General features: G+C 37.2%; 38 protein-coding genes and 1 pseudogene. 12 read left to right on the top strand and 27 right to left on the bottom strand.

The window, feature by feature from the left end:
• Positions 1 to 188: 188 nt before the first annotated feature.
• Positions 189 to 632, top strand: a complete 444-nt coding sequence (locus tag ACEN2H_RS12180) for a DinB family protein (protein ID WP_441732748.1) — start codon at positions 189 to 191, stop codon at positions 630 to 632.
• Positions 633 to 712: 80 nt separating this feature from the next.
• On the opposite strand, the gene ACEN2H_RS12185 is transcribed toward ACEN2H_RS12180, so the two are convergent.
• Both ACEN2H_RS12185 and ACEN2H_RS12190 read right to left on the bottom strand, forming a co-directional pair.
• On the bottom strand, positions 713 to 937 hold the full coding sequence (locus ACEN2H_RS12185) for an SHOCT domain-containing protein (RefSeq protein ID WP_441732750.1): 225 nt from the start codon (positions 935 to 937) through the stop codon (positions 713 to 715).
• A gap of 94 nt (positions 938 to 1,031) precedes the next feature.
• Positions 1,032 to 1,160: a hypothetical protein gene (locus ACEN2H_RS12190; RefSeq protein WP_441732752.1), complete on the bottom strand. Its 129-nt coding sequence runs from the start codon at positions 1,158 to 1,160 to the stop codon at positions 1,032 to 1,034.
• A gap of 433 nt (positions 1,161 to 1,593) precedes the next feature.
• Between ACEN2H_RS12190 and ACEN2H_RS12195 the strand changes: the two genes are divergently transcribed.
• The 4 genes from ACEN2H_RS12195 (at position 1,594) to ACEN2H_RS12210 (ending at position 7,811) form a co-directional block, all read left to right on the top strand.
• On the top strand, positions 1,594 to 3,336 hold the full coding sequence (locus tag ACEN2H_RS12195) for an APC family permease (protein WP_441732753.1): 1,743 nt from the start codon (positions 1,594 to 1,596) through the stop codon (positions 3,334 to 3,336).
• A 56-nt stretch (positions 3,337 to 3,392) separates the two neighbouring features.
• Positions 3,393 to 4,202, top strand: coding sequence for a mechanosensitive ion channel family protein (locus ACEN2H_RS12200; protein ID WP_441732755.1), 810 nt, complete (start codon positions 3,393 to 3,395; stop codon positions 4,200 to 4,202).
• 5 nt (positions 4,203 to 4,207) lie between these two features.
• On the top strand, positions 4,208 to 5,107 hold the full coding sequence (locus ACEN2H_RS12205) for a mechanosensitive ion channel family protein (protein ID WP_441732757.1): 900 nt from the start codon (positions 4,208 to 4,210) through the stop codon (positions 5,105 to 5,107).
• Positions 5,108 to 6,083: 976 nt separating this feature from the next.
• Positions 6,084 to 7,811, top strand: coding sequence for a response regulator (locus ACEN2H_RS12210; RefSeq protein ID WP_441732759.1), 1,728 nt, complete (start codon positions 6,084 to 6,086; stop codon positions 7,809 to 7,811).
• Here ACEN2H_RS12210 and ACEN2H_RS12215 read toward each other — a convergent pair.
• From ACEN2H_RS12215 to ACEN2H_RS12255, 9 genes are all read right to left on the bottom strand, one after another.
• On the bottom strand, positions 7,795 to 8,850 hold the full coding sequence (locus ACEN2H_RS12215; protein WP_441732761.1) for an o-succinylbenzoate synthase: 1,056 nt from the start codon (positions 8,848 to 8,850) through the stop codon (positions 7,795 to 7,797). The genes ACEN2H_RS12210 and ACEN2H_RS12215 overlap by 17 nt on opposite strands.
• Positions 8,851 to 8,911: 61 nt before the next feature.
• Entirely contained in the window at positions 8,912 to 9,088 is a 177-nt protein-coding gene (locus tag ACEN2H_RS12220; protein WP_441732763.1) for a hypothetical protein, read from the bottom strand.
• 50 nt (positions 9,089 to 9,138) lie between these two features.
• Entirely contained in the window at positions 9,139 to 10,347 is a 1,209-nt protein-coding gene (locus ACEN2H_RS12225) for a tetratricopeptide repeat protein (protein ID WP_441732765.1), read from the bottom strand.
• A gap of 128 nt (positions 10,348 to 10,475) precedes the next feature.
• Positions 10,476 to 11,153 carry a metal-dependent hydrolase gene (locus tag ACEN2H_RS12230; protein ID WP_441732767.1) on the bottom strand — a complete coding sequence of 226 codons (678 nt, stop codon included), beginning with the start codon at positions 11,151 to 11,153 and terminating at the stop codon, positions 10,476 to 10,478.
• A 50-nt stretch (positions 11,154 to 11,203) separates the two neighbouring features.
• Positions 11,204 to 12,154 (bottom strand): 1,4-dihydroxy-2-naphthoate octaprenyltransferase, encoded by a 951-nt coding sequence (gene menA, locus ACEN2H_RS12235; protein WP_441732769.1) that lies wholly within the window; start codon positions 12,152 to 12,154, stop codon positions 11,204 to 11,206.
• Positions 12,155 to 12,199: 45 nt separating this feature from the next.
• Positions 12,200 to 13,702: a PH domain-containing protein gene (locus ACEN2H_RS12240; protein WP_441732771.1), complete on the bottom strand. Its 1,503-nt coding sequence runs from the start codon at positions 13,700 to 13,702 to the stop codon at positions 12,200 to 12,202.
• Complete coding sequence (locus ACEN2H_RS12245; protein WP_441732773.1) at positions 13,702 to 14,217, bottom strand: PH domain-containing protein; 516 nt, start codon at positions 14,215 to 14,217, stop codon at positions 13,702 to 13,704. Before ACEN2H_RS12245 ends, ACEN2H_RS12240 begins: the two co-directional genes overlap by 1 nt.
• 80 nt (positions 14,218 to 14,297) lie before the next feature.
• Positions 14,298 to 15,128, bottom strand: coding sequence for a 1,4-dihydroxy-2-naphthoyl-CoA synthase (locus ACEN2H_RS12250; RefSeq protein WP_441732775.1), 831 nt, complete (start codon positions 15,126 to 15,128; stop codon positions 14,298 to 14,300).
• A gap of 606 nt (positions 15,129 to 15,734) precedes the next feature.
• Entirely contained in the window at positions 15,735 to 16,589 is an 855-nt protein-coding gene (locus ACEN2H_RS12255) for a CvfB family protein (RefSeq protein WP_441732777.1), read from the bottom strand.
• Positions 16,590 to 16,945: 356 nt separating this feature from the next.
• On the opposite strand from ACEN2H_RS12255, the gene ACEN2H_RS12260 reads away from it, so the two are divergent.
• The gene (locus ACEN2H_RS12260) at positions 16,946 to 18,298 is read left to right on the top strand and encodes a M28 family metallopeptidase (protein ID WP_441732779.1); all 1,353 of its coding nucleotides are present in this window, start codon (positions 16,946 to 16,948) and stop codon (positions 18,296 to 18,298) included.
• Positions 18,299 to 18,429: 131 nt separating this feature from the next.
• Here the strand turns inward: ACEN2H_RS12260 and menD are convergent, their stop codons facing one another.
• On the bottom strand, positions 18,430 to 20,091 hold the full coding sequence (gene menD, locus ACEN2H_RS12265) for a 2-succinyl-5-enolpyruvyl-6-hydroxy-3-cyclohexene-1-carboxylic-acid synthase (protein ID WP_441732781.1): 1,662 nt from the start codon (positions 20,089 to 20,091) through the stop codon (positions 18,430 to 18,432).
• A gap of 94 nt (positions 20,092 to 20,185) precedes the next feature.
• Between menD and ACEN2H_RS12270 the strand changes: the two genes are divergently transcribed.
• On the top strand, positions 20,186 to 20,683 hold the full coding sequence (locus ACEN2H_RS12270; RefSeq protein ID WP_441732782.1) for a GNAT family N-acetyltransferase: 498 nt from the start codon (positions 20,186 to 20,188) through the stop codon (positions 20,681 to 20,683).
• Positions 20,684 to 20,759: 76 nt separating this feature from the next.
• Here ACEN2H_RS12270 and ACEN2H_RS12275 read toward each other — a convergent pair whose 3' ends face one another.
• The 5 genes from ACEN2H_RS12275 to ACEN2H_RS12295 form a co-directional block, all read right to left on the bottom strand.
• Entirely contained in the window at positions 20,760 to 21,347 is a 588-nt protein-coding gene (locus ACEN2H_RS12275) for a glutathione peroxidase (protein ID WP_441732784.1), read from the bottom strand.
• 149 nt (positions 21,348 to 21,496) lie between these two features.
• Positions 21,497 to 23,710: a TonB-dependent receptor gene (locus ACEN2H_RS12280; protein WP_441732786.1), complete on the bottom strand. Its 2,214-nt coding sequence runs from the start codon at positions 23,708 to 23,710 to the stop codon at positions 21,497 to 21,499.
• A 7-nt stretch (positions 23,711 to 23,717) separates the two neighbouring features.
• Positions 23,718 to 25,013, bottom strand: coding sequence for a tetratricopeptide repeat protein (locus ACEN2H_RS12285; RefSeq protein ID WP_441732788.1), 1,296 nt, complete (start codon positions 25,011 to 25,013; stop codon positions 23,718 to 23,720).
• 84 nt (positions 25,014 to 25,097) lie between these two features.
• Entirely contained in the window at positions 25,098 to 25,661 is a 564-nt protein-coding gene (locus ACEN2H_RS12290) for a DUF4331 family protein (protein ID WP_441732789.1), read from the bottom strand.
• A 28-nt stretch (positions 25,662 to 25,689) separates the two neighbouring features.
• Complete coding sequence (locus ACEN2H_RS12295) at positions 25,690 to 26,343, bottom strand: DUF4331 family protein (protein WP_441732791.1); 654 nt, start codon at positions 26,341 to 26,343, stop codon at positions 25,690 to 25,692.
• 229 nt (positions 26,344 to 26,572) lie between these two features.
• Here ACEN2H_RS12295 and ACEN2H_RS12300 point away from each other — a divergent pair, with 229 nt between their 5' ends.
• The 3 genes from ACEN2H_RS12300 to ACEN2H_RS12310 all read left to right on the top strand — a co-directional run bounded on the left by ACEN2H_RS12300 (position 26,573) and on the right by ACEN2H_RS12310 (position 29,018).
• Complete coding sequence (locus tag ACEN2H_RS12300) at positions 26,573 to 27,103, top strand: RNA polymerase sigma factor (protein WP_441732793.1); 531 nt, start codon at positions 26,573 to 26,575, stop codon at positions 27,101 to 27,103.
• On the top strand, positions 27,103 to 27,894 hold the full coding sequence (locus ACEN2H_RS12305) for an anti-sigma factor (RefSeq protein ID WP_441732795.1): 792 nt from the start codon (positions 27,103 to 27,105) through the stop codon (positions 27,892 to 27,894). Before ACEN2H_RS12300 ends, ACEN2H_RS12305 begins: the two co-directional genes overlap by 1 nt.
• Positions 27,895 to 28,073: 179 nt before the next feature.
• Positions 28,074 to 29,018, top strand: coding sequence for a tRNA dihydrouridine synthase (locus ACEN2H_RS12310; RefSeq protein WP_441732797.1), 945 nt, complete (start codon positions 28,074 to 28,076; stop codon positions 29,016 to 29,018).
• A 614-nt stretch (positions 29,019 to 29,632) separates the two neighbouring features.
• Here ACEN2H_RS12310 and ACEN2H_RS12315 read toward each other — a convergent pair.
• Together ACEN2H_RS12315 and ACEN2H_RS12320 are read right to left on the bottom strand one after the other, a co-directional pair.
• Entirely contained in the window at positions 29,633 to 30,292 is a 660-nt protein-coding gene (locus tag ACEN2H_RS12315; protein WP_441732798.1) for a hypothetical protein, read from the bottom strand.
• A gap of 501 nt (positions 30,293 to 30,793) precedes the next feature.
• Positions 30,794 to 34,234 (bottom strand): beta strand repeat-containing protein, encoded by a 3,441-nt coding sequence (locus ACEN2H_RS12320; protein WP_441732800.1) that lies wholly within the window; start codon positions 34,232 to 34,234, stop codon positions 30,794 to 30,796.
• A 601-nt stretch (positions 34,235 to 34,835) separates the two neighbouring features.
• Here ACEN2H_RS12320 and ACEN2H_RS12325 point away from each other — a divergent pair.
• Complete coding sequence (locus tag ACEN2H_RS12325; protein WP_441732802.1) at positions 34,836 to 35,156, top strand: hypothetical protein; 321 nt, start codon at positions 34,836 to 34,838, stop codon at positions 35,154 to 35,156.
• Between the two features lie 2,715 nt (positions 35,157 to 37,871).
• The gene (locus tag ACEN2H_RS12330) at positions 37,872 to 38,174 is read left to right on the top strand and encodes a hypothetical protein (protein ID WP_441732804.1); all 303 of its coding nucleotides are present in this window, start codon (positions 37,872 to 37,874) and stop codon (positions 38,172 to 38,174) included.
• A gap of 388 nt (positions 38,175 to 38,562) precedes the next feature.
• Here the strand turns inward: ACEN2H_RS12330 and ACEN2H_RS12335 are convergent, their stop codons facing one another.
• The 8 genes and pseudogenes from ACEN2H_RS12335 to ACEN2H_RS12370 form a co-directional block, all read right to left on the bottom strand.
• A complete protein-coding gene (locus tag ACEN2H_RS12335; protein WP_441732806.1) occupies positions 38,563 to 42,060 on the bottom strand; it encodes a LamG-like jellyroll fold domain-containing protein in 3,498 nt (1,165 codons plus the stop codon).
• A gap of 332 nt (positions 42,061 to 42,392) precedes the next feature.
• Positions 42,393 to 42,824 carry a hypothetical protein gene (locus ACEN2H_RS12340; protein ID WP_441732807.1) on the bottom strand — a complete coding sequence of 144 codons (432 nt, stop codon included), beginning with the start codon at positions 42,822 to 42,824 and terminating at the stop codon, positions 42,393 to 42,395.
• Positions 42,825 to 43,178: 354 nt separating this feature from the next.
• On the bottom strand, positions 43,179 to 45,755 hold the full coding sequence (locus ACEN2H_RS12345) for a LamG-like jellyroll fold domain-containing protein (RefSeq protein WP_441732808.1): 2,577 nt from the start codon (positions 45,753 to 45,755) through the stop codon (positions 43,179 to 43,181).
• A 231-nt stretch (positions 45,756 to 45,986) separates the two neighbouring features.
• On the bottom strand, positions 45,987 to 48,329 hold the full coding sequence (locus tag ACEN2H_RS12350; protein WP_441732810.1) for an O-antigen ligase family protein: 2,343 nt from the start codon (positions 48,327 to 48,329) through the stop codon (positions 45,987 to 45,989).
• 236 nt (positions 48,330 to 48,565) lie between these two features.
• Complete coding sequence (locus tag ACEN2H_RS12355) at positions 48,566 to 50,245, bottom strand: hypothetical protein (RefSeq protein WP_441732812.1); 1,680 nt, start codon at positions 50,243 to 50,245, stop codon at positions 48,566 to 48,568.
• A 335-nt stretch (positions 50,246 to 50,580) separates the two neighbouring features.
• Positions 50,581 to 51,966, bottom strand: a complete 1,386-nt coding sequence (locus ACEN2H_RS12360) for a thioredoxin-like domain-containing protein (protein WP_441732814.1) — start codon at positions 51,964 to 51,966, stop codon at positions 50,581 to 50,583.
• Between the two features lie 31 nt (positions 51,967 to 51,997).
• Positions 51,998 to 53,338 (bottom strand): hypothetical protein, encoded by a 1,341-nt coding sequence (locus tag ACEN2H_RS12365; protein ID WP_441732816.1) that lies wholly within the window; start codon positions 53,336 to 53,338, stop codon positions 51,998 to 52,000.
• Between the two features lie 246 nt (positions 53,339 to 53,584).
• Positions 53,585 to 54,140, bottom strand: a pseudogene (locus ACEN2H_RS12370) (hypothetical protein); the annotation flags it as partial.

Below are 54,140 nucleotides of genomic sequence, written 5' to 3' on the forward strand. Positions count from 1 at the left end.
GCAAAGATATTTACTTATTTTGTATGTTTGTAAAACTTAAAATGTTAAAGTCCGATTATTAGGGGGTTAGACCACAAGCAAGCTTTGGAAATAAGAGGAGTTTTATTTGGCTGGACTGGTTATATGCAGAAAAAAATTCAAGAAAAGGCAATTTTGTCACTTAAGAAATATAAAGAATCCCAAATATAATGATCGAGACTTTAAAAATAATTTTTAATCGAGATTTAAATAGATTAAAATCCGAAATAGAACTTTACAACAATGAAAATGATGTTTGGAAAATTCAAGAAGAAATAACTAACTCTGCAGGGAACCTCTGTTTGCATCTGGTGGGAAACCTTAACACTTATATTGGAAACGTGTTTTTAAAAACAGATTATGTAAGAAACAGAGAGCTCGAGTTTTCATTAAAGGACATCCCTAAATCAGATCTGATACAAAAAATTGAAGAAACCATAACTGTGGTTAATGATTCGTTAGATATGATATCGGAAGAAGAACTTAAAACAGATTTTCCCCTTTTAGTTTTAGAAGAAAATATGTCTACCGAGTTTATGCTCATTCACTTTACTACCCACTTGGCCTATCATCTTGGACAAATAAATTATCACAGACGTTTATTAAATCAATAGCGTTTACTTTGCGCAAAGCTAAAACACTGAATTAAAGCTACTTTAAACTTTAGCTTTTTCTTCTGACATTTATTCAAATACTAATTACCATCGAGTATTTTTTTTCGTTCTTCATACTCTGCTGTTGATACTTCGCCATTGGCATATCTTCTTTTCAAAATATCCAAAGGCGATTCCTTTTCCGGATGTTTATTTTTATTGGCGTTGTCGAAAAAACGATATAAAAAAATAAAAAAGAACACCATTATAGGCAACCATATAACCCACATCATTCCCATATTCCAATAATTATCGTGATACATCATTATTTCCTTTGTTAGACTTTACTACTTTATTTTAGAATATTATACCAAAAAACGCTACTATGCCAGCTGAATTTATAACTATTGTGAATAGCAATTACTTTTGTATCGCATTTATAATAGCGCATACTTTTATTAAAACAGTATCTTTTTCCAGCATACTTAGTAGTTGCTGGATCATGATTTTCCAGTTATCAATCTGAGTCGTTTCTTCATGTTGACTCATCTATTATTTGGGCCTAATCACAGCTAATCTCTATACTAGTTCTTTCCGTTGATTATGGCTTATGGATATCGTCTGTCCAGTCTGCTAGCCTCTGCTCTGTAACAAGCCATCAAAATAGCTTTCATGATAAGATTAAATTATAAGTTCTTTTTAATTTTTCGTACTTTTAATAGTTATTAATTACAAGATAAGAAATAAAATTGAATTAAAAATTTGAAAATCAATAATTTAAAATTATTGATTCCTTAACCTTTTACTGCCGAAAGAGGTTAAAGTCGTACTAAAAAATCTAATTAATTTAAAAGCAAACCGTTCTTATCTCGCATTAATTAATAATAAAAAAGGAATTACTTTCTTATTTGACTATTTGTCCCAAATGACTATCTTGCGCAGCATATTTTAAAAAAACATTGAGTAAAATCCAAAAAAAATAATGAAAAAAGTATTAGATAAAAAATTAAACGAATTGCAAGCAACAGCAATTTGTGGGAATGACATTAGTTCCTCATGTCTATACGTATCAGCACTTACAATTATGTATGCAGGACAATATGCATGGATTTCATTACTGTTGGTAGCTGTTGTATTATTTTTATTCAGAAAAATATACGGAGAAGTTGTTGGCGCGATTCCCCTTAACGGTGGTGCTTACAATGTACTATTAAATACCTCTTCGAAAAGGCTGGCTTCCCTTGCAGCGACTTTAACTGTACTCTCCTATATGGCCACTGCGGTTATATCTGCTTCTGAAGGAATGCACTACTTACATGGAATAGCACCAGGGATTAATATAACGATAGCGACAATTATTGTATTACTAACGTTTACTGGACTAGCCATCTTAGGTATCGGAGAGTCGGCGATTGTTGCAGTAGTAATCTTTATTATTCATCTGTCAACGTTAACCTTATTAGTTCTGGCCTCTTCTTGGTTTATTATGAATAACGGACTGGACACTTTTAATATCAACTGGAGTCTTCCTGTATCGACGGGCGGAATAGTAAATGCACTCTTCTTAGGTTTTTCTGCTGCAATGCTAGGAATTTCAGGTTTTGAAAGTTCGGCAAACTTTGTAGAAGAACAAGAGCAAGGTGTTTTCCCGAAAACACTTCGTAATATGTGGGCTATAGTAAGTTTTTTTAATCCTGTAATTGCCTTACTACTAATTTGTATTATTCCTCTTGCCCATGTGGGAGAACATCAAGAATCATTATTAGCTTATTTAGGACACACCACCGGTGGTTCTTGGTTAGGCTATCTTATTTCAGTCGACGCTGTTTTGGTATTATGTGGTGCCGTTTTAACATCGTTTGTAGGGGTTTCCGGTTTATTAAACCGTATGACATTAGACAGAATATTGCCTAATTACTTCCTAAAGCAAAACAAACGTGGGTCTAACTACAGAATAATTATTAGCTTTTTAATACTATGCGTATCTGTCTTATTTGTTACAGCAGGTAATCTTATTGCATTAGCAGGAGTATATACCTTCTCATTTTTAGCAGTAATGGGACTATTTGGGGTTGGAAATCTCTTATTAAAGTTTAAGCGTAAAAAACTACCCAGACCCGAGAAAGCCAGAGGAATATCTGTTGTCTTAGCAGTATCGTTAATAATTGCTGCATTTATAGGTAATGTGCAATTAAATGTGAGCTCCTTTTACACTTTTATAAAATATCTGATCCCTTCGTTGCTATTTATATCAATAATGCTTAACCGATCATTTCTAATAAAAGTTTTAATAGACGCTTTGGAATACTTTTACAAACCATTAAGAAGAATGGTAATATTTAGCAATCGTTATTTGATGAAAATGAATAAAAAAATCAGTTCCCAAGAGCTTGTTTTTTTTACCAAAGGAGATGACGTTGCTATTTTAAATAAAGTTATGCAGTATGTTCAAAATAATGAAACAACAAAAAAATTAAAGATTGTTAACATAAAGAGCGAAGGAGAAAATAATGATCTACTTATCATAGATCTTAAGGTACTAGACAGAGCCTATCCAGAGATTGACATTGAATTCATCGAATTGGAAGGCGTTTTTGGACCTACAATAATCAATGAATTATCAGAAAAATGGAATATTCCAAAAAATTTCATGTTCATTGGATCGCCCGGAGATCGATTTTCTTATCGCGTTGCCGAATTAGGCGGTGTTCGTTTAATTATGTAACTTTATTAGCCCACATAGTTGGCCAATATGCTTAGAACTGGGAAAAATAAAAATAGATGAGAAAAATTATCGACTATACCCTTTTTCAGGATGGTGCTTTTAATATTAAGGTAATTAGCCTTTTAAAGCTATTCGTTTTTTTAATTGTGGTGACCCTTTTATTAAAAATCATCCGGAAAGCGATTTATAGAGTTGATAAAATCGATATTGCCAAAAAATACTCAATCTATAGCTTGATTAGGTATCTAATCATAGTAATTTCAATCATTTCCGGTTTGCAGCTGTTTGGCTTTAATTTATCCGTTCTAGTAGCAGGTTCTGCGGCATTATTAGTAGGTATTGGTCTTGGACTGCAAAACCTTTTCAGCGATTTTGTATCTGGAATTATACTTTTAGTCGATTCTTCAGTAAAAGTAAATGACGTTATAGAACTAAATGGATTAGTTTGTACCGTTCAAGAAATCAATTTACGAACCACCACCGTTCTAACTAGGGACGACAAATATATTATTTTACCCAATTCTGATTTAACAAGAAATCAGTTAATCAACTGGACGCATAATGATCTTGCTTCGCGTTTTGAAGTCACTGTTGGTGTTGATTATTCTTCAGATATTCATCAGGTTATACGAATTTTGAAAGAAGCTGTTGACAGTCATAATAATGTTTTAAAGGAACCGAACCCATTTGTCCGTTTTACAGATTTCGGAGATTCCTCTCTAAATTTCTCCGTAATCTTCTGGTCTGAAGAATTATTTCGAATTGAGACCACGAAGAGTGACCTGCGAATAAAAATATTTGAATTGTTCAAAGAAAACAATATTACCATACCATTTCCACAAAGAGTTGTTCATATCAATAATTAGAAAAAATGGAAGAAGAAATCCAAAAATATCTATATAATCCAACAGTTGGTAGACTTGTAACCTTCATTATTGGCGTTGCGATAATTTGGGTTTTAATAAAGCTTATTAAAAAAAATCTCTTTTCTAAAATTAAAGACAATGACAGCCGGTATAAGGCCACAAAAATAAGCAGCTTCGTTGGCTATTTAGCAACAATTATTATTTTAATCGTTGTTTTTAGCGAAAAACTAGGAGGTTTAACCGTAGCCTTAGGGGTCGCAGGCGCTGGTATTGCATTTGCTCTGCAAGAAGTTATCGCTTCGTTTGCTGGTTGGCTCGCTATCATGTTTGGTGGTTTCTACAATTCGGGAGATCGCGTTCAACTGGGCGGCATTAAAGGTGACGTTATGGACATTGGCGTTTTAAGGACGACCATAATGGAAACGGGACAATGGGTTGACGGCGATTTATACAACGGAAGGATTGTATTAATAGCCAATAGCTACGTTTTTAAAGAACCCGTATTTAATTACTCCGGCGAATTCCCCTTTTTGTGGGACGAAATCAAAATTCCAATCCAATATGGAAGCAATTACGAGATGGCTCAAAAAATAATATTAAGCGCTGGTCTTGAGATTGCCGGTGACCTTACTGTAAACTCAAAAGAAAAATGGAAATCACTTCAAAAAAAGTACCGACTAGAAGATGCGCAAACAGAACCAATGATTTCTATGGTTGCCAATGATAATTGGGCAGAATATACGCTACGATATGTTGTAGACTATAAAAAAAGAAGGAATACCAAAACTATATTATTCTCTAAAATACTGACAGAAATCGAAACTACGAATGGAAAAGTAAAAATGGCTTCGGCTACATTCCAGTTAGTGCAGGCGCCCGACTTCAACGTTAATATAAAAACATAGCTACAATTTATTTTATCTTTTCTATACTAATACAGCACTTTTGCCATTGGGTGCGCTACTTACTAGTTAATGAATTTTTATGGGAATCAATGTAAACCTAATGCATGCTCTGCTGTTTGGTACTTTACTATCCCCTGCTCCGATTGCCATTTTAAGTATCCTGAAAAACAGCTTGAGTTGCTACATGATTTGAAACAAAAATCGATAGAGAATTTTTATTTAATTATGGTTTTGACAATGTACTATTCATCACAGTTTTTAAACTAGCAAATTCCGCTGTCGTATTAAATATAAATAGTGTTCTCTTATCATTACTAGGAAAAGCTACAAACTAGCTTTCTTAGTCCCCCCTATTGGTTGTACTTGGATACAAACTGATTGCCAGATATTACAGCAGAATAAGTTGATGAATTTCGGGAGTAAATTGATGAAGTATAACACGCGCTTCTCTTTCTTTTAACCAGCTTAGAGTTCCAGCTGATGCAAACTCAGCAATCAAACACTTTTTGTAACTACGATCATTTTGATACAAACGCTGATTAAGAGATATGTTTCGATTTATGTACCGTCTATAGCGGTAAAATTAAAAGAAAATATAAGTCAAAAACAATACTTATTTAACTTGGGGTAGTTTACGAGACAGCAAATCATGGCTCTTGCCCGTTCGATTGATCCAAAATTTAATAAGGTCATTGAATTAATAATTACTTATGCTATAGTTTATCTTCCTTTTTTAGTACAAGGAATGAAAATCGTCTAGTTCACTAAGAAGAGACAATAAATCATCCTTTTTTTATACTTCTAAAACAAGTACAATTTAAAAACATTTTTATGTAAAAAAGCACAACCTTTTTCGATTTCTAGTTTTTTTTGTTTATCTTTCAAATGCCTAAAATACCACATATTTAGACCTAACGATTTTTATAAGTTATTACGGATTACACTTATTTGTTCTCCTCAATTTAATCTATTAGAAATGGATCGTAAGAATTTAAATTCAAGAAATACTGATTGTTACAAACTACAACAAGATTATAATTCATTAAAACAACAGTTTGACGCAATAACTGATAAGAATCAATTTAATGAAAATAAAATTAATCATATCAATAAAAAACTGACAGAATCCTTAGAAAACATGTCAGATGCCTTTGTTGCTGTTAATAACGACTGGGAATATACTTTCGTAAACCAAAAAGCTGCTCAGATGATTGGAAAAAAGCCCGAAGAAATCATTGGTAAAACAGTCTGGGTTAGCTTCCCAGAAGCTATTGGAACACCGTACCACAAAGCATGGTACAAAGCTATGAAAACCAAAAAGCAGATCAATTTTGAAGATTATTATGCCCCGTTACAGATTTGGATTGAAAATCGTATTATACCGAGTAAAGAAGGATTAGTTGTTTTTTTTCAGGATATTACGCAGAGGAAATTAGATGAGCAAAAGACAGAAGACCTTAATACCAAACTAAAAACAAGAAACAGAGAACTTTATCAGAGTATTATTCAAATACAAAAAATTAATACGGAACTTATTTATGCAAAAGAAAAAGCAGAAGAGAGCGACTATTTAAAATCTACATTTCTAGCAAACATGAGTCATGAAATCCGTACCCCTATGAACGGTATTTTGGGCTTTACAGAGCTCCTAAAGGAGCCCAGATTGACGGGTGTAGAACAACAGGAATATATAAAAGTAATTGAAAAGAGCGGCAACAGAATGCTTAATATCATAAATGATATTGTTAGTATTTCAAAATTAGAGTCGGGGCAAGTGAATTTGTCCTTGAAAAAAACGTCAATTAAAGATCAAATTCAAGTACAATATGATTTTTTTAAATTGGAAGCTGAGCAAAAAAATATCGAACTTATAATAAACAATTCCTTAAACGGTAATGATTGTTTTATCAGAACCGATGAAGAAAAAATCAATGCCATACTCTCGCATTTACTTAAAAACGCGATCAAATTCACTGATAATGGATCAATAGAAATAGGTTGTTTTAAGAATGATACCACGGTTACTTTTTATGTGAAAGATTCAGGAATAGGTATTAATTCTACTAAACTAGACCTCATTTTTGAAAGGTTCAGACAAGAGGATGACTCTTTAAACAGAAATTACGACGGTGCTGGTTTAGGCCTATATATTGCTAAATCTTATGTTAATCTATTGGGAGGCAAAATATGGGCTGCAAATAACACCGATAGTGGGGCCATTTTCTATTTTGAAGTTCCTTGTATAAAATCTCATGAAATTGAAAACGACCTACAAATTCCGATATCGATAAGCGCTAACGAAACACAAAAATTAAAAATACTTGTGGCAGAAGATGATAGTATTTCGCTAAAGTTTATTTCTAAAATTCTAAAAATATTTGGAGAAAACTTATTAATAGCGAGAAATGGAATTGAAGCAGTGAATTTATGCAAAAAAAATCCTGATATCGATATCATTCTAATGGATATTCAAATGCCAGTAATGAATGGTTATGAAGCCATAAAAAAAATAAGGGAATTTAATGAAGAGGTAATCATAATTACACAAAGTGCGTTTGTATTTACGGACGAAGCTGAAAAAGCAATTGAAGTTGGAGGTAATGGATACATTTCGAAACCAATTAATAAAAACCAACTAATAGATCATATCAATAAAGAAATTCTTGCTTCAAGATATAAATCTCAAACTAAGATTCCTTCATAATATCGGTTAAAGCGAACTTCCAGCGTGCCGCTGTGTTATACCAAAGCTGCCCTTCAGACACTTCAAGAGGACATTCAAAATTATTGGTATAAAGTCCTCCTGTACCAAGTCCTTGCGGCATCAAATTGTGCTGTAAAAAAGTCCACTGTGCAATAGCATTCAATCCAATATTACTCTCTAAAGCAGAGGTAATCCACCATTTTATTTGGTGCTTTTCAGCTAATGAAATCCACTCCTGCGTTCCTCGAAAACCACCTATGAAACTAGGTTTCAAAATAATGTATTGCGGCTTAATTTTCTGCAATAATTTGTCTTTTTCAGCAAATGTAAACACCCCAATCAGCTCCTCATCTAAAGCAATAGGCAAAGGAGTCGTTTTACACAGCTCTGCCATCCTGTCAGTATTGTTTTTTTCTATAGGTTGCTCTATACTATGTATTTTAAATTCAGACAGTTGTGATATTTTACTTAAAGCTTCATTTAATTTAAACGCACCGTTAGCATCTACTCTAATTTCAATTTGCTTTGGACCGAAATGTTCCCGAATATAACTTAATAACTGCAATTCTTTATTGAAATCTATTGCTCCAATTTTTAGTTTTATGCAGTGGAAACCCTGGCTGAGTTTCTCTTCGATTTGTTCCTTCATAAAAGCCTCTTCCCCCATCCACACGAGTCCATTAATTTGGATGGATTTTACCCCTTCAGTAAACTGCGACGGAAACAACAAAAAGGGCGTATCGGCAGCTAAAGATTGAAACGCCATTTCGACTCCAAACTGTATTGAAGGGAACTCAATTAACGCCTCCCAAAGTTGGTCTTTCCCTAGATGGATATTCTCACAGGTCCATTGCAACTTAGCTTCATAATCAGGTCTATCATCTACACTCAAACCCCTAAGGATCCCGCACTCGCCTACTCCTTTTTTATCGTACTGTTCAAGTACAAGAAACCAAGTTTCCTTGTCAGTCATTACACCCCGAGAGGTTCCAGAAGGTCGTTTGAATTCGAGTATGTATTTGTGGTAAGTTGCTTTCAAAGTTTATAGTTAGTAGTGAATAGCTAGTATTATTCGTTAAATATTTAAGTATTTATTTCAATCATGTTTTTCGTCTCATCAAATAAGACGTTCCTATCAACAAAACTCCAAAAAAACACAATACATAAAACATATAGGTTGGCCATTCGTTAAATAAATACATTTTGATGTTTAAAATAATTCCAACAAGAAGAATAAAAAACCCAAAATACCGCGTAATCGCAATTGTTGCTTTCATATTTTTTTTTTTGATTTCTATTTCGAACAAACTGCTTCTGTAGCTGTCACTTATTTATTAATCAGCTTTAAGACCTTTTCGAAATCGCTCGACGGTAAGCCTACTTTTTCAAAAAGGGCAAAGTCTTGTTTTGTTTTTTGATTCCAACTCAAATTGCTAGTTAGGTTTTGAGATCTGTATTCTTTGTAAATAGTTTTCGCATTTCCATATTCATTATTAAATAAATAGGCATGCGCCAAGTTCAGTTTAACCAACAACTCCGTTCCATCGAGCTTCTCTCCTTCTTTCAAGAATTTGATTGCCTTCCCATATTGTTTGGTTAAAATATAATTCAACCCAATTCCGTTATAATCTAAAGCTGTTGCTTTTCCTTCGCTTATGATACTTCTATACTGCGTGATTGAATTGCCATAATCGCCCTTTTTAGCAAAATTCTCTGCTCGCGTACGCAAATCATCATAAATGCCCTTAGAAACTCCTATTTCATTTACACAGCTGTTCCCAAAGTCTTTATATGCTTTGGTTTGTTCCATGAGAAGTAAACTTTGGAATTCTTCGAACTTAAATTGCTTTTGGATCTTCTCTTCGAGGCAAATGCAGAAGTCGTCTGAATTTACTAATTTATTAGCCAAAGCTGAAGTTTTACATTGGTTGATGATAAATTTTCGGTTTTCCAAGGTCCATCCTCTGCTGAGTTTTGCATCTATCCAAGGCACCACTTCGAGGATAATTTTTTGCTTCATCACCCAATTACTGCTTTCGAAACCAAACCACAAATTCCTTGTGCCAGATTGCAAGCAAACAGAAGTTCCTATTGAAAGTCGTTTGGCATCTTTACTGACAGCCGTGCCTTGAGATAAACAAGCTTTGTTCATTGCAGCTGTTTTTTGATAATCTAAGGCCATTTCATTCGACGAAAAAACGGCATACTTGCACTTGTCCTCTCCCGAAATTTTTGACAATAAAAAAACCGCGCCTGCCGTACCCTGACTAATTCCAGTAGGGTCTGGAATAGACTTAAGCAATGAAACTAAACTTCCCGCCAGCTGCTGATTGTCGTCTAGTAAAGTGATTCTATAAATTAACTCGGTAGTACCTATAGGAAAATCATCGGTCTTGATCACGATTCTATTTCGTGCTGAAACAATTATTTCTTTGGTTGTGGACCTATCTTTATCCCAATAGCCGTCTTTTTGTGCAAAACCCGACTGATAAATAATGCTAACGAATAGCAACAAAACTAATTTCTTCACCTGCATTTTCTTAATTATCGATGAGCCCTAGCCCAGATGGAAGTGAAAATCCTTTTAGGTTTTTTAGAACCTGAATTTGTTTCAGGTTCTAAAAAGCAAAAGATTGCAACGAACAGCTGGAAGTTGCTCCAAAATTACAATTCGATACTATCACCAATTTCCAATAACATCAAATCTTTACCTTTATCAAAAAACTTTTGGATCGCTTCTTTATGCTCGATTTTTATATAACCAAAAGTATCATAATGATAGCCCAATATTTTATCGCAATCTACAAAGTCGGAAGCAAGGATTGCATCTTCGACATCCATAGTAAAATTATCGCCAATAGGAAGAATGACCAAATCAAGTTTAGTACGCATTGCAATCAACTTCATATCCATCGTAAGCGCTGTGTCTCCTGCGATGTATATGTTTTTACGTTCCCCTTCAATGACAAAACCACCCGGATTTCCTCCGTATGTGCCATCAGGAAATGAACTAGAGTGAATTGCATTTACATATTTCACTTTCCCAAAGTCAAAATTCCAGCTTCCCCCATGATTCATGGGATGTGCTTCAAATCCTTTTCCAGAGTAGTAACCTGCAACCTCGGCATTTGATACAATAACTGCATTAGTGCGTTTAGCTATAGCTTCCACATCCAAAACGTGATCCCCATGCGCGTGGGTCAATAAAATATAATCGGCTTTCAAACTGTCAATATCAATATGCTTTGCTAGCGGATTGCCCGAAATAAAAGGATCTACTAAAATATGTTTATCTCCCACTTTTATTCCGAGAGCCGCGTGTCCGTAAAATGTTATTTTCATTTTTATTAATTTAATGATTAAAGGCCGTTTGTTTTTAACCTTTGGATATATTATGAATTATTTACTATTAAATCCGAAAAGAAAAAAATCAAACACAGCGCCAGCAATACAGAGAGGGCAAATGTGCTGAGCGCCAATTTTTTTAATTCGGGATCTAATGCTTTATGATCCTCATTCTTATAAACATTAATTAAATGTTTGGTTAAAGGAATAAAGGCTAATAAAAACAAGTATTGATCAAACGCAAAACTATTTAATAATGCAAAAACCAGTACTAAAGCCATCGCAAAAGTAACTAGAAAGTAATGATATAGCTTTGCTTTTTTACCTCCAATCTGCACAACTAATGTATTCTTACCTACTTTCCTGTCGGATTCCTCATCGCGCATATTATTTAAGTTCAAAACACCCACGCTTAAAAGACCAATTGCCGTTGCTGGTAAAAAGAGTTCGATATCCAATTGTTTTGAATATAAAAAATTTACTCCTAAAGTACTCACCAAGCCAAAAAATATAAATACAAATACATCTCCAAAACCTCGGTATCCATAAGCTTTACTCCCTACAGTGTAGCGTATAGCGGATGCAATTGCTAAAATCCCTAATACAAGATAAAATAATGAATAGGACAAGTTTGTGTCTCCAAATGCAAAATAGATTAACAAAATAGCCGAAAGTAAGGTAAGCACAGAAGTCATTATTATGGCTCGTTTCATGGCCTCGGGGGTAATTGCCCCACTTTGAATGGCACGTTTTGGACCAACTCGGTCTTCGTTATCAGTACCTTTGATCCCATCGCCATAATCATTTGCGAAGTTTGATAAAATTTGCAGCCCAAGCGTAGTAAGTATAGCAAAAGCAAACAGTCTCCAGTTAAAAACTTCTGTTGGTGTCAATATGGTATCCGTTGGGTTAGCCAAGGCATACATACTACCCACGATAATACCGGAAACCGACAAGGGTAATGTTCTTAATCGTGCGGCTTCTATCCAATGCTTCATTTTAGTTTATTTTTGTATTATTAATTGTTATTTTTTATCCAAAGCCTACATCCAATTACTATTTGAGGTCTCCAATTCATAGAGCCAAAGGTTGACGTAACGCTTAATTTCAGAATAATTCCCTAATTGAAAAGCAACATTTCCACCAGCTGTATGTATTGTTATTGATCCAATATCAGCTCTTTTATGCCAAAAAAATTGTGAAGTTGTGATCGCTTGAATTTTTCCCAGTTCAATGATTTTATTATCGACATCCCAAGCGCCACTTTGTTTGATGATGAAATTGTCATTTATAAACAATCGATTATTCCTAAATCCAAAATAAACAACGCTCCCAACAAAAAACACATATAAAGGCAGCACATATGCAAAATCCAAAAATCGAGGCTCGATATACTTCACAAATGCTAAAAAACCACTTAAAGGTAATACTATTGATAGGAATATCATGAAAACTAATTTACGAAAATTTGGCTTGAGCATTATTCCTTTTTTGGGAGTTTTTAGGAACAGTAAATTCAGTATTTCAACACTCTCTTTTTCGTTGCAACCTGGAATTTCAATAACCGACTTCCGCCCTTCTTTTTCACCGCTAGTAGCCTGCTTGATTTTAAGCTCTAGTATATTCATTTTCTTTTGGAAAAAATTCCTAGTAATTGTGACTATTTGCACCTTTTCCGGCTTAATAATCGTACTTTTTGTACTCAACAAACCAAATGAAAGCAACAATGATCCGTTTTGCCTAGCAATTTTATACCCAAAATACCTGAAAATAACACGAACCAAATTGATTATCAATATACTGCAAAACAGCAGCAAAACGATGATAGCTACCGATGGAATCACTGCACTTTTATCTAAATAGGCATCTATTTTTTTTTCGTCAAAATCTGAACTGGCCAGGAAATTTTTACTGTTTTCATAAATAGTAGCAAAGAAAGCCAGAATCAAACCCAAGCTCCGTACATAGTTTGACGTGATTCCTACTTTTAACAAGCTCAAAAAGCTAATTGTCATAAAGGGACGCTCTCCAGCCGTATCTGTTTTAGGTCCTAGCTCTGATGTTTCACAGTCGACCTCAATTTTTTCATTTTCTATTAAACGAGCCTTCAATGCCAAAGCCACTGGGTGCGAAATCGCTTTTATTTTTCCTTCTTTTTTATTACTTCCCGCAGTATCCACATCCAGTTCATAAACACTGATAATCCTTTGTAACAAAGATTGATTGATGTTCACCTGCTGAATTTTACTAAGCTGAATAATGGTTTTTGTTTTATTCAAAATCCCTTCATTGATAATAAACTCTTCATTTTTATTATCTAAATAGAAAGTGAAGTTCAGGTACTTCAGGTAAGCGACAATTCCAATGGCAACCAATAAAACACTTATTCCAATAAAAAGATAGGCTTTATTGAGCTCATCAAATTTAAAGATATATACTACCAAAATAGGCCAGAGGCCCCTTCCCCATTGTTGCAAAGTATCCACAAACATCAACAATACGCCTATGGAAGACTGACGTTGTGGTTGTTTAAATCCCTCCTCCATTACAGTTGTTTTTGGATTTTCCCCATCAATAACTGTTTGATGTTCTCAGCCTGTTCTATTTCTATTCCTGGAATCTGAATGTCACTTGAACTACCACCGGCAGTAAAAACCTCTATATTAGCCAGACCAAAAAAACGCGAAATAAACCCTTCATGTAAAGCCACATGTTGCACTCTATTATAAGGGATTACAACCGTATTTGTAGCTATAATTCCATATCTATAAAGTACATCATGAGTCCTGAAAGCAAAGCCTTTTTTCTTGAAACTAATTCTAGACAGGGTTAAAAACGTAAAAAAGAACAGAAAAAAAGCAATTGAAATTTCGACAAGGAACACCAATAATCCTTGATTAAAAAACAGTAGCAATCCAAGCCCAATAGCTAAAATCAAAAAAAAGAAAAAGGTATTTATTAAAGTTACTTTCCAATAACTGGGATGCAAAACCGAAAATTCTACTTCTTCAAATCTAGGAAGCTGTGTCGTATCAATAGTTTCATTTGTAAAATTCTCCATTATTTATGGTTTAAAGTTTAAGACTTAAAAGTTTAAAGTGGTAAAGACAAATTTAAACTTGAAACTTGAAACTATTTTTTTTATGGTAACCATTTTTTTTCAAAGTTTGGCTTTCTCTTTTCAAGAAATGCATTTCTTCCCTCTTTGGCTTCTTCGGTCATGTAAGCTAATCTTGTAGCTTCACCAGCAAAAACCTGCTGTCCTACCATTCCATCATCAGTAAGGTTCATTGCGAATTTCAACATTTTGATCGCCATAGGTGACTTTCCTAAAATTTCCTGTGCCCATTCATAAGCGGTATCCTCTAATTCAGCATGAGGAATCACGGCATTTACCATTCCCATATCCATAGCGTCTTGAGCTGAATAATTACGCCCTAAGAAGAAAATTTCACGAGCTTTTTTCTGTCCCACCATTTTAGCTAAATAAGCAGAACCATATCCTCCATCAAAACTAGTAACATCCGCATCTGTTTGTTTGAATATCGCATGTTCCTTACTAGCTAAGCTCAAATCGCAAACTACATGTAAACTATGCCCGCCTCCAACTGCCCATCCTGGAATCACTGCAATTACTACCTTAGGCATAAAACGTATTAAGCGCTGTACTTCAAGTATATTTAAACGATGTTGTCCATCCTCTCCCACATAGCCTTGATGACCACGTGCGTTTTGATCGCCACCGCTACAAAAAGAATAGACACCATCTTTAGATGAAGGACCTTCAGCAGATAGCAAAACAACACCTATAGAAGTATCTTCTTGGGCATCATAAAATGCACTATACAACTCTGAGGTCGTTTTGGGACGAAAAGCATTTCGTACATCGGGTCTGTTGAATGCTATTCTTGCGACACCATTGCATTTTTTATAGGTGATATCTTCGTATTCTTTTACTGTTATCCAATCCATTCCAATCGATTTAAGTTATTTAGCGTAAAAATAAATCATTTTTTGCAGTTAATGCAACTCTATTGTGCTAAGCTTTTGTAATAGACCTCTGATGCGGTAGTCCTAGTGTTAAAAATTAAAAAAAGATTAAAAATTAACAGTCTGCGACTAAAATAAAGATTACTTTTAAACAATGTTAATCAGATGATTGCAAATTAAGAAGTCTGATTAAACCCTTAATTTCACTGATTTATTAACCTAAAAAAAGAATATCTTGATTAAATGTAAAAATTTCGTCTCTCTTTATTTAGCGGTCTTAAATAATACTAACAAAAAAAGTGAGAAAACGGGAAAAACATTTACCGAAATTGTGAAAGGACTATAATAACACCTACGGTTAAAAGAAAGAATTTAAAACCATGTCGCTGCTTAATATAATTTAAATATCAGCAATACTTTGGAGTAATTGTCTTTATATAATAAAAATAAACCAAACGGTTTTTATTATAATATGAGTCTAGCTTGTAAGTAAACGTTTATCCTAAATTATTTTTAGTTTTGTATTTCGATTATTCGAAACAAACTAAAAAGAGAAAGACTAATCATCGCGATTAGTCTTTCTTTTTTTTATTCCTTAATTAAGTAGATTCCGTCTTCCTTAATTTCAATTAATTTTTCCCTATATAAAGCTCCAATCGCTTTTTTGAATGTCTTTTTACTCATTTTCAAAACCGTTTTAATGTCTTCAGGATGCGAATTATCAGTCAATCGCAAGAAGCCGCGACTGGCTCTTAGTTCATCAAGGATTATATCGGCATTAGGCTCGATGCTTTGATACCCCTGAATCTGAAGGGCAACATCGATTTTATTGTCAGGACGAATCGTTTTAATGTAACCTCGCATGCGATCCCCTGTACGAATAGCATCGTCATAAACCTCATCTTTATACAACAATCCTTTATGTTGTTCATTTATAATCACATTGATTCCAAGTTCAGTTATATGGGAAACAATCAAATCTACTTCTTCTCCTTTTTCAACAGTCAACTCCTCGTTTTTCAAGAATTGGTTTGTTTTACTCGACGCTACTAAACGGTTGGTCTTTTCATCCATATATAGATAAACCAAGTAACGTTTTCCTTTTTCCATTGGGCGAGCTTGCTCTTTAAAAGGAACCAGAATATCTTTCTCCATTCCCCAATCCATAAAAGCACCAATCTGATTGACATAATTCACACGTAAAAGTGCGAATTCATTCAGTAATATATATGGTTCTAACGAGGTCGCAACGGGACGCTCTTCATGGTCTAAATAAACAAAAACGATAAGCTCTTCTCCAATTTCAAATTCGTTAGGCACGTATTTGTTAGGTAAGAGTATATCGTGTAGTCCTTCTGGATCTGTTTCTGGTGTACCCAAAAACAAACCTACTTTAGTATCACGTAATATTGTCAGCGTGTTGTATTTTCCTATTTCAATCATTTCATTCTTTTTTCTAAGCTGCAAATGTACGAAGATTGAAAATAGTATATTAGGAAACGTTCCACAAAAAAATCAACCTTAAAATCAGCTATTTCTACTATTTTTATTAGCAAGACTTGCTTTTGCTTCATCGCAAATTGTCCTTGTTTCCGCAGTATCTCATGCATTTGCTTAGAAATGAAACACAAAAAGAGACCTATTTCCATCAGCGCTAAATTACACCGTTTTACGTTTCAAGTTAACGAACTACTAAGAACAGTCAGCTTATAAAAGATGCGCAAATACTAAAATTCAATTTCCCGCCTCTTTTCCTTTTCTTTTTTCTTAACTTTGAGAAAATAAAAAAAATCTTATTAATGAAACCAACTTCAATTCTTTACTTATTCCTACTCGTATTTATCTCCAATAACAATTACGCACAAAACACTACAAACGATCCCGAAATTAAAAAGATGGTCACGGAAGTAAAAGCGGAAAATCTCGAAGCTACCGTGCGGAAATTAGCTTCTTTCGGGACCCGACATACATTGAGCGACACTAAAAGCAATACAAGAGGTATTGGTGCTGCGCAACGATGGGTGAAGTCCGAGTTTGACAAATACGCTTTGGAATCTGGCGGAAGACTAACTTCTATTATTGATTACTTTACGATTAAAGCCGACGGAAGACGTATTGCAACAGACAGCCAACTGGGCAATGTAATGGCAACATTAAAAGGCATAGATCCAACTGATGATCGCGTACTAATAATAAGTGGTCATCTCGACTCTAGAAATACCGACGTGATGGATACAAAATCAGATGCGCCGGGTGCCAATGATGACGCCTCTGGAGTTGCTGCGATGATGGAACTGGCGAAAGTCATGAGTAAAAGAGAATTTCCTTTTACACTGATTTTTGTTGCTGTTGTTGGTGAAGAGCAAGGATTATACGGAGCAAAACATTTGGCCGATGTTGCCAAGGATGCCAAATGGAATGTTGTGGCAATGATTAATAACGACATGATTGGGAATAGTTTGTCTAGTGGAACGAACCTCAGAGATAATATGCAGGTTCGCATTTTCAGTGAAACAATTCCTTACTCAGAAACGGAAGCCGAAACCAAAATGCGTAAGGCCACCAATCGTGACAACGATAGTCCTTCGAGACAATTAGCCCGATACATAAAAACAGCTACAAATCAATATGTAGAACAGTTAGACATTAATTTAGTGTACAGAAACGACCGTTTTCTTCGTGGAGGAGATCACACTCCATTCAGCCAAAATGGATTTACAGCCATTCGTTTTTGCGAAATGAACGAAAACTACGATCATCAGCATCAAGATGTTCGAAAAGAAAACAACATACAATACGGAGATCTTCCTGAGTTTATGGATTTTGAGTATGTAAAAAAAGTGACCCGCTCCAATATAGCTGCGTTCAGTAATTTAGCCTGGTCTCCAAAAGCACCAACAAATGTAGGAATAGAAGTAAAGGACTTAACTAACTTCTCTACTCTTATTTGGAATGCTCCTGAAGGCAAAAAAGTTTATGGTTATAACATTCTTATCAGAGAAACAGCTGCGTCTCATTGGGAAAAAATAATTTTTGTTAAAGACACCCAGGCCGAAATTCCCTATTCAAAAGACAATTATTTCTTCGCAGTACAATCAGTAGATGAGTTAGGACATTCTAGTTTACCCATATTCCCTATACCAATACGCTAATACTTAAAAGTTATTTTTATAAAAAAAAGCGTTCACCTCGGTGAACGCTTTTTTACTTTTATCCTATTTCACTAATTGCAAATACTATCTTTTAGAAAAAAGGCAAATCCATCAAAGACAATCTCATGCTGCTACACCAATTCTTTGAAAAACTGTAGCAAAATGGTGTCATTCTTCAATGTTGGAGTAAAAACCTCCAAAATAGAAGGTTTTTCATACTGGGCATATAAGTCATTCAGACTCTTTACTAAACTACTTTCATCACTGGCAATAGTATATTCAAAGCCATACATTTTGGCTAAGTGTTCTGCCGTCAAGCAATGAGAGGTTTCAAAGAAAGTATTAAAAACAGGCGTCTCTTTATGCCCGGGTAAGATTCTAAAGATTCCGCCTCCGCCATTATTAATCAATATTATTTTGAAATTTTCGGGAATATAATTATTCCATAAGGCATTGCTGTCATACAAAAATCCAATATCCCCTGTAATAAGAGTTGTTTGTTTTCCATTGACTACAGCCGCACCAATAGCGGTCGAAGTACTTCCATCGATTCCACTAGTCCCGCGGTTACAATAGACCTCTATCGAAGGATCAATGTCTATCAATTGCGCATACCGGATGGCTGAGCTATTACTTATTTGTAACTGACTGTTTTTAGGAAGTAGCGGCATTACTTTTTCAAACACTTTAAAATCTGAAAAAGGAATTTTATCTAAATAAAGAGCTCCTTTTTGCTTACGCAAAAGCTGAACTGATTTTATTTTTTCAAAATAATCACTGACTACCGTTGTCGTAAGTGGCAAAAAAGCATCAAAAAACACATTAGTATCTACTTCAAAATGCTTTGACAATGTACCAAAAGTATCATATGCTCTCAAAGTGTCAATATGCCAATGGTGTTTTGGTTTGTATTTTCGTAAAAAAGCCTTAATTCGTTTTGAAACAATCATTCCTCCAAAAGTCACTAGAACATCTGGACAGAAATCTTCAAAATCTTCATTAGTAAATGGCGTAATTATAGTGTCGATGTTATTGATAAATGAAGGATGATGCAAGTTAGAGGTTGTTTCAGTCATAACAACAACCGAATTGTCCTTAGCCAATGATTTAACTGTTTTGTCGCTGACTACATTTGGATCATTGACACCAACCAAAACCATTTTCCGAGAGGAATTATTCCAAATCGCAGCAAAATGTGCCAATTCTTCAATGGAAATCGTCTGGGTTTCATTTGCGGAAGCAATATTATTTACCACAATCGAAAGTTCAGAAACCGTTTCATACAATGGTTCTTCAAAAGGCGCATTAATATGTACCGGTCCTTTTTTGTCGATAGCTATACTGATCGCTTCATTTATTTTTTGATCATTTTCTAATGAAACAGCTGCATCCAAATTAGCGTTGTACAAGGAATGATTAGCGAATACATTTTCCTGTCGGATGGTTTGCCCATCACCTATATCAATCTTACTTTGCGGACGGTCAGCCGAAATTACGATCATTGGAATCTGACTGTAAAATGCTTCCGAAAAAGCGGGATAGTAATTTAATAATGCTGAGCCTGAGGTACAAACTAAAGCAACGGGCTGTTTGCTCTGCTGCGCAATTCCTAATGCAAAAAATGCTGCCGAACGCTCATCAGCAATACTGTAACATTGAAAAGCGCGATTGTTTACAAAACCGAGCGTCAAAGGTGCATTACGCGAACCTGGCGAAATTATTATGGTGGTGATTCCTTTGCTAAGACAGGTTTGAATGATGCTTTGTGCTAAAGGTATTTTGGGGTAAATCATCGTTATTGTTTGAAAGAGACAAAGATACAAAGTTCTAAGGTTTTTCTTTAATCTTAAAATAGTTTTCTTAATTTTGAAAACAAATAATTACACTATGGAAATCAAGTTAAGGCCCTATAAAACTGAAGATACGCAAGCGATATTAGATATCATAAATTACAATATTTTGAATTCAACCGCTCTGTATGATTACAACATCAGAAGTTATGAGCAGCAGCAGGCAATTTTGGAAGAGAAAATAGCGAAACAATTTCCTGTTATTGTAGCGGAGTTGAATGGAGTAGTTGTAGGATTTGGCATGTATAGTGATTTTAGATTCCGTGAAGCGTATAAATTCACTGTAGAGCATTCTGTTTACGTGAACAATGATTTTCACGGAAAAGGAATTGGTAAAATCTTACTTCAAGAATTAATTCAACTGGCAAAAAAGCAAAGTTTACATACTATGATAGGCGTGATTGATGCCGAAAATCAAAGCAGCATCGATTTTCATGAAAAATTCGGCTTTAAAACGGTAGGAATAATTAAAGAGTCAGGGTTTAAATTTGACCGCTGGCTGCATTCTGTTTTTGTGCAACTAATTTTAGAATAAAAAAAAACGCTAATTGACTACTTATTTCTAAAATAAATAAGTAGTCAATTAGCGTTAAAATATAGTTTTACTTGCATTACCCTTTAATCCAATCAACTACAGAAGCATCTGTAGGCAATGTTTGTGGAGCAATTACTTTTTCTAATTCTCCGTTTTTGTTGATTAGGTATTTTTGAAAATTCCATTCTACATCCGAATCCTGCAATCCATTTTTCGCTTTTTGTGTCAAAAACTGATACATGGCGCACATATCACCGCCTTTTACAGAGACTTTGTCCATCATTGGAAAAGTCACGCCATAATTCATTTGGCAAAAAGAAGCAATTTCTTCATTAGTTCCTGGTTCTTGAGAAGCAAAGTTATTGGCTGGAAATCCCACAATCACGAAGCCTTGATCTTTATATTCTTTGTATATCGCTTCTAAATCTTTGTATTGGGGTGTCAAACCACATTTTGAAGCGGTGTTTACAATCATTACTTTTTTGCCTTTCAAGCTTGAAAAATCAAAAGTGTTTCCGGATAAATCTTCTACTTTAAATTGGTAGATATTTTGTTTTGTCATAGCTATTTCGTTTTTATTATTCTCTGTCTTTTTCTGTTGTGCCTGATTTTGACAACTAAAAAGCAGTACCGACGTGCAAGCTACAAATAATAGTTTTTTCATAATTATATTTTCACTAAAATTAAACAAATTGCAATCATTAGATTTCGCATTAACTTTTAATTAATAATGAACGTTTGTTAAAAAAAAAGCCTAAAGTCAAACAACTGACCTTAGGCTAAAAAACAAAACAATCAAACAAATTTATTATTCTAGAACCTATAACTGACTTTTCCCTTCATAAAAAAGGGAGTTCCGGGCGTAAAATGAATTTCTTCCACACCATTAGGTTCGTTTTGTAATCTCGATTCCGTTGCAAACTGTGTTTCATTCCATTTAGAATTCAATATATTCTCGATCGAGATACCAAATGTGACACTTTTATGCGTATATTTGAAATTAAAGTCGGCTATAGCATATCCTTTTGCTACTATAGAATTATCCTCGTTTGCCGGGCGGCTTTTTAAATATCGATAGCGCAATCCCCCAGATAGTCCTTCCCATTTTTGAAAACTCACTCCGCCAGTCGTAGTAAAATCTGGAGCCAATGGAATATAATTTTGCCCATTTGGTTCGTCAATACTCCTTGCATAAGTATAATTAGCATCGGCATCAAAATACAAATAGTCGTTCAATTGATAACGCAAGCCCAAATCGATTCCCATACGCTTTGATTTTCCGCTAGGCTCAACAATACCTGCATCGCCTACATAAACAAATTCCTGTTCCAAATATAAATACCACAAAGCTGAATTTATGATCACTTTTGGAAATGGCTTCCAAATAGTCCCTATGTCAGTTCCAATAGATGCTGGCAAAATCTGTTTTCCATTATTTTGTACTACTACTCTAGCATCATTAGAATGAAAACCCATTCCCGATTTTACAAAAAATTGCAAATCGTTATTTTGTGAATAAATGAAATTTAACTTTGGCGATATCTTCACCTCTGTTTCTGACTGCATCTTGTAAACCGGAGCCAGTTTATCCTGGTAGTTAAATTTGAAATAATCCAATCGAACTGCAGGATTAATAAGCAGCTTTCCTAATTTAATTTCTGAATTTAAATACGTGAATCCATTCGTTTCATCAATATCTCCCAATTTAATTCTTTCTAAAGTAGTGCTTCTATTTAATGTATGTGAAAGCTCCGAATCAATGGTTGCATCTGCACGAAAGCCAACACCTAATTGAAATAAAACATCCCAATCATCATTTTTTACTTTCTTATTTAGTTCCGCACTCATACCATAAATACTTCTATCCTCTTTTTGTCTGATCTGATCTCCATTAATAGGATCTTCTAAGAAAAAGGTAAAGTTAGAATACAATTCAAAGTCATATTTAGAATAGAAAGCATTGGCTTTCAAGAACGTATTTTCATCTATTGGTTTCCTTATTGTAGCATTGATATTTGTTCTTGAAGTATTTCCTCCCTCAGTATCATCAACAGCACCAAATCTAGAAATAGTTCCATTATCTACCAATCGCTGTGGTATTTGACCAGAGGCATCCCACTTACTCGTAAAACGAGAGGCTGATATTGAAAATTTACTATTATCATCTAATATAGCTGAATATTTTCCCAATAAGTTAACCCTATTAAAATTTTGGGGAGAATCAAATGGACCATCTGTCAGAATATATTCAGTCGCTATATAAGCGCTTTGTTTCTTGTTTTTTCCCAATAAGTCAAATAAACCTACCGTCCGCAACGTATTAAATTGACCAGCCTCAACACTGATACTACTTTTGTCTAATTGATCTTTAGTTTGGAAGGCAACGTATCCTGCGGTTGCAAAATCCCCTTTGTCCGCATAATACGCTCCTTTTCCAAAGTCTATTTTTTCTACTGTTTCAGGAATGACAAAATGCAAATCGGCATAGCCTTGACCATGTGCATGCGAAACCATATTCACTGGCATTCCATCTACCGAAATAGCAATGTCTGTACCATGATCGATATCAAAACCTCTTAGAAATATTTGTTCTGCTTTACCACCACCTGCATGCTGGCCTATAAACAATCCCGGTACTTTTCTTAGAATTTCTTGAGAAGAATTGACCGGAGCCGTTTCCAAATCAATTTTTGAAATCACATTCAACGCTGATATTTTTTGCTGAATGACAATTTCGTTCAATCTAAAAATATCATCTTCTAATACTATTCTACTTTCTGAATTACTTACCTCAAACTTTGCTTTTTTATATCCCAAAGCATTTATGTTTAAAACATTTCCTACTGTTGTCTTGTCGATGGTGAATTTACCTAATTCGTCAGTATGCGCATGGCTATCTGAATCTGTATTTACTAAATAGGCATTCTCAATTGCGTTACCAAATTCATTTACTACAATTCCTTTTTCGACTTGACTGTATGATACTAATCCAAAAATGAACAGTAGGAAAGTTAAAAAACATTTCATAATTCTATTATAATTTATTTATTTTTTTTTCGAAGTTTGGTCCTAATTCATAAATGCTAGAAAGTAAATCTTCTTTAATAGGGGCCACTTTTCCGATTTCATTATTTGCTTTGTAAATCATGGCTAAATGGTATTGTACCGTTGGTTCGAATGATTTTCCAACTACATTAGCTTTGGCGATTTCAAGTGCTTTTTTATGTTGTCCCACATTGAGATATGACCAAGCCAATAGATTATAAGAGTCTGGTGTAGGTCTACGCTCTACTTCGATTTTTGCAATTTCAAGTGCTTTTGCCGCATTTGCTTTTTCATCTGCATATATTAAAGTGTTGTATTTATTATACATCGCACCATAATTATCTGCTTTTAGCATGTTAAAATATATGTTCTTATTTAGATCTGCGTCTATTTTATTACCTTCAAATTGGGCGATTTGGGATTTCATCAAAAATAGATCTGGGGTATTATGGGTAACTTCAATAGCTTCCACAATTCTTTTTGCTTCAGTTGTATTTCTCTCATGAGAAAAAACAATCCATGCGATTCCTTTTAAAGCATAGGAATAATTGGGATCTATTGCTAATGTTTTTAAATAGCTATCATATGATTCTTGTATCATTCCGGCATGACCATAAAAGTCACCAAGATTTGAATAAGACCATATTTTTAGTGTTTTATTATCTTCTTTTTCGGCTATGTCCCTTGCCTTTTCCATGAAAGAGATCGCTGTTTTTAAATCGCCTTTGTGATCGTTCCATTTTGCCAAACGTATCAAATAATCGTACTCTTTCATATCTTTAAACGCATTCAAGTTCTTTAGGGCTTCAGGAAAATTTCCTAATTCCATTTGAACATCAAAAAGTAATTTTTGCGTTTCTTTTCGTCCTTCACCTATAGCAAGTGCTTTGTTTGCTAAAACTAAAGCTTCTTTAAAACGATGTTGCGCAATATAATTTCGCCCCAAAGAGCGAATCGTCGAAACTCTTGAATAGTTATTTGCTTCGTTTGATTGCGTTAACAACTCCTCAGTTTTATATAGGTTCTTTATGTTTCCTGTGTATTCAAAAAGAGTGGCATATTTAGAAGCTATTATACCTAGATAGCTATTTTGGTTAGGCGCAGCATCATATTTTGACTGCCAGAAGTCAATTTCTTTGTTTGCAAAATCTGTTGATTCATTTCCTTGCATATCAAGGTACTTATCGTAATCAGCAATTTTTGTTATCTGGTTTGGTTTATTATCGCAAGCGAAAATAAAAAGGATTGTAAAAACCAGAGCGGGGATTAATTTGTACGGTTTCATAATCTGTATTTTTTATTTGTTTCTTTGTTTAAAAAAAAAAACAGAGTACTTCCTATAGGAAGCACTCTGTTTTTTTGTTGTCTCTTACCAGGCTGCTGCCAAATAAGGAAATGAAGTTGTAAATGCTTTATCGTTTGCATCTACGTTATCTGAAGTAAGTCCAGGGTTAGCTGCACCATCTGAACCTCCAAAGATCAATAGTAACTCCACATCAATCACATCATCAGCCAATGCTCTACCCGTTAAAACATTTGTTCCGTCGAAGAACGTTGTTTTTCCAGTTGTAGACACATTTAAAACATCTGTCGCAAGAACTGTAGTAAATGAAGTCGCATCCAATCCTAGTGCATTAGTAGTATATGCTGAGTTCAAAGCTAATAATCTGGACTCAAAAATAGGTTGGTATTTTGCTCCCATTTGAGATGGGATTGTTGCATTAAAATCGTCTTTAGGCTGTCCTGAAGCAATAAAAACCGTGTTTATTGCTGGTCTCGCCATTTGATCTTGTTGCATAAAGGTTCCAGAGAAGTCGATGCTTTCCATCTCCATTGCCATAGAGTCATTATTGTTATCATCTTTATTACAGCTAACTGTAGCTAGCGCACACACAAGTGCAAATGTTATAATCTTGAATTTATTTGTCTTCATAATTTTGAATTTTTTAGAATAAAATTTATTATTGTTTTTTCTTAGTTTCTGACCACACGTTCAATGTTTCTGCGTTTCCTAGCATTGCTTTTGGAACCTCAACTACCACTGAAAGCACATTAGATCCTGCAAAGGTATCTGTACCTGGATTGTTAAACCCAGAAGCGTTTCCTCCAAGAATTGCTTGAAATTGACCTAAATCAAAAAAGAAAGGATCATCTCTTGGTCCAGCAAAAAACTTCATTCCGTTTTCTGTTGAAGTTACTGGAGTAGCTCCGTACTGAGAAATGGCTACACTTCCAGAAGCTTCAGCTGTATTAATCATACTAGATGTTCCTGTTGCCGAAGGAGCATATGGGCCAAAGAAATACATTTTATCTCCTTTTTTGATTGCTTGAATTACCAAGTCTTCCACATTGTCACCCGTATTGTCGATGTTAATTTCGATCATCACATTCTCATTGAAGGCCGCAGCCGCTGTAGCATTTGGACTTAATAATCCTTGGGTATTAACCGCAAAAACTAAATTAGCCGTCTCTTGTCCTTGAAATGTATACATATCAGTAATGTCTGCTGCAGTACCTGTTACCAATGGAGCGTCAATGTGATCCGCTGCTACTAAAGTTAAGCCTGAAATCGCAATTAGCGATAGACCCAAAATCATTTTTGTCTTCTTCTTCATTTTGTTATTATTTAAAAGTTATACTATCATTTACGGGATTGTCTTCGATGTGGTTTTAAAAAAATTAAAAAAAATTAACATTTTTTTTAAACCTCTTGAATAGAGCGTTTTACACTATTAAAAAAAACAAAATTATTTTGAAACCCATTCTTTATTAAAGGCGTAATGCCAGAAAGCACTGTAATTGTAAATAAGTTTGTCTAGATTTGTGACTGAAAACTAAACAAATATGACCCAAGACGAATTATTAGTATTAATTTACAAGAAAGACGAAAGAGCATTTACACATCTATACGATATGTATTCAAAAAGTCTGTTTTCAGTAATTAACGTTCTAGTAAGAAATAGAGAAGAAGCCGAAGATGTGCTTCAAGATGTATTTGTGAAAATCTGGAAAAATGTAGATTCCTACCATGAAAGTAAAGGGCGTTTTTACACTTGGATATTAAATATTGCTCGCAATACAGCTATCGACAAGCTACGTTCAAAAAACTTTAATAACAGTCAAAAAAACCTTTCCTCAGATAATTTCGTACATCTGTTAGACGACAGTAATAAACTGGTCAATAAGGTGGATACAATAGGAATTCAGGAATTTGTAAAAAGATTGAAACCTAAATGTATCCAGATAATCGATTTATTGTTTTTTAAAGGATATACCCAACAAGAAGCTTCGGACGAGTTGGAAATTCCTTTAGGAACTGTAAAAACACATAATAGAAATTGTATTAATGATTTACGAAATTATTTGAAAGTATAATGGAAAATAAAGAATATATAGAATCAGGTATTTTAGAACTCTACGTTTATGGTTTACTCAGTGAAACCGAAAATGAAGAAGTTACTACTATGGCAAAAAACAACCCGGATATAAATGCCGAAATAATTGCCATCGAAAAAGCGATCGTGTCTTTATCCTCCAGTTTTTCTCCGTTTCATTCGGTAGAAATTTATGAGAAAATTAAAGCCAAACTCGAACTCAATCCCACAACTAAGGTGATAGAAATGGAACCTACAAGAAATTGGGCACAATACGTAGGTTGGGCAGCCGCAATCCTGTTGTTAGTAGGTATCGGTTTCCAATACAATAAACTAGAACAAACAAGCAATCAGGTTGTAAATGCAACTACTGAAAAAATAAAAATAGAGCAAGAGCTGAACCAGCTAGAGCTTAAAAATAAAGCCAGTGAAACCAGTTTAGCGATTGTAAGAGACATCAAAAACACTGTCGTACCTCTTGGCGGCCAAGACGCAGCACCAGAATCTTCGGCTAAGGTGTATTGGAATAAGGAAACGCAAGTAGTTTATATAGATGCTGCTGGATTACCAGAACCTCCAAAAGGAATGGTGTATCAAATTTGGTCTTTAAAATTACAACCTCAACTTACACCTACCAGTATTGGTTTATTGTCAGACTTTACTGCTAATGAGGCCAAAATATTCGCTGTGGATAAAACAGCAGATGCAGAAGCCTTTGCTATAACACTTGAACCCGCTGGCGGAAGTTTAAGTCCTACCATGGAGCAACTATACACCTTAGGAAAAGTATAAATTTACAAACCCAAGTATATCAAAAACAGACTTTCAATGAAGGTCTATTTTTTTTTTATAGCACCACTTATATTTTTGATTAGAAAAACACAGCTACTCAAGATGAGTATGTGAAACATATTTCCTCCAGAAAACCATAACAGCCTAAAGTATATTATATTTGCATTTTTATACATTACATGAGCTACACTTTACTTTCCTCTCCCCTACAAGGATTTACTGATTTCCGTTTTAGAAATGCACAAAACAAGATTTTTGGAGGTATTGATACCTACTATGCGCCTTATATTCGTTTGAACGGAAAAATGGTAATCAAGTCTTCCTATCAAAGAGATTTATTACCCGAGAACAATTCAGAACTAGAAGTGATTCCGCAAATAATTACTAACGATGCCGATGAGTTTTTGTTTGTCTCTAAATATGTTCAAGAATTGGGATATAAGGAATTGAACTGGAATTTGGGTTGTCCATACCCTATGGTAACCAAATGCGGAATGGGTTCAGGGTTAATCAGCAATACTGAAAAAATCAACCAGATCCTGCATAAAGTGCACAATGAATCTGATATTTTAGTTTCGATGAAAATGCGTTTGGGATACGATACTACTGAGGAAATTCTAGATGTTTTTCCCATCTTAGAAAAATACCCAATTAAGAATGTTGCCATTCATGCACGGATAGGGAAACAGTTGTATAAAGGAGGTGTGCACTTAGATGCGTTCCAAGCTTGTGTTGACAATACCAATCTGAAACTATACTACAACGGTGATATTACTACGGTGGCTAAATTCAAGGAAATGCAAGAGCGTTTCCCTACAATTGACCACTGGATGATAGGACGAGGCTTAATAGCCGATCCTTTTTTGCCCAGTATGATTAAAAACAATTCATTTGAATATCCTAAAAACAAAATGGAGCTTTTCAGTGCCTTTCATGATACTTTATATGAAGGATACTCCGAGTCTTTATCAGGATCGACTCACATTTTATTAAAAATGCACCATTTATGGGAGTACTTTTCGGTTATCTTCTCGAACCCGCACAAAGTACATAAAAACATAAAAAAAGCGAAGAGTATCAGGAATTACGAGCAAACGGTGAAAGAAATTATAAAAGCGGGCTGATTTTTATCACTTACTTTTTAAACTTATTTTAGATTCATTTTCCATAAGAGCATCTAAGCCTTTACTCGCAACTAATCTTTTTAATAAACAAATATTGAAAAAAACGGAAACAAAATTGCTGTTTTGTGTTTCCATCTAAAAATATAATTACTAAATATTAACTGTATTAAACCGCTTTGTGTACATTATTTTTTTTCTATTATTAATTCCTTTACCAATACTTCTAGTGCTTCCAATTTTTTATTTTGAGCCTCTATTTGCTTTTGTTGCTCCTGAATCGCTTTTGTTAAAACCGGTATTATAGATGTGTAATTAACCGAAAGTAATTTTTCTGTATCACTGCCCTCTGTTACTACAAAAGGAATTATTCTTTCTAGCTCTTGTGCAATAAATCCATTTTCTGTGATACTAAAATCTGTAGACTTTAAAGAATTCTTTTTTTTGATTGAACAAAAGTTAAATAATTGATGACATTACATTACGAATTTTTCAATGAACAAATCTAAAGGTTGCAAACATTCTGTTTTTAGAAGCTAATTTAAGTTTTTACTCGTTGCAGACGAGCACCTAGGGAGTGGAGTCGTCTTGAATATCTTGCGTTAATTCTCGCTAATTTACAATACTGTAAGAGTATATCTTGCTGTAATTAACAAACCACCTGTTGATCCCCAGGCAGCACTGCCCCAACACCTTACATAAAAACCGTTAGAAAACAAAACGATACGGATATGAGTAGCATCATAAACAATTGGAACTACATCCCATCCACCGGTTCCTCCGCTAGTCCAGCGACCTACTCCTCCTGGTATTGCATTTTTCCAAAATCCAATCTGATCATCTAAACCTACTCCGCCTGTGTAAGCTTTTTGAAAGTCAAATGAAGTATCGATACTATACCCTCCAGGAACCGGAATTAAGTAATCCCCATTACCCTTAGTACCAGATGTTGTAGTATTAATTACAAAAACACATTCCATTTCTTTAGGTCCTATCATTCTCCAGTTTAGTGAAAGACGATCCGTAATAAAAGTTGGATTCGTCGTTGTTGCTGTAATGGAAGGAGTTAATGTATTCCACATTGGAACACCTGAACCGCCTGTGGCATTTAACACATAAGGGGTTGCGGTTGTGCCAGTGCCTGTTACCGTTACGTTTGTGCCTGCTGTTACTTTTGTTTCACTGCCGTCAACTACTATTATTTGTCCATACTTGTTTACCGCTTGCGCTAGTGTGCTAGAAGGTATAACTGCAGAAAAACTAAGAATTATTATCAAAAAGAATTTTTTATATTAAAAATTTATTAACTATTAAATTAACTAACAACTCTTACATTTAATAAGGCGAGAGATTTATAAAAACTATTGCTGGCCAAATGTATAGATTATAATTTGATAAACGTCCTATCTATACAAAGGCACGATTAATTGGATAAATAGTGCGTATGTAATAACCAAAAGATGCATATGTTTATACACAAAAGATGCATCTTTTTAATTGTTAAAGCTGACCCTAGAGAAATCTGGTATGGATCACTTATTTATTGCAGTAGGATAGATCCCATAATCACCGCTAGTGCAAGCTTCACGCTCGTGCCAAAAATCCTGTATTTTAGTCCCTCAACCAGCATGTATTAGCAGGTAGTCTTATTTGTTTGTACAACAATAACTTTCGTTGCTTTGTTTCAAAATTGCCCGATCATCCCTTAAATTCCGCTCAACCCACACGTCATTATCTTAAAGGATAGTCCGCCATTGGCTGCATGTCTTATTTATCATTTAATTTGATTTTGTACTTTTAATCTCTCCATATCTGGTGACACCAGTACTTCCTCCTTTTTTACCATTTGAATCTATATAATTTGGATTGGTATGGGAAGTTCCTCCATTTATTAACAATACTTCCTCACTACCTACCGTCAACAAAGCGGTAACACTTCCACTCGAAAAATTGCCATCTGCTGCTTGGTTCGCTGTAATGGTACTTGTACCTGCACTGAGAATCGTTACTATGGATCCGCTAATGGTGGCTACGGCAGGATTACTGCTGGTATAAGTAAAAGCACCGGTACTATTAGATGTTGGTGTTCCAATAGTGAAAGTAACATCATGATACATTTTATTTACAGCGTTAAAATTAGAAATTATTGAAGCTTGGATATCGTCGGCACGATATAGTGCATAGCTAGTATTATTAGCTAGTACCGGACTAAACGTAACGGTAGTTTCATCTACGCTAACACGTTTATTACCAACACCACCCACCAAAGTGGTAAGTCCTGTACTATTGCTATCGCGACCACTAAATAGCTTTGCCCGGCCACCAGTACCGTAAGTAACTGTCGGTGTACCACTCACGATAATATCTCCTCCGGTGGCGGTACCAATAGCAGCAGTTTTACCTGCATTTAGGATGATTGCATCAGCAGTAGTATCATCAGTCGCAAGATTTTCAGAAAGGGTAATATTGCCTTCCAACGTTTCAATTTTGATAGGCCCTGTGGACGTGATTCCTGTCGGATTCACCGTTCCGATTTCCAAACCACCCGCAGCATCTACAAAAGAAATACTTCCGATTTTTGCAGCTGAACTACCCGCCGCGATGGTAGCAATATTGTTAGCGGTATTTTCTAAGGTAAATGTACCTGCACCGTTTAGGGCTAGACCGTTGGCGGTGATGGCAGCAGTTTGAGTGGCAGCGGTACTTGCTGTTAGATTGATATTTGAATTGGTAGCGGTAAGCGCAGCGTTTAATGCGATGGTGCCTCCATAAGCTGTAATTGGTCCGGCAATTGTTGTATTATTTTCAAAAGAAATATCGGACGTATTAGTCTCTTTTCCAATAGTTAAACCAGCACTACTAACATTCAAATTAGATATCGGATAGGTCACTGCAGCATTGAAACTGTTGCTTTGTGGAATGTAATTAAATAAACCTCCAGCAGTAACAGCTCTTGGAGAAGATAGCCCTCCAATAGCATTGTCAGAATAAAAATATATTGCTCCATTATTGCTTGCTGTTACAGCAGCATTTAGAGTAAGCGTACCACTATATAAAGTAATAGGTCCTTGAGCTGCAGTTGCATTAGTCACCGTAAGATTAGCACTATTGCCTAATTTTCCAATAGTCAATCCACCAATGGTACTAGATACATTAAACCCTGATATTGGATAGCTCACCGCATTGGTGAAGCTGGCCGAAGACGGCTGGATCACCAAGGTGCCCGCCCCGCTATAGCTTATGCTGCTGGTGGTCGGCACATCCTGCTCTAAGATCAGGCTACCGGCGTTGATGGTCGTCGCTCCGGTGTAGGTATTCAGATTGTTCATAGTCAAATCGTCTGACCCTGATTTGGTCACTGAACCCGAACCGCTGATCACGCCGGGATAGGAGGAGCTTCCGGTCCGGTTGAAGGTCAGCGCACCATAGTTCACGATATTGCCAGTCATGGAGCCCGCGGAAGCACCCGCGCCGATATTCAGCGTTTTATCCTTATCTATGGTGGTGGTACCGGTATGCGTATTGGTGCCTGTCATAGTCACGGCCGCGCCCACCTGCAATACATCTTCTGTACCGCTCATATCTCCAACTATGGTCAGCGGGGTGGTGCGGTTGAGGATGACCAGTCCGTTGTTGACGATGGCTCCGGGGAAACTGGAACTTGCGTCGGTAATTTCTTGGGTACCTTTGGAGGTGTAGCTACTGATATTAGTAGCATTCGACACACTTGTCACTGTATTACTTAATACTGTGTTACCGCTATAGCTAAGGTTTCCTGTAAAATTAACCTTGCCCGACATATAGACTTCAGAAATACCATACCCAGCGCTTGCGGCAGAAGTTGCTAATCCCATAGCGCTTCCGCCAACTGAAATATCTGTTCCTAATACATTTCCACTTCTATACCCTGCACCAGATCCCAAGATGGTCGTGTTTACTTGAATCATAACGTTTAAACCAGATTGCGTTAATTTCACAAAAACACATTTGGTATAAAACGTCGGACTAACACCATTGTACACTTGCAGTTGTAAAGTACCAGTGTTCGCAGAAGCAGTATAAGATTTTTGATATGCTCCGCAAGCTGCAGAACCACCTCCTATGGCGGCTCCCCCCATTAAACCTCCAGTAATACGAGTTAATGCTTCAAGAACAGTTGTGTTAGTTGCAAACAATGTTGGGGTTCCAGTTAACCAAGTATTTAGATATCTTCCAGACATTCCCTTGATCTCAACACCTCCATCACCTGAGATTGGTGCCGCAAAAAGTACATTTTCATTTGGCGCTAGAATAAGTTTGGCGCCCGAGGCCACATTCACACTTGAGGTTGAAGCAATTGCACCGCTAGAAGCTTGGCTCACCGATCCGCCAGAGCCAATCTGAAGATTACCAACAGTAATTACCGTTGGACCCGAATAGGTATGATCCTTAGTCAAGGTTAACATACCAGCACCCAATTTGGTAAATGCACTACCTGAGCCATTAAGGATGCCATCATACGAAGAGGTGGATGACACATTGATCGTGGCATTGCGCCCGGCAGCTAACGCCAGATTTCCTGTTCCGGAAATCGAGGTGCCGTTGATCGATATGTTTCCATTAGTAGCGCTGGTCGTGGTCAGACTGGTATTCATTGCGATAGCGCCCCCGTATAAATTAAAGGCCCCCGCGGATGTTGTGGCGGTACTGAAGGTGACGTTTGAACTGTTCGTGAATTCGACGGGTATTCCATTACTCAGCATGCCATTATAATAACCGATGGTCAGACTTGTTATGCTGTTCAAGTCACCAATACCCAGCCAGTCGAAGTCGCCCGTTTGAAGATTATAATCGTCTGCGGTACTACCCACGTATGCTGTGACAGACGGGTTCCAGTTGAATGTACTCCGGAAACTGCCATCGTGCGGCACCAGCGTAAATGTTCCGCCCGTTTGGTTGAAATACATCGCAGCACCGGCACTACCAGATACCATATCGGTGATCAATACGATGTCCCCTGATCCTACGGAAACAATATCGCCGCTTCCGTCATTGCCAATGCCTGCGATGCCTCCGGATCCCACCCCTGCCCAAGCCAGAAAATCACCGCCGTTCGTAGTAATATTACCATAGATGTCCATGGCATTGCCGTTGAATCCGCTCGCCCCTATCGATGGTCCGTCACCTACTGTAAGACCGTTCCAGGTGTAACTTCCACCATTGGAACCGGAGCCTCCCAACCATACATGTCCGCCATTGGTGGAGATCGTACCCTGTTGAGAAACGCCGCCATCATCGTTGTCGTCGTCAAAATCCGACCAGAAGATCACATTCAGCAGACCGGAGCCACTGGTGGTGATGGAACCTTGGTTCAAAACACGGCCATGCCCCTGCAGCGTCAGAGTCCCCGTGCCTCCTGACTTGGTGATCGTTTTTCCAGACTGTAACCAAATGGATGGGTTGGTCCCGGCAATACCCTTGAGGAGGATATCGCCCGTTGCAGAGCTGGTCAGGTTGTTGTTCACATTCACATATCCACCATAGATCGAAATGGGACCGCCTATAGAGATGTTTGTGTTTACTTCGACATTCGCCGTATTCCAGGGCTTACCGATGGTCAACCCGTTGATCCCATTCGTATCTTGGTCTATGGAAAACCAGGTCGTGTACATTATCTGACCAAATGACGCGTCACTGGATTCAAAGGTAAAGCTACCGGTGCCATTGATATAGGGCATCTGGCCACTGCCGATATTGAAGGCAACCGTCTCCCCACGAATGATCGTGTTGCCCGCAGCCGGATTTAGGGTCAGAAAATCCAGATCCAATACACCACTTCCATTGGCATCCTTATCGGCATGGATCACGATGTTCCCACCCGCACTGCTGATGGCACTGCGCGTTGTGGTACTGGTAGAGAAATCGGCATTGGTATTGATTGTAATATCTGAAGCTGTACTGGTCGAAATATTGATTCCACCCCCAAGTGCAAATCCATTGGCATTGAAAGTAGCGGTTCCGCCCAGCGAAACAGCGGCGTTCACCGTAATGGTCTTAACACCGTTGGAATTAATGACAAAAGCATTGGCCGCACTGCTGCTGATGGCAGAACTGATTGTAACATTCCCCGCCTCGATGGTCAGCGGGCCGCTGTTCAGATAATCTTGGATCACGGATGCGTTCACATTGACAGTGGCATTCGTTGTGGTCAGGGTGCCGTTATCGAACGACCAGGTAGAGTTGATCGCATCTCCACCGGAGGCGACGATTGTAAGATCTCCGTTGCCCGTATTGGTCCGATAGATGGCATGGATCGTGCTCCCGGCCAACAAAGGACTGAACGTGGTAGTGGTTTCATCATATCTGTAACGGACATTTCCGGAACCGCCAGCCAAGGTAGTCAGTCCGGTACTATTCGTTTCCAGGCCGCTGAACAGCCTGCCGATGCCATTAGTGCCAACAGTGACTGTGGGTGTGCCGGACACCAGAATATTTCCTCCGGAACTGGTTCCGATTGCGGAACTCTTGCCGGCATTGATGGTCAGGGCTGTGGACGTCGTGGCACTCGATGACACCGACTCCGTCAGATTGATGTCCCCGGTGAGGGTTTCTACCGACAGGGCACCAGTAGTGTAAATCCCGATGGTGCTGCCAACGGTCCCGATGGTCAGTCCTCCACTGGCATCTGTATAACTAAGGGAACCGAGGCGGGATCCGGAAGTGCCTCCGACGATGGTGGCGACATTATTACCGGTATTGCTCAATGTGAAGGTACCGGCGCCCGACAACAACAGACTGCCGGCTGAGATGGCTGCGGCCTGTGTAAGTGCCGTGGCAGCGCCAAGTGTCAGCGTTGAATTGGTAGCGGTCACCGCTCCTGTCAGCGCCAGGGTTCCTCCGTAGATAGACACTGGTCCCGCAACGGTCTGTGCCGTGCCAATGGTGATATTCCCTGTATTGCCTGGTTTCCCGATGGTAAGGCTAGACGCGCTCGACGCCAAAGTATAATTAGCATTGTACGGGAAGGTCTGAGCCGCCGCAAAACTGGTGGACACCGGCTCGTAGGTTACGCCCCCGGTGGTTTTCGTTATGATACCATTTGACCCTGCGCCCACGAAACTGGAATAGGAAAATGTAATATTACCTGAAGCTGTCCAGCTTGCGCTGAGGGGTGATCCTGCATAAATATCGCCCCAGCTTGAGGTCCCCATACCCCCAGCACTTGTTGTACCTCTGTCACCTGTTATTTGAATGTTACCTGCTTTTGAAATGATTTGAATATTCCTAGCATTGTCACCTGAAGTATAAGCTGATCTATAAAAATTTAAGGCATAGGTACCGTTGCTTTGGGAGTTTGTTAATATTCCTTCAACATTGATATTTCCGTTTTCTGTCTCAATGGTTGATGGATTCGTTATAAATGTGATTCCTCCAAACCATATACCAGAAGTTAAGCCACCAAAAGCATCCCCATAAATTCCAATATTTCCAACTCCCGTGGTACTAATATTTGCTTGTAGTCGGATTCCATCATCATAACTGGTAGAACATCTGCCGTAAATATTGATGTTTCCCCCTGCTGCGGTTAGTGTCGCGTTGTTTATTAATATGCCAGGAGAACCACCCACTCTGGCAGAAGCTGCATACAATCCTGTTCCTTTTGTTCCATCGAAATTTCCACCCAAAGTGATGTTACCTCCGGTGGACAAGAGGCTGGAGCCGCTGTTCAGGGTAATCGCGCCAGTAGTTGAATTGGGAAGGACAACTGCTGTCCCTCCAGAATTCGCCCGGAAGCTAATATCCCCGTTATTCGTCTCAATGGTATGGCTGGCAGCCAGATCGATGTATCCGGTTGCCTGCAGCAGGATGTCCGCCCCGCTTAGTGTGGAAGTGATGTTTTGCTGGGCAAGGATGATTCCTCCATTGATGGTGATCGGACCGGCAATGCTGATCGCGGCGCCCAGCGTGATGGTGGCGGTATTGGCCGAAGTGTAGGGACTATCGCCAGAAACTCCTGTTCCCAAATAGGTTCCAATCACCAGCGCAGGGAGTGATGTCATGTTTTGAATGATCAGGCCATCCATTCCTCCGGAACCCGTGAAGGTGCCGCTCGTGGTTGTTCCGGCATACGAAAGACCTACATCGAAACTGGAACCGCTGGCCGGAGCAAGGGAAAGCGTTCCCGTGGTGCTTATGCTGATATCGGGACTGCCGTTCACAAAATCATTGTAGCGGGTCATCAAAGTGATATCACCCGATCCAGAACTGATAGTACGATTGGTGCTAAGCGCTGTAATGTCCCCGTAACCTGCACCTCTGGCTGCCGACCCCACAAAGGCCCACAGTAAAATATCTCCTCCATTAGTGGAAATATTTCCGGTAACATCTATTCCATTATAATCTGCATTTCCAGGAACACCAGTGCTTCCTACACTAAAGCCGTTCCATACACGCGTTTTGGCACCAGCGCTTATCCAAAGATGTCCGCCATTAGTGGTAATGTTTCCAGTACTGACGTTGTAAAGACCCGCCGTACCCTCATCCATTTCATTGATGATGACTACATCTAGTCTAGCTGTACCACTGGCCAGAATGCTACCCACACTGGTGGAATTGTTGATACGGCCATTGCCTTGCATGGTAAGTAAACCAGTACCCGCAGTCTTTTCAATGGTTTTACCCGTTGCCAATCGTATGCTCCAAACATCGCCAATTCCTTGAAAGAACAAATCGCCCGTGGCTGTACTTGTAATGTTTCCATTCAACTGTACATTGCCACCCATGATCGCTATTCCACCAGCAAGAGAGATATCATCACTAATGGTAATTGCTCCGGCATTGGTCATGCTACCAATTGTTAAGCCATAACCTACAGTAGTGGCATTAATCGCTTCGCTGACCGTAACCGCAAAATTGGTGGAGTTACCCACTACCGATAGATTTCCGTTTGCCAGTGCATTTTCGATTACAGAAGCATCTACACTTGCTGTACCAGTTACTGTAAGTGTAGATGCTTCTGTAATACTCCAGTTGGTTCCAGATGTCCCAGTGTTTCCACCATTAACAATGGTAAGGGTTTGCGCATTAACCATGCTGCTAAACACCAATAATATGGCAACTAAAAAATTATTGTATGTCGTTAATTTCATAAGATTTTATTTTAAAATTTTAAAAAAATAAAAGTGATTTTGTTTTAATTTTTAAATCTATCCCTACACTATTTGGCTGTTGGGTATAATTCAATTTATATCTCGTTACTAATTGCGTATTTTATTAATTACTCATAACTACTACCATTTATTATAATTAAACTTGAATCTAGCTTTTTAAATTAACCCCTTCATTAATTTACATATAAAACCATCATTTAAACCTTTGGCGATAATTATTAAAAAACTCCGTTTGTGCACTTTTAATACAATAAGACGAAACAAAAAAGGTCTCGAGACACTTTTAAATAACAGTCACTATTCTTAACAAGCAAAGGCCACAGCTAGTTTTAAAATGGTAAACCTGACTGCGACAATTTGGAAATTAAAACAGCTAATTCTTAAATATTTAGTTGAAACTAATAGCCAAAATCGCCTTTGGTTGAATTGTATAAATTTAAAATTTCTGAATCAGTGAGCGCTTTGTTATACGCTTTAAAAGTAGCGATACCCCCTTGCCAAGGAGCGTACAAATTGCTTGAGTTACCTATAGTTAAATTAGTATTTGAGCTGTGTTTATAGACTGCTGATCCTATCAAAACACCATCGTAATATAATTTAGTAGTATTTGCTATAGCATCATTTACCACAATATAATTATGCCAATTGGTACCATGCGTCGAATAATTGCCGCTGCTGAATGGATTGCCAGGTCCATCCTGTGTATTCCAATAATTATAGCAAGCTCTAAAAAATAATGAAGGGCCAATTTGAGGATTGGCAAAAGTAGTACCCGAATGAAATAGTACCATATAGGGAGTAGAACAAGTAACCGATGATTTTGCCCATACAAAATAAGTCATAGACGGATTTTTTGGGAGGTCAATAGCTACATAACTTGCAGAGAAATTAAAATATTTGATACCACCTGCGGTAGTATAAGTTACCCCAGCAGGCAATGTTCCATCACGATTATTTCCACTGACATCCTTCCAAGTAGTGCCAGTACCCGAATAACTTGCGATATTACTTGCATCTAAATTAAGAACTAAGCCAGTTTCCGCATTTGATGGCTCGGGCGTCTTAGCATTTACTATTGCCCCATTGGCACTTAAACCAAAATCCCCGCCTATTTGCCCATACTGATTTACATAATTTAAATTAGTACTAGAAATACCGCCCCCTACAGTTAAAACAGAAACGCTTGTAACTGTTAACGTCGCTGTAATACTTGCACTATTATAGCTTGCATTTGCTGCTTGATTTGCTGTTATAGTACTTGTCCCTGCACTAAGAATCGTTACTGTGGTTCCGCTAATCGTGGCTACAGCAGGAGTGCTGCTGGTATAACTAAAAGCGCCGGTACTATTAGAAGTAGGTGCTACGATACTGTATGAACCATCATGGTACATTTTATTTACGTTATTAAAATTAGAAATTGTTGCCGCTATCCCGGTAGCTATAGTTAATGCAGTTGTGCTATTGCCACAACCGTTCGTTCCCGTAATGGTATAGATTGTACTTGCTCTGGTCACTGTTGGTGTACCACTTATCGTTCCATTGCTTCCCAAAATTAAACCTGTAGGCAAAGCTGGAGCTACCGAATAGCCTCCAGTAATTACTGCACCTCCAGAATTGCTTATTACTATAGGTGTAATCGCTGAATTCGATGCAAAATATTGCGTTCCCGATACTGAATTACTCAAAATAGGAGCTTGATTAGCAACGGTAACCGTTACGGTACTTGCAACAGCACATGCATTCGAGGTATCAATTACCGAATACGTAGTTGTAACAGTTGGAGTTGCAATAACTGAAGCCGTATTTGTAGCATTTAATCCTGTACTTGGTGACCATAAGTAGGTAGATCCTCCGCTTGCCGTTAATGTTATTGGAGTTCCTTGACAAGTAATTGGGTCTGAACAGTTAGTGTTCTCCGCTCCAAATGCAATATTTGCATAGGATTCATCTTTGTCATAAGTCATTGTAATTGTGCTATGTAATCCAGGAAAACTTATAATAGTATATCCTTCTGTACCCGTCATTGTAGTAGAAGTTGGATAAGTCATAGCTGCTCCTGCCCAAATAACACTATAGGGAACAGATGTTGTTATGCCAACGGTAATACTGGGACTACCAATGCTTGAAAAAGCAACTTGCGGATTGTTTATAGGTTTCGCAAAATTAATAGTAAAGGTTCCTGATTTTTCATTCGATATTGTGGTACCATTAGGGACGTTGTACTGAGATGGGAAATTAGCATGACCAAACATAGCAGATGTAGTGCCCAAACCCGGATTAGATTGGGTTACCGTTACACCAACACCATTCATTGTACCCGTTGCCGTTGTAGTGGTAACATTGCTCCAAGTTACCCAGTCTAAACCATTAGCAGCGCACAATGAATTCGTTATCGTTAAGGGCGGAGGAATTGCTATACAGGAAATCGTATAAGCAGCTGTATAAACAATAGTAGAACAGCTTGTTATTGCTGCTCTGAAATAATAGGTTCCTGCTGAGGTCAACTGATAGGATAGGGCTGTTGTAGTATTTGCAATATCGGTAATCCCACTTGCAAAAGTACTACTGGTTGAAACCTGCCACTTGCTTACCGTACCGCTATATCCATTCAGGATAAAATTGACATTAGCATTCGCACAAATAGAATTATTATCAGCAACAATATTTCCTGCAATGGCTTTGCTTACATAAATCCGTGTAGAGGAAGTAGTCAATCCAGTACAACTTGGAGTATTGACAACTGCCCTGTAATAGGTATTTTGGGTGATATTAGAGACTGTAAGTGTCGTTGATGCATTTGGAATATCAGTCCCTGCCGTTAAAAAGTCATCATAAGAATATTGCCATTTTACTACAGTTCCTCCAGCTTCTAATCCTGTAAGAGTTAAAGCAGTCGTGTTTGTACCAGAACAAACGGTGGTATTTCCTCCTGTAATAGTTCCTGATGGCGCAGCAGCTAGGTATAAATTGCGCGTAAAAACAACATTTGAACTAGTATTATCCGTAGACATTCCTCCGTATTCTACAATATATGGCTTTGTTGATGTTGCGGGTAAATCATTCCATTTACCTTCACTTAACAAATAAAATTGCCCGTAATGCTCACTGGAACCATCATCATTTGGCTCATTAGTATTCCAATAGGCAAATTGGTCTGACTGAGTCACCGGACTTCCATTTCCTACCGAAAATAGAGTCCCTTTTTCAGGACCTGTTACCCAATACCAGTTTCCCTCTGATGCAGCTTGATTTGCATAAGTAGTGGTTCCCGTAGCCGCATTAATATAGTTAAAATCATCCGAAGCACCCATCCAAGAATCTGATGCCATGATCTTCCATAAAAAATTAGTTTCGGACAATGAGGTCATCGTAGCCAAATAACCTGCACGACCAAAATAAGATTTGGTGGCTGCATTAGCAAATGCAGTTGCCCAATTAACAGCTCCTGGAACATTTTCATAAAAGTGGCCATTCATATTGTTGTAATATGTATTTCCCACAACAAAACTCACCTGTCTTTGCTCTTGAAAACAAGTAGCAGAAACAGTCTGAATTGTAACCGTACGCAACAATGTTTGCCAATTTGCGGCGGTAGTCGTTCCTGAAAAAACTAAACTTCTAGTGGTAGCATCAAAAGCCGCAGCAGTTATGCCAGAAGGCAAAGTGCCTGTATAAGCTAAGACATCGCCCGCAGTATAACTTCCGGTAATGGTAACTGTAAAATCCGTTAAATTGCCATCCGCACTAACCGTCAGCGCTGGATCTACTGCAGTTTGCACAGCATTAGTTATCGTCAGTGTGCTGCTTGTACCTGCCACATTTACTGTAGTCGCTTGTGAAAGTGCCCTGCTTGCAAAGCACAGCATCATTATTAAAACATATTTTGTATAACTCATCCTCATTCAAAAATTTAAAATATTTTAATGTTTAATTTTTTTTAAACTTAACTGCTTTTTGACAAACGGGTTTGTCTATGACTATTCATTTGCATAATTCAAATTTGCAAGCCTAATAAAAAAACAAATCTTATTATTTCATTCGAAATTACTTTTATTATAATTATACTTAAATCCAACTTTTTAAAGTAACGTCCTTTATTACTTTACATGTAAAACCATCATTTAACTCGATGGGTGTAATTTATAAAAAGCTCCGTTCGTGCACTTTTATTACCGTAAAACGGAATAAAAAAGGTCTCGAGACACTTTTAAATAACAGTCACTATTCTTTAAAATGATCTCACTGGACGAACTTGCATTGGCCTGCCAGCATCTAAATCGTCGAAAGTAGTACCAGACCATGCTGTTGCCCTCCCCAAATTAACTGGATCAGTAGAAGTCCAATATTCTAATGCAAAATTAAAATTTCCAATTTTAACTCGATTAGTGTACAATTGTTGGAACTCATCCCTACTTGGCAAATACCACCCGCTAGCATATCCCGCTACACTGTATGCTTTAGCTACGCTTGCCGCATACGTACCCGCTCCCAGTGCGCTAATAATGAAATTTGTATTAGCACTTCCCGTACCTATTGCCGTGCCCTGTGCAGTTGTAGATATATTACTAGCATTTTTCCAAGTATAAGGACCAATATCTACAGTAGCAGCTATTAAACCGTGTTGCACATTGGGATCATATCCGGCATCGCCAGAAACCAAAATATAGGCTATGATACCACCCTGATAGGCATCTCCAACTTTAAATGATGGCGTCTTTGCATTTAAAATTCCTCCATTAGCACTTAAGCCAAAATTTCCTCCTATTTGCCCGTATTGATTTACATAATTTAAATTAGTATCAGAAATACCGCCCCCTTTAGTTAAAACAGAAACACTGTTAACAGTTAATGTCGCTGTAACACTAGCAGTGTTATAATTACCATTTGCTACTTGACTCGCTGTAATAGTACTTGTACCTGCACTAAGAATCGTTACTGTGGTTCCGCTAATCGTGGCTACAGCAGGAGTGCTGCTGCTAAAACTAAAAGCGCCGGTGCTATTAGAAATGGGTGCTCAAATGGTGAAAGTACCATCATGGTACATTTTATTCATATTGTTGAAATTAGAAATTGTTGGTGGTATTAATGTTACAGTGATTGTAACTGTGGTCGTTTGACTACAAGAAGTATAGCTAACTGTAGTTGTACCAGCGGCAACTGAAGTAACCAAACCTGAACTGCTAACTGTTGCAGTACTTGTATTGGAGCTTGTCCAAGAACCCCCTAAAATTACATGACTAAGCTGAGAGTTTGTCCCTAATGAAATTGAAGAAGTTCCCGTAATTTGAGCAAAATAGCCCGGTACATAATTACTGGTTGTACCCGTTAATGCAAAATTATTTAAGGTACCGTTATTTGCTGAAGTCGTTATATCATTTAAGGTGGTGAGCCCTGCATTAGATCCATTTTGAATCCCTTGATCAAAAGAATAGTAATCCACTAATCCTGTCTCTGTGCCAGATAAAAACTGATTCATATTTGTTGCTATTTCTGATGCCGTTCGTGCAACGCTCCAGAAGCGGATCTCGTCCATTTTACCCGCAAAAAAATTATCTATGTACCCAAACTGATAAGGTCCTGTAATATTAATAGAGTTAGGAGCTGCAGTACTAAAGGAAAATTGTCCGTTAATATAGACGTAAAATAAATTGGCTTGCTTTACAAGAGCTATATGACTCCATACATTTTGAAGAATTTCTGCAGCAGGAGATAATAAAGCATATCGTGTTAATGTGTTGTCCTCGTAGGAATCGATATGTATTCCTCCTGATTTTAAATAAAAAGAAGGGTTTCTTGTATTCGCAGTGCCTCCTGTTTGATTCCCAAAAACAGCATGATAGGCGCCATCAAAATTTGAATTATCTGGTTTAATCCAAGCTTCAATGGTAAAATCGGTTGCTCCATCAGGAATAGAATTACTGGTTAATGACACATAATCATTTGCTCCATCAAAATACAAAGCATTATTAAAAGAAACTACAACCTGAGTTCTGGCGCTGGAACATCCTAAAGCGCTAGTAGCTTGGGCATAATAATTACCAGCAGCTAATGTCGTCGCAGCTGACAGCGCACTTCCTCCGCTTGCGGTTGCAAACCATGCTAAAGTTTCTCCAGCTGCAACAGTAGCTTGTAAACTGCCTACAGTATCGCTAGGGCAAAACCGTTGAATAGCCGTTGCTGTTGGGGCAGCTGGAAGAGGGTTTACAGTCACCAATTGTGAAACACAAGTAGTATTTACATTAAAGCCTTTTCTATTGACAAAATAGGTTGTTGTAGCACTAGGTGTAACCGTAATAGAGGAACCTGTCCCAACAACAGCTGCAGCACTCAATTCTATAAAATCAAGATCTAAAGTAGCAGCAGATGCTGTTGCATAATCATATCGAATTCCCGTAATAGCACCGCCTGAAGCCCAAAGTGGATTAGCAGACATATCAACGGAGACGGTATGCCATTGATTATCAGAAATTAATGTTTTATCTACATATTTAGAACCGTCAGGTATTGCATCCGCAACGTTTAAAAAAAAGAATTGTGCTGAACCAGCTGTACCCGAAACAACACGATAGCGAAAATTAATATATTTATAAACAGTAGGATCATAAGATCCTCGATTAAACATATCAATTTGCGGATCTATACCCGTGCTGGTTACATTTAATATCCCATTTAAATTTGAATTTATAGTGGTTTGCAATGTGCTGGTAGGCTGCGTATCCCATCCCTCGTGAAAAGCATCTCCCCCACACGCCCCTTCATACCAAGAATCAACACCTTCTGAGCTTAGATTACCACCACTTGAAGTTAAGGTTGTACTCTCACCAGAACAAATAGTAGTCGTCCCTGAAATTGAAGTAGGAGCGGATGTAGGTTGTGCAAAAATTGAAATCTCATCAATACTTCCTGACCTTATAAAGACATCAAATCGATCAAATGCTGGGGCAAATCCGTTAGCAGTAGCCGATGGACTAACCGGATTGCTGTAATCAAAAGTGGACAGATTGGGATTGACCCACATCTCTGTTTTATTCAAATTATAATCAATACGTACAACCACCAAATTTTGCGTCGCTAAAGCTCCTGAACTATCCCACTGAGTTCCTGCAACATCTATAATTGCCATTTTACTGCCAGAATTAGCACCTATAGACCCTGTAAAAGCCCCTCCATTTGAAAATCGAACTCCCGGAGTGCCAAAACCTCCAGTTGCTTCAAAAACAGAAATGAATTGGAAGTAAACTACTCCCTTATCTTGCATTGGAAATGACCTCCCTAATGCTGTAATTTCATTACAGGTACCAGAACAACTACTATTAAATTCAGCTTTTAAACCTGAAGTTGTTAAACCTGAATATGAAAATCCTGTAGTTCCCGTTTTTAAAACTCTATCCATGTAAGATTTACTCCATGCCCCCGACCAACCAGATCCTCCATTAGCCGCAAGCAAGGATGAACCACTCGTGTAGTTAAACCCTTCATAAGCCACAAGATTAAAACCCGCAGGAGTTTGCGCCGTTGCAGGCCCTAGCATTGACAAGAAAATAAAACTAAAAAGAATTGTTTTTTTGATGTTGAATGAAAATAGATTCATAAATAGCTTTTTCTAAAGTGTTATTATTCAATTTTGTTAATCATTAGCTTCTGAAATAGATTTAAAAATTTTTATCTTAAGTATACCGCTATTCCATTGCAGCTAGTAACCACTAAAACTAATTAAAAGTGCTAAAATCAGTAGTTTTAGCAAATAATTATTAATGCTATGTATTTACTTTTTTGTCTGTCATTTTGTAGAGAAAAAAAAGATCGAGAACTGTTTCAATTATCATTTACATACGGTATTGATGAGTTCGAATGCATTTGGATAATTTTTATTTTTTGCTGAATTCATAAATTCACATCCTTTGTCATACTGCTTTAAATTATAGTAGGATAATCCTAGGAGATATTCTGATTTTCCATCTTTTAGAACCGGTGTGGCTAATGAATTTTCTAAATATAAAATAGCCTGCTTGTATTCTTGCAAATTAAAGTAACACAAACCTATATTTTGCATTAATATTACATTAGAAAAATCTAATTTTAGTGCTTTTTTAAAAGATTCAAGAGCCTTATCATATTTTTTATTACTAAAGTAACGGTCTGCCTCGCTGATGAAAATAGTATTTATTAATCTATTTTTCTGCCCTAACAACAAGCTATCAGTAGGGAATATTTTCAATCCTTTTTCTATAAAACCTGCCACCTTATCATCCGTATAATTAGAGTTACTTAAGGCAATTGAAGTATTGACCCAAACGAAAGCTGCATCATTATCCTTAGTAAAGATTTTATGAACTTGTAAAATACCTGAGGTATCTTTTAGTGCCATGGCTGTATTGATTGCCTGAATGTAATACTCTTTGTTTCTAGGCCTAATATCTAATGCTTTCCTAGCATAAATAAAGGCACTATCCTTTTTATTGTTTTTAACCGCAATAATCGACTTGTTCAATTCCATTCTGCCTTGATATGGGTTGATCTTATTTCCTTTATTTAAATAAATAAACGCTTGCTTGTAATTTTGTTCTTCGATAAAATAAGATGCTGCATAAGTATAAAAAGCATCTCCCGTAGTGGTAACATTAGGTAATAAAGGCATACTAGCCCCCATTTCGTTAGTTTTTAAAGTAAAATTCTTATTAGCAAAATCAAGATTAATCTGATGCTCTAATTGATAAGCCTTGAATGATTTATAGGAAAAGAAAACAGTAATCAGCGAAATAATTATAATCCCTATTGGAATTTGTCTCTTGTTTTTATTTCCTATAAATTCCTCTTGCACTGAGGTATTAATTACTGTTAAAACAAAGAATAAACTAAAAACGAATTGCATGGTGGGTCTATAAAGCGGAAAATTTAAAGCAGCATCTATACCGTATGAAAGGATCAATAGTAAACAGACTATGGCAATAATTGTAGCCTCTGGTTTTTCAGATTTTAGAATTACTTTAAAATTCATATACACTAAAAGTATAAAAAAGGTCAAATAAATTATTCCGTTCAGTATTCCTGTTTCGGTGGCTACTTCCAGAAAATCATTATGAGTATGTATGGAAGCTGCAAAATTGCTAAACATTTTATTTTCGTAAGGAAGGGATTCAATTTTCCAATTGCCTAAACCTATTCCCAAAACCGGATTTTTTTGAATCAGTATCACAGCATTCTTCCATAAGCCCAACCTATAGTTGATAGAGGCATCCTGGAGATCATAGGTTTTTTCTATTCTGCTAGTCACTGATTTATATCTGTCTGCATTACCACTGTTTTTAAATATTTGATTGGATACAAAAAATGAAAAACAGATCAGAATCGCTATATACAATGCGGTTATTTTTTGTTGTTTAAAAACAGAATTGAACTTTAAATACATAAAAATAAAAAGTACCGTTTCAAGAAGTAGACTTAAGTAAGCAGCTCGTGAACCAGACAAAAAAACAAGTGTTGTACTTACGAAAAGCGCTAAAAATAAAAATCCTTTTAGCCATTTTTTAAAATAAACAATTCCTAAAAACAAAAAAGGGATTTTTATACTTATACTGGCAGATAAGATGTTGATATTACCCGTGTTCCCTTTTAAATCAGCTAAAGCAGTAAGTATAGATTCTGCCTTTGCGATTTGGACAAAGTGATTGAGTACAGTAAAGGAATTAATAAACAAACTTACACCCACTAAAAAGGCAATTTTATAAATAAGATGTAGCCTGTCATTTAATAAAATAAATAAATTGACGACCGTCATAAAAATAATAATCAAGCTAATAAAACTGATCACTCCTACCGAAATGTTTCTGGCAAAAAAAACAGAAAGCCCACAGAAAAACAGAAAGCCTAGATAAAGCTTTACAACTAGGGTTTTGTTATAAATAAGCAACAGATTATGGGTTATAATACTAGGGTTCTTGTAGACCCATAATCCGATTAAGGTATTTAATACAGCTAAATATAAATATTGAACGCCTATGATTTCGATACTTCCAAAAGTAGGCAAAAAGTCAATCCCCAAAAAAGCGATGATACTTAACAAAGTCATGTTTTCAAAATAAGTAGCACTGCTTCCAGTTGAAATTTCAGTAGCGGAATTTGTCTTTTGATTCTTATTTTTACCTAAGTTAGTCTTCTTTTTCATTGCTATGGTTTTTTGTTTTCTTTAAGATTAGCGGCATTCCACTCTCTTTTTTTATTGTTTTACAAATTTACTCATTCTATTTAATCAACACTACAAATCATTGATATTTAGCATTTTAAACCTATTTAAGCTCTCTATCTCATTTCTTTTTTTAACAACTAAAATAGTGCCATTATCCCATTTTCCTATTCTCTTTTGCCGCTTTGCAAATAAGTATCTAGTTGTAGCAATGAAATTTAAAAAGACCTCACTGGACGTACTTGCATTGGCCTGAAAGCATCTAAATCGTCGAAAGTACTGCCAGACCATGCCGTTGCCCACCCCAAATTAATTGGATCAGTAGAAGTCCAATATTCTAATGCGAAATTAAAATTCCCAATTAAAACTCGATTAGTGTACAATTTCTGGAACTCATCACGACTTGGCAAATACCACCCGCTAGTATAGCCTGCTACACTATATGCTTTAGCGATACTTGCCGCATACGTACCAACTCCAAATGCGGTAATAATGCTATTTGTATTAGCACTTCCCGTACCTATTGCAGTGCCTTGTGCAGTTGTAGATATATTACTCCCATTGTTCCAACTAACAGGGCCTATATCTGCAGTAGCAGCAATCAAACCGTGTTGCACGGTAGGATCATATCCAGCATCGCCAGAAACCAAAATATAGGCTATGATACCACCTTGATAGGCATCTCCAATAACCTTAGGAGACGCTAATGGCGCATCTATAATACCTCCAAAACGACTGATACCCTTACCAGAACCTATGGCTCCGTATTTGTCTACTGCCAGTGAGGCATCGAGGGTAAATCCTCCGTATTTATTTAGAACAGATAATGTAGTAAAACTTAAATCAGAACCATAAGAAGTAGTGCCTACTGAATTAGTAGCATAGGCCCTCAAATAATAGGTAGTAGCAACTGAAAGGCCTGATATGGATCCTGTAAAAGTCCCTAAACCGGAACCAGAATCCACCACCTTATTATCGGCTATAGTGGGATCGACCGTGGTGGCATAAACAAAACCACGTTCTGTTACCGTACCCCCATTTTCTGAGCTAACGTTTCCATTAGCTGTAATAACACCGTTAGACTCAGAAGCTGAAGACGTTAATATTACTGGTGCACCAGCCTGAATTACACTTCCTCCTCCGGTTAAGTTAATCGAAAAATTATCTAAATTCCTTACTCGATCCCCAGCGAAATTAAAATAACTATGCAAGATTGGCGCATTGGCAATGGTAGCATTGGTCACCCCGTTTACCTCAAATATAGCCGATGCAGTAGATTCTAGCATTATACCGCTGGCGTCACTAGTCCAAATTTCTACTCGCAAATTAAATGTGGTTAATGTTGCTCTAGTCATTTTAAAAATAATTTTATACCAATCAAAAGCTGAACCTTCTCCTAATAAATTACTAACACTACTCACTTTAGTGGCTGTTATACCAGAACTTAGAGACGAACCAGTCCAATTACCAGTATAATTTGTAGCTCCATTGTGAAATATAAAGCCACCGCCATGCGCGGATATCCCGATAGCATCAGTTGGTCTATAAAACCCATCGGAACTAGCGCTAACTGGCACACTAGCTGTAAAACCAACGCCACTGTACCCATTGGGCCCTTCACTTTTAATAAAAGATTCAAATGTATCTGAACTCCCTGCAGGGCCCAAGCTATAGCCCTCTTTAGTGGAAAAAATTGCATTTGTACCACCTGGTAAATTTATACCTCCTGAATTACCAATACCTCCTGCTGTAAGTTGGGAGACACTTCCGGTAGCACCTACACCATTAAAAAGACTGGATAATTGTCCCGGAGTGTTAAAATCATAAAACGTAGTAGTTTGCCCGAAAGCATACTGACTTAATGTTATTAAAACTAAATTAAAAAATATTTTTTTCATACTATTTAAATTATTAGATATTCATAAAACCGGCAACAAACTTGAGAGTACTACTGCCAAAAAATTATAATTCAATTTCAAGCATTCAATACAAACCAAACACTTTCACTACATTTCATCACTAGCGAAAACAGTTCGAAAACCAAGCCAGGGGCATCATATTCTCGACAAAAATTTGTTCCTCCTTCAACCTACTAATGGACGCAACTTGTATAGTTATTGGAATTACAGATCTAGTCACATAACCCTCATTTGTATGTCTTTAATTACAGTCTCATCTCCATCTCATTTCTTTTTCTAACAATAAAACGGGAATATTTCCCGTTTTATTATTCTTATTTACCGCTTTGCAAATAAGCATCCAGCTGTAGCATGGAAACAGGACGTAGGATAATTTTTTGATTTTGATCTAACAAATACATCGTAGGCGAGCTGGAAACAAAATAGGCTTTGGCTGCGGGAGTGTCCCATTTCTTGTAATCACAACTGCTGATAAAAGGCATCTGGATGGCAAAATCACGAAAGGCATTTTGATCTGTATCTAAGGATATAAAAACGACTTCTACTCCTTGTAATTTCCATTTTTCATAAAGCGGAATTAATTGCTTTAGTTCTGCTACACAATTAGGGCACCAGTTGGCTCCAAAAATAACCAGCTTATACTTGGCTTTCACCTCTGATAATCGAGCTGGAGTTGTAATCGCTTTTCCATTTTGAAAAACATCCCCTTCAAAAACAATATCTGCGGCGGTATTCCCTTTTTTCATGGCGCGATAGGACTCTAGTTGCTGTCCTAAATTGAGCTCTATCCTGCAGCTATTTTGCGTTAAGGCTTGGTTTGCTAAATACTCACTTGCCGTGAACAAACTGTGTTTTTCAAAATAGTCAAACAAGTACTTCGTGACTAGATTAAAAGCAGTTTCGTTTTTAGACAGGCTTTGTAACAAAGAATCTGTAGAGCGGTTCATTTCTACATACATAGCATCTTGTGGAAGTCCCCTGTTTTCTAGTAACCAATACTGGCTTTCTATAGCGTCTTTTAGCAAGCCACTGTGGTACCAGCGGGGATCAGCATAATCCAGTTGCCTGAAGGCGGCAATGGTATTGGGAATTTCCTCGATGTTGTATTGTGCTACCGTCCCCACAGCACTAATTAATTTACGCAGGGGCAAATACCACTTCATATAAGACTGAGGCGCTAACTGATTTAAAAAATCGGCATCCTCTTTATGAATGCGGCTCGTCTCGCTTGCAATAGCTTGCTGCACCGCCTTTTGATTACTAAAAAGGGAGTCGGCCTGATATATTTTTTGTAAATATATCCAGGCACTTAAGGCTTGTTCCCGTTTTCCGTGTGCTGTGGCATAGTTTACAAAAGCCTTGTTCTCAGCTCCGGTTATCGTGCGAATCCCTTCTGGGGCGCTCAATAATTCCCCGGTAAGCTGGAGCTGTTCTTGAGCGAGTACAACGAGATAGGATTTATTATCTGGACCACTGATGTAGCCCATGCCTAAATCCTGATCCGTAAACCCTAGCGTAAAACTGCCTTGCTCTGAAACAGTGGTGCTATCTATGGTATAAATCCCCAGATCCCTAAACCCTATGAGTTGCACTTTTTGTCCCTTTAGTAAAGGAAAATCCCCCTTAATACTATTTTGCGCCTTGGCACTCCAGGATAAAATAGCTATAAAAAGTATGATTCTTAGTGTTCCTGCATTCATAATTCATTAATTTAATCAATAATAATCGCTACTAATCCTGAATACATCGAATAGCGTACCCGTTCCCACGAAAACTTTCACCAATAATAAAACTATTAACAAACCACCGAAGAACTTGAGCTTTTCTACCGTCACTAACACCAATTGAAGATGTCCACAAATAAGTAGAAGAATTAAAAACTCCATTACTGGAATATCGACTTCCTGACAATGGAATTTTTAAATTAGTCCCTATAACACTTACACCTTCTAATTCAAATTCACCTTTAGTGGGTATTCTAAAACCGGACGGACAGGGGTTATTTATTCCTGCTACACCTTGCCATAGAGTATTATCCAACGAACTAAGCCAATCACCGGCGGATGAATTAACAATAAAATCACCGTGTCCAGGAGTATTGGAAGTTGAAAGTGTTCCCAATGGATCTGATGTTATTTTTTCATGACCATCAGTTCCTCTACCCCATTGGTATAAATCACCGTAAGAATCTGTATTACTTCCCGCTGAATTTGCTATCTCTTTCGCCCCTAAGTTGCGGTCCATCCATATTCTATTCGTTACGCTACTAGTAATAGTTCCTTTAATACAGCGAACAGACATCCCGTTTGCAGCACCTAATGATGCGCCTACTGATGCCGAAGCGGTCGTTATTTCTTGATGATAGGGAAAATTAGCGATTGAGCCAATAGTAGATGTCCAGTATTTACTCCCTTGGGAACTCCCTGAAAGAGTAAAATCACCGTAATTTCTATAGCCTGAATAAGTCATTTTAAACCGAGTAAAGGCATCCTGCGTCTCAAGTATTAACTCAGCTTCAAATTCTGCTTTAGTAGGTACATAATAACCCGCTGGACAAGGATTGTTAATTCCGCCTATTCCCTGCCATAAATTAGTGTTTTCTGCTGTAAGCCAATTAGAAGAAAAACTTTTAATGAACTTTGCAGTATTTGGCGATGGCACAGTAGTCGTAGCTGACTGACTGGCGATCGACAATGACCCCCTTATTTGATGACCATCTGTTCCTCTACCCCACTGGTATAAATAGCCAAAAGCATTAGTATCACTAATACTGGTGGCAACTTGAGTCGCTCCTAAGTTGAGGCCCATCCATACTCTACCGGTAGTACTACTGGTAATATCTGTAGTTAATGGCGCATCGAGAATTGCTCCACTTAAGCTTAAGCCTTTCCCAGAACCTATGGCTCCATATTGATCAATTGCCTGTAAAGGATCAGCAGTTAGACCTCCAGTTTTAGTTAGTAAATTCTGTGCTGAGCCAGTAGCTGCAAGAGAGAATAAAGCAAGGCACATCAAAGCAATGCATCTCCAGGATTTATGTGGTACGAGGGTATGAGTAACTATTTTTTTCATCTTAGATTTATTTTAATCAGATTTTTACTTGCTGCGGTTTGCCTACTTTGTCTAGCGGCTATTGTGTGCGATACTTTTTTTGGTTTTTAACTTAGTATCTAAATAGACTAAAAGCGCCAAGGTCCTGCTTGTAATTAGTACTTGTATTATATTTTCTTTCTAAAAATAAAAAAGCAGAACTAAAGCAAATATTTACCCTAGTTCTGCCATTTTACATTTAAACTTTCCTAAGCATACTAGAAATATTTAGTACGAATAATCAATGAAAATCGTTTCACTACCGGTTAGATCCACAGCTGGTGCTATTGTAGTATATGTCACCGTAGTAGCAGTAGGCGTAGTAATAGCAGCTTTAGTTATCCTTACCCCATTAATATAAAATTTAGGTGTACTATTAGATCTAATCGACTGTGTTAAAGTAAAAGTAACAGCACTAACAGGTGCAGTCCATGTTGTCCCACCAGTAGCTGGAAGAGTAAATTCATCAGTAAATTCTGTTGTTACTGTATCCCAACTAGCTAAACCATTCGCATCAGAAGTTAATACTTTTCCTACCCCAGGACTACCTCCTGTAAGTGTAATTGTTGTAGCTGTTGCAACTCCTAAGGTTGGTGTAACTAAGGTAGGTGAAGTTGCAAAAACCGCAACTCCAGTTCCTGTTTTATCCGTCAATGCACTTGCTAAATTTGCTGAAGAAGGCGTTGCCAAAAATGTTGCAACATTATTACCTAAACCGATAACCCCTGTAGCAATTGGCAAACCAGTAGCATTTGTAAGCGTTCCTGATGCTGGAGTTCCTAAA

It is taken from the genome of Flavobacterium sp. W22_SRS_FP1, assembly GCF_052113685.1.
In the GTDB taxonomy this organism is placed as follows: Bacteria; Bacteroidota; Bacteroidia; order Flavobacteriales; family Flavobacteriaceae; genus Flavobacterium.

Coding starts and splice junctions, on each gene's coding strand:
- ACEN2H_RS12270 (WP_441732782.1), top strand. CDS start 20,186: ATGGAAATCAAGTTAAGGCCCTATAAAACTGAAGATACGCAAGCGATA.
- ACEN2H_RS12355 (WP_441732812.1), bottom strand. CDS start 50,245: ATGAAAAAAATATTTTTTAATTTAGTTTTAATAACATTAAGTCAGTAT.
- ACEN2H_RS12180 (WP_441732748.1), top strand. CDS start 189: ATGATCGAGACTTTAAAAATAATTTTTAATCGAGATTTAAATAGATTA.
- ACEN2H_RS12220 (WP_441732763.1), bottom strand. CDS start 9,088: ATGAAAGCAACAATTGCGATTACGCGGTATTTTGGGTTTTTTATTCTT.
- ACEN2H_RS12245 (WP_441732773.1), bottom strand. CDS start 14,217: ATGGAGAATTTTACAAATGAAACTATTGATACGACACAGCTTCCTAGA.
- ACEN2H_RS12345 (WP_441732808.1), bottom strand. CDS start 45,755: ATGAATCTATTTTCATTCAACATCAAAAAAACAATTCTTTTTAGTTTT.
- ACEN2H_RS12285 (WP_441732788.1), bottom strand. CDS start 25,013: ATGAAACCGTACAAATTAATCCCCGCTCTGGTTTTTACAATCCTTTTT.
- menA (WP_441732769.1), bottom strand. CDS start 12,154: ATGAAGCATTGGATAGAAGCCGCACGATTAAGAACATTACCCTTGTCG.
- ACEN2H_RS12255 (WP_441732777.1), bottom strand. CDS start 16,589: ATGATTGAAATAGGAAAATACAACACGCTGACAATATTACGTGATACT.
- ACEN2H_RS12190 (WP_441732752.1), bottom strand. CDS start 1,160: ATGAGTCAACATGAAGAAACGACTCAGATTGATAACTGGAAAATCATG.
- menD (WP_441732781.1), bottom strand. CDS start 20,091: ATGATTTACCCCAAAATACCTTTAGCACAAAGCATCATTCAAACCTGT.
- ACEN2H_RS12280 (WP_441732786.1), bottom strand. CDS start 23,710: ATGAAATGTTTTTTAACTTTCCTACTGTTCATTTTTGGATTAGTATCA.
- ACEN2H_RS12205 (WP_441732757.1), top strand. CDS start 4,208: ATGGAAGAAGAAATCCAAAAATATCTATATAATCCAACAGTTGGTAGA.
- ACEN2H_RS12185 (WP_441732750.1), bottom strand. CDS start 937: ATGATGTATCACGATAATTATTGGAATATGGGAATGATGTGGGTTATA.
- ACEN2H_RS12350 (WP_441732810.1), bottom strand. CDS start 48,329: ATGAAAAAGAAGACTAACTTAGGTAAAAATAAGAATCAAAAGACAAAT.
- ACEN2H_RS12365 (WP_441732816.1), bottom strand. CDS start 53,338: ATGAAAAAAATAGTTACTCATACCCTCGTACCACATAAATCCTGGAGA.
- ACEN2H_RS12230 (WP_441732767.1), bottom strand. CDS start 11,153: ATGAAAATAACATTTTACGGACACGCGGCTCTCGGAATAAAAGTGGGA.
- ACEN2H_RS12240 (WP_441732771.1), bottom strand. CDS start 13,702: ATGGAGGAGGGATTTAAACAACCACAACGTCAGTCTTCCATAGGCGTA.
- ACEN2H_RS12360 (WP_441732814.1), bottom strand. CDS start 51,966: ATGAATGCAGGAACACTAAGAATCATACTTTTTATAGCTATTTTATCC.
- ACEN2H_RS12225 (WP_441732765.1), bottom strand. CDS start 10,347: ATGCAGGTGAAGAAATTAGTTTTGTTGCTATTCGTTAGCATTATTTAT.
- ACEN2H_RS12335 (WP_441732806.1), bottom strand. CDS start 42,060: ATGAGTTATACAAAATATGTTTTAATAATGATGCTGTGCTTTGCAAGC.
- ACEN2H_RS12275 (WP_441732784.1), bottom strand. CDS start 21,347: ATGAAAAAACTATTATTTGTAGCTTGCACGTCGGTACTGCTTTTTAGT.
- ACEN2H_RS12305 (WP_441732795.1), top strand. CDS start 27,103: ATGGAAAATAAAGAATATATAGAATCAGGTATTTTAGAACTCTACGTT.
- ACEN2H_RS12290 (WP_441732789.1), bottom strand. CDS start 25,661: ATGAAGACAAATAAATTCAAGATTATAACATTTGCACTTGTGTGTGCG.
- ACEN2H_RS12200 (WP_441732755.1), top strand. CDS start 3,393: ATGAGAAAAATTATCGACTATACCCTTTTTCAGGATGGTGCTTTTAAT.
- ACEN2H_RS12295 (WP_441732791.1), bottom strand. CDS start 26,343: ATGAAGAAGAAGACAAAAATGATTTTGGGTCTATCGCTAATTGCGATT.
- ACEN2H_RS12310 (WP_441732797.1), top strand. CDS start 28,074: ATGAGCTACACTTTACTTTCCTCTCCCCTACAAGGATTTACTGATTTC.
- ACEN2H_RS12260 (WP_441732779.1), top strand. CDS start 16,946: ATGAAACCAACTTCAATTCTTTACTTATTCCTACTCGTATTTATCTCC.
- ACEN2H_RS12195 (WP_441732753.1), top strand. CDS start 1,594: ATGAAAAAAGTATTAGATAAAAAATTAAACGAATTGCAAGCAACAGCA.
- ACEN2H_RS12300 (WP_441732793.1), top strand. CDS start 26,573: ATGACCCAAGACGAATTATTAGTATTAATTTACAAGAAAGACGAAAGA.
- ACEN2H_RS12250 (WP_441732775.1), bottom strand. CDS start 15,128: ATGGATTGGATAACAGTAAAAGAATACGAAGATATCACCTATAAAAAA.
- ACEN2H_RS12210 (WP_441732759.1), top strand. CDS start 6,084: ATGGATCGTAAGAATTTAAATTCAAGAAATACTGATTGTTACAAACTA.